Source organism: Variovorax sp. SG517, assembly GCF_013376045.1.
Lineage (GTDB): Bacteria > Pseudomonadota > Gammaproteobacteria > Burkholderiales > Burkholderiaceae_C > Variovorax.
On sequence record NZ_JABMJG010000001.1, the window covers coordinates 1,072,667 to 1,129,019 of the forward strand.

The 56,353-nt window shown below is 67.8% G+C and carries 50 protein-coding genes and 1 riboswitch (2 of these 51 cut by a window edge); of the genes, 21 read left to right on the plus strand and 29 right to left on the minus strand.

The features are described from left to right. On the plus strand, positions 1 to 95 hold the 3' portion of the coding sequence (locus FHT32_RS05005; protein ID WP_256098869.1) for a FecR domain-containing protein. The gene continues 469 nt to the left of window position 1, outside the view; 95 of the gene's 564 nt are visible here — the last part of the coding sequence; its start codon lies beyond the left edge, outside the window; its stop codon occupies positions 93 to 95. A gap of 17 nt (positions 96 to 112) precedes the next feature. Further along, positions 113 to 733 carry an OmpA family protein gene (locus FHT32_RS05010; RefSeq protein ID WP_176663493.1) on the plus strand — a complete coding sequence of 207 codons (621 nt, stop codon included), beginning with the start codon at positions 113 to 115 and terminating at the stop codon, positions 731 to 733. Positions 734 to 770: 37 nt separating this feature from the next. Here the strand turns inward: FHT32_RS05010 and tyrS are convergent, their stop codons facing one another. After that, on the minus strand, positions 771 to 1,979 hold the full coding sequence (tyrS, locus tag FHT32_RS05015) for a tyrosine--tRNA ligase (RefSeq protein WP_176663494.1): 1,209 nt from the start codon (positions 1,977 to 1,979) through the stop codon (positions 771 to 773). A gap of 185 nt (positions 1,980 to 2,164) precedes the next feature. Between tyrS and FHT32_RS05020 the strand changes: the two genes are divergently transcribed. Then, a complete protein-coding gene (locus FHT32_RS05020; protein ID WP_176663495.1) occupies positions 2,165 to 3,511 on the plus strand; it encodes a M23 family metallopeptidase in 1,347 nt (448 codons plus the stop codon). 10 nt (positions 3,512 to 3,521) lie between these two features. Continuing rightward, positions 3,522 to 4,649 (plus strand): anhydro-N-acetylmuramic acid kinase, encoded by a 1,128-nt coding sequence (locus tag FHT32_RS05025; RefSeq protein ID WP_176663496.1) that lies wholly within the window; start codon positions 3,522 to 3,524, stop codon positions 4,647 to 4,649. Between the two features lies 1 nt (position 4,650). Here the strand turns inward: FHT32_RS05025 and mdtD are convergent, their stop codons facing one another. From mdtD to FHT32_RS05055, 6 genes are all read right to left on the minus strand, one after another. Then, positions 4,651 to 6,078, minus strand: coding sequence for a multidrug transporter subunit MdtD (gene mdtD / locus FHT32_RS05030; protein ID WP_176663497.1), 1,428 nt, complete (start codon positions 6,076 to 6,078; stop codon positions 4,651 to 4,653). 92 nt (positions 6,079 to 6,170) lie between these two features. Further along, entirely contained in the window at positions 6,171 to 6,536 is a 366-nt protein-coding gene (erpA, locus tag FHT32_RS05035; RefSeq protein WP_019656358.1) for an iron-sulfur cluster insertion protein ErpA, read from the minus strand. Positions 6,537 to 6,718: 182 nt separating this feature from the next. After that, positions 6,719 to 7,111, minus strand: a complete 393-nt coding sequence (gene rpsI, locus FHT32_RS05040) for a 30S ribosomal protein S9 (protein ID WP_019656359.1) — start codon at positions 7,109 to 7,111, stop codon at positions 6,719 to 6,721. A 12-nt stretch (positions 7,112 to 7,123) separates the two neighbouring features. Continuing rightward, positions 7,124 to 7,555 (minus strand): 50S ribosomal protein L13, encoded by a 432-nt coding sequence (gene rplM, locus FHT32_RS05045; RefSeq protein ID WP_093205810.1) that lies wholly within the window; start codon positions 7,553 to 7,555, stop codon positions 7,124 to 7,126. A gap of 175 nt (positions 7,556 to 7,730) precedes the next feature. After that, entirely contained in the window at positions 7,731 to 9,005 is a 1,275-nt protein-coding gene (locus FHT32_RS05050) for a S1C family serine protease (RefSeq protein WP_176663498.1), read from the minus strand. Next, on the minus strand, positions 9,002 to 9,628 hold the full coding sequence (locus FHT32_RS05055; RefSeq protein WP_176663499.1) for a hypothetical protein: 627 nt from the start codon (positions 9,626 to 9,628) through the stop codon (positions 9,002 to 9,004). Before FHT32_RS05055 ends, FHT32_RS05050 begins: the two co-directional genes overlap by 4 nt. Positions 9,629 to 9,784: 156 nt before the next feature. On the opposite strand from FHT32_RS05055, the gene FHT32_RS05060 reads away from it, so the two are divergent. Further along, positions 9,785 to 10,738, plus strand: a complete 954-nt coding sequence (locus FHT32_RS05060; protein ID WP_176663500.1) for a 23S rRNA (adenine(2030)-N(6))-methyltransferase RlmJ — start codon at positions 9,785 to 9,787, stop codon at positions 10,736 to 10,738. A gap of 24 nt (positions 10,739 to 10,762) precedes the next feature. Here the strand turns inward: FHT32_RS05060 and FHT32_RS05065 are convergent, their stop codons facing one another. From FHT32_RS05065 to ahcY, 4 genes are all read right to left on the minus strand, one after another. Next, a complete protein-coding gene (locus FHT32_RS05065; protein ID WP_176663501.1) occupies positions 10,763 to 11,374 on the minus strand; it encodes a septal ring lytic transglycosylase RlpA family protein in 612 nt (203 codons plus the stop codon). A gap of 62 nt (positions 11,375 to 11,436) precedes the next feature. Beyond that, positions 11,437 to 12,261, minus strand: coding sequence for a methylenetetrahydrofolate reductase [NAD(P)H] (gene metF / locus FHT32_RS05070; protein WP_176663502.1), 825 nt, complete (start codon positions 12,259 to 12,261; stop codon positions 11,437 to 11,439). Between the two features lie 10 nt (positions 12,262 to 12,271). Beyond that, positions 12,272 to 13,048: a TlyA family RNA methyltransferase gene (locus tag FHT32_RS05075; RefSeq protein ID WP_176663503.1), complete on the minus strand. Its 777-nt coding sequence runs from the start codon at positions 13,046 to 13,048 to the stop codon at positions 12,272 to 12,274. Between the two features lie 12 nt (positions 13,049 to 13,060). Next, positions 13,061 to 14,500, minus strand: a complete 1,440-nt coding sequence (gene ahcY / locus FHT32_RS05080; RefSeq protein ID WP_176663504.1) for an adenosylhomocysteinase — start codon at positions 14,498 to 14,500, stop codon at positions 13,061 to 13,063. A gap of 67 nt (positions 14,501 to 14,567) precedes the next feature. Continuing rightward, positions 14,568 to 14,638: riboswitch (S-adenosyl-L-homocysteine riboswitch) on the minus strand. 162 nt (positions 14,639 to 14,800) lie between these two features. On the opposite strand from ahcY, the gene FHT32_RS05085 reads away from it, so the two are divergent. From FHT32_RS05085 to FHT32_RS05135, 11 genes are all read left to right on the plus strand, one after another. After that, the gene (locus FHT32_RS05085) at positions 14,801 to 16,876 is read left to right on the plus strand and encodes a hypothetical protein (protein ID WP_176663505.1); all 2,076 of its coding nucleotides are present in this window, start codon (positions 14,801 to 14,803) and stop codon (positions 16,874 to 16,876) included. 150 nt (positions 16,877 to 17,026) lie between these two features. Next, positions 17,027 to 17,674, plus strand: a complete 648-nt coding sequence (locus tag FHT32_RS05090; protein WP_176663506.1) for a hypothetical protein — start codon at positions 17,027 to 17,029, stop codon at positions 17,672 to 17,674. Positions 17,675 to 17,840: 166 nt separating this feature from the next. Then, positions 17,841 to 18,344, plus strand: a complete 504-nt coding sequence (gene phaP / locus FHT32_RS05095; RefSeq protein WP_176663507.1) for a TIGR01841 family phasin — start codon at positions 17,841 to 17,843, stop codon at positions 18,342 to 18,344. 16 nt (positions 18,345 to 18,360) lie between these two features. Further along, positions 18,361 to 19,281, plus strand: coding sequence for an alpha/beta fold hydrolase (locus FHT32_RS05100; RefSeq protein ID WP_176663508.1), 921 nt, complete (start codon positions 18,361 to 18,363; stop codon positions 19,279 to 19,281). Between the two features lie 52 nt (positions 19,282 to 19,333). Further along, entirely contained in the window at positions 19,334 to 19,753 is a 420-nt protein-coding gene (locus FHT32_RS05105; RefSeq protein ID WP_176663509.1) for a poly(R)-hydroxyalkanoic acid synthase subunit PhaE, read from the plus strand. After that, a complete protein-coding gene (locus tag FHT32_RS05110) occupies positions 19,750 to 20,823 on the plus strand; it encodes an alpha/beta fold hydrolase (protein WP_176663510.1) in 1,074 nt (357 codons plus the stop codon). Before FHT32_RS05105 ends, FHT32_RS05110 begins: the two co-directional genes overlap by 4 nt. After that, entirely contained in the window at positions 20,820 to 21,428 is a 609-nt protein-coding gene (locus FHT32_RS05115; RefSeq protein WP_176663511.1) for a GNAT family N-acetyltransferase, read from the plus strand. The genes FHT32_RS05110 and FHT32_RS05115 overlap by 4 nt, the downstream gene beginning before the upstream one ends. A gap of 162 nt (positions 21,429 to 21,590) precedes the next feature. Next, positions 21,591 to 23,855: a hypothetical protein gene (locus FHT32_RS05120; protein ID WP_176663512.1), complete on the plus strand. Its 2,265-nt coding sequence runs from the start codon at positions 21,591 to 21,593 to the stop codon at positions 23,853 to 23,855. Next, a complete protein-coding gene (locus tag FHT32_RS05125; protein WP_176663513.1) occupies positions 23,852 to 26,056 on the plus strand; it encodes a hypothetical protein in 2,205 nt (734 codons plus the stop codon). The genes FHT32_RS05120 and FHT32_RS05125 overlap by 4 nt, the downstream gene beginning before the upstream one ends. Before the next feature lie 142 nt (positions 26,057 to 26,198). Next, positions 26,199 to 28,412 (plus strand): hypothetical protein, encoded by a 2,214-nt coding sequence (locus tag FHT32_RS05130; RefSeq protein WP_176663514.1) that lies wholly within the window; start codon positions 26,199 to 26,201, stop codon positions 28,410 to 28,412. 55 nt (positions 28,413 to 28,467) lie between these two features. Continuing rightward, on the plus strand, positions 28,468 to 30,102 hold the full coding sequence (locus tag FHT32_RS05135) for a peptide chain release factor 3 (RefSeq protein WP_176663515.1): 1,635 nt from the start codon (positions 28,468 to 28,470) through the stop codon (positions 30,100 to 30,102). Between the two features lie 14 nt (positions 30,103 to 30,116). Here the strand turns inward: FHT32_RS05135 and FHT32_RS05140 are convergent, their stop codons facing one another. From FHT32_RS05140 to FHT32_RS05150, 3 genes are read right to left on the minus strand one after another with little or no spacing between them, the layout of a single operon-like run. Next, positions 30,117 to 30,920: an ABC transporter permease gene (locus tag FHT32_RS05140; RefSeq protein ID WP_176663516.1), complete on the minus strand. Its 804-nt coding sequence runs from the start codon at positions 30,918 to 30,920 to the stop codon at positions 30,117 to 30,119. Positions 30,921 to 30,934: 14 nt separating this feature from the next. Next, complete coding sequence (locus FHT32_RS05145) at positions 30,935 to 31,786, minus strand: ABC transporter permease (protein WP_371132129.1); 852 nt, start codon at positions 31,784 to 31,786, stop codon at positions 30,935 to 30,937. Continuing rightward, positions 31,783 to 32,778 (minus strand): ATP-binding cassette domain-containing protein, encoded by a 996-nt coding sequence (locus tag FHT32_RS05150; protein ID WP_176663517.1) that lies wholly within the window; start codon positions 32,776 to 32,778, stop codon positions 31,783 to 31,785. Before FHT32_RS05150 ends, FHT32_RS05145 begins: the two co-directional genes overlap by 4 nt. A gap of 95 nt (positions 32,779 to 32,873) precedes the next feature. Here FHT32_RS05150 and FHT32_RS05155 point away from each other — a divergent pair, with 95 nt between their 5' ends. Next, complete coding sequence (locus FHT32_RS05155; RefSeq protein WP_176663518.1) at positions 32,874 to 33,704, plus strand: HAD-IIB family hydrolase; 831 nt, start codon at positions 32,874 to 32,876, stop codon at positions 33,702 to 33,704. A gap of 121 nt (positions 33,705 to 33,825) precedes the next feature. Here the strand turns inward: FHT32_RS05155 and FHT32_RS05160 are convergent, their stop codons facing one another. Then, positions 33,826 to 35,091 carry an MFS transporter gene (locus FHT32_RS05160; protein ID WP_176663519.1) on the minus strand — a complete coding sequence of 422 codons (1,266 nt, stop codon included), beginning with the start codon at positions 35,089 to 35,091 and terminating at the stop codon, positions 33,826 to 33,828. A gap of 90 nt (positions 35,092 to 35,181) precedes the next feature. Here FHT32_RS05160 and FHT32_RS05165 point away from each other — a divergent pair, with 90 nt between their 5' ends. Beyond that, positions 35,182 to 35,751 carry a TetR/AcrR family transcriptional regulator gene (locus FHT32_RS05165; protein WP_176663520.1) on the plus strand — a complete coding sequence of 190 codons (570 nt, stop codon included), beginning with the start codon at positions 35,182 to 35,184 and terminating at the stop codon, positions 35,749 to 35,751. Here the strand turns inward: FHT32_RS05165 and FHT32_RS05170 are convergent. From FHT32_RS05170 to FHT32_RS05190, 5 genes are all read right to left on the minus strand, one after another. After that, positions 35,738 to 36,724 carry a tripartite tricarboxylate transporter substrate binding protein gene (locus FHT32_RS05170; protein WP_176663521.1) on the minus strand — a complete coding sequence of 329 codons (987 nt, stop codon included), beginning with the start codon at positions 36,722 to 36,724 and terminating at the stop codon, positions 35,738 to 35,740. The two genes, FHT32_RS05165 and FHT32_RS05170, sit on opposite strands and share 14 nt — an antisense overlap. Before the next feature lie 132 nt (positions 36,725 to 36,856). Beyond that, positions 36,857 to 37,900, minus strand: a complete 1,044-nt coding sequence (locus FHT32_RS05175; protein ID WP_176663522.1) for a histone deacetylase family protein — start codon at positions 37,898 to 37,900, stop codon at positions 36,857 to 36,859. A 39-nt stretch (positions 37,901 to 37,939) separates the two neighbouring features. Next, the gene (locus tag FHT32_RS05180; protein WP_176663523.1) at positions 37,940 to 38,989 is read right to left on the minus strand and encodes an ornithine cyclodeaminase; all 1,050 of its coding nucleotides are present in this window, start codon (positions 38,987 to 38,989) and stop codon (positions 37,940 to 37,942) included. Positions 38,990 to 39,134: 145 nt separating this feature from the next. Continuing rightward, on the minus strand, positions 39,135 to 40,343 hold the full coding sequence (locus tag FHT32_RS05185; RefSeq protein ID WP_176663524.1) for an amidohydrolase: 1,209 nt from the start codon (positions 40,341 to 40,343) through the stop codon (positions 39,135 to 39,137). Positions 40,344 to 40,354: 11 nt separating this feature from the next. Further along, on the minus strand, positions 40,355 to 41,338 hold the full coding sequence (locus FHT32_RS05190; RefSeq protein ID WP_176663525.1) for a tripartite tricarboxylate transporter substrate binding protein: 984 nt from the start codon (positions 41,336 to 41,338) through the stop codon (positions 40,355 to 40,357). Between the two features lie 116 nt (positions 41,339 to 41,454). Between FHT32_RS05190 and FHT32_RS05195 the strand changes: the two genes are divergently transcribed. Beyond that, positions 41,455 to 42,414: a LysR family transcriptional regulator gene (locus FHT32_RS05195; RefSeq protein ID WP_176663526.1), complete on the plus strand. Its 960-nt coding sequence runs from the start codon at positions 41,455 to 41,457 to the stop codon at positions 42,412 to 42,414. A gap of 10 nt (positions 42,415 to 42,424) precedes the next feature. On the opposite strand, the gene uvrA is transcribed toward FHT32_RS05195, so the two are convergent. Then, on the minus strand, positions 42,425 to 48,175 hold the full coding sequence (uvrA, locus tag FHT32_RS05200) for an excinuclease ABC subunit UvrA (RefSeq protein WP_176663623.1): 5,751 nt from the start codon (positions 48,173 to 48,175) through the stop codon (positions 42,425 to 42,427). A 187-nt stretch (positions 48,176 to 48,362) separates the two neighbouring features. Here uvrA and FHT32_RS05205 point away from each other — a divergent pair, with 187 nt between their 5' ends. Together FHT32_RS05205 and FHT32_RS05210 are read left to right on the plus strand one after the other, a co-directional pair. Beyond that, positions 48,363 to 49,475, plus strand: coding sequence for an ABC transporter substrate-binding protein (locus FHT32_RS05205; RefSeq protein WP_176663527.1), 1,113 nt, complete (start codon positions 48,363 to 48,365; stop codon positions 49,473 to 49,475). Positions 49,476 to 49,651: 176 nt separating this feature from the next. Then, positions 49,652 to 50,764 carry an ABC transporter substrate-binding protein gene (locus FHT32_RS05210; protein WP_176663528.1) on the plus strand — a complete coding sequence of 371 codons (1,113 nt, stop codon included), beginning with the start codon at positions 49,652 to 49,654 and terminating at the stop codon, positions 50,762 to 50,764. A 112-nt stretch (positions 50,765 to 50,876) separates the two neighbouring features. Here FHT32_RS05210 and FHT32_RS05215 read toward each other — a convergent pair whose 3' ends face one another. The 8 genes from FHT32_RS05215 to FHT32_RS05250 all read right to left on the minus strand — a co-directional run. Continuing rightward, on the minus strand, positions 50,877 to 51,026 hold the full coding sequence (locus FHT32_RS05215; protein WP_019656389.1) for a hypothetical protein: 150 nt from the start codon (positions 51,024 to 51,026) through the stop codon (positions 50,877 to 50,879). A 100-nt stretch (positions 51,027 to 51,126) separates the two neighbouring features. Beyond that, a complete protein-coding gene (locus FHT32_RS05220) occupies positions 51,127 to 52,821 on the minus strand; it encodes an MFS transporter (protein WP_176663529.1) in 1,695 nt (564 codons plus the stop codon). A 189-nt stretch (positions 52,822 to 53,010) separates the two neighbouring features. After that, positions 53,011 to 53,658, minus strand: a complete 648-nt coding sequence (locus FHT32_RS05225) for a 2-hydroxychromene-2-carboxylate isomerase (protein WP_176663530.1) — start codon at positions 53,656 to 53,658, stop codon at positions 53,011 to 53,013. Then, entirely contained in the window at positions 53,655 to 53,921 is a 267-nt protein-coding gene (locus FHT32_RS05230) for a DUF1289 domain-containing protein (RefSeq protein ID WP_176663531.1), read from the minus strand. The genes FHT32_RS05225 and FHT32_RS05230 overlap by 4 nt, the downstream gene beginning before the upstream one ends. Further along, the gene (locus tag FHT32_RS05235; protein ID WP_176663532.1) at positions 53,918 to 54,406 is read right to left on the minus strand and encodes a YbaK/EbsC family protein; all 489 of its coding nucleotides are present in this window, start codon (positions 54,404 to 54,406) and stop codon (positions 53,918 to 53,920) included. Before FHT32_RS05235 ends, FHT32_RS05230 begins: the two co-directional genes overlap by 4 nt. 25 nt (positions 54,407 to 54,431) lie before the next feature. Then, on the minus strand, positions 54,432 to 55,067 hold the full coding sequence (locus FHT32_RS05240; RefSeq protein WP_176663533.1) for a LysE family transporter: 636 nt from the start codon (positions 55,065 to 55,067) through the stop codon (positions 54,432 to 54,434). 29 nt (positions 55,068 to 55,096) lie between these two features. Beyond that, entirely contained in the window at positions 55,097 to 56,017 is a 921-nt protein-coding gene (locus tag FHT32_RS05245) for a hydroxymethylglutaryl-CoA lyase (RefSeq protein WP_176663534.1), read from the minus strand. Between the two features lie 157 nt (positions 56,018 to 56,174). Next, on the minus strand, positions 56,175 to 56,353 hold the 3' portion of the coding sequence (locus FHT32_RS05250; RefSeq protein ID WP_176663535.1) for an acylphosphatase. The gene runs 118 nt beyond the window's last position; 179 of the gene's 297 nt are visible here — the last part of the coding sequence; the start codon falls outside the window, past its right edge; it ends in the stop codon at positions 56,175 to 56,177.

Below are 56,353 nucleotides of genomic sequence, written 5' to 3' on the forward strand. Positions count from 1 at the left end.
AGACCAACCCCGATGCGGTGCGGGTCGAGACGCAGACCGCCACCATCGGCATCCGCGGCACCGACTTCATCGTGCAAGCCGACGGCCAGCCATGATGAAGATGAAGATGCAGATGCCGAAACTCCAATCCTCCCGTTTCCCCTCGCTTCTCGCGGCCATGTTGGCCGCCGCGCTGCTGGCGGCGTGCTCGACGCCTGGCACGCGGGTGGTGCTGCTGCCGCAGGCCGACGGCAAGCCCTCTGCGGTGGTGGTCCGCGCCAAGGACGGCGAGGAAGTGCTTTCCACGCCCTACCAGCGCGCCACGGCCGCGGTGGGCGCCAAGGGCGCGCCGGTGGTCGACAACGTCGATCCGGCCAAGGTGCAGGCGGAGAACAAGCCGCTGTTCGACATGCGCCCGCCCCCGCCGCAGCGCTACACGGTCTACTTCGAACTCGGCGGCACCACGCTGACGCCGGCGTCGCAGCAGATCATGACCGAGGCGCTGGCCGCGGCCCTGGCGCGCAGCGGCGGCGACATCGTGGTCACCGGCCACACCGACACCAAGGGCAGCGGCGAGCAGAACGACGAGCTCTCGCGCCGCCGGGCGCAGGAAGTGGTCCAGCTTTTCGTGGAGCGCCAGTTCCCGGCGAACCGCATCGAGGCCGTGGGCCGTGGCGAGCGCGACCTGGCGATTCCGACCGCCGACGAGGTGGACGAGCCGCGCAACCGGCGCGTCACCATCGAGGTTCGCTAGTTAAATAGACGATCGAGCAGGTCGCCCCGGAGCGCGATCAGCTCAGGGTCACGCGCGCGAACTTGCGCTTGCCGACCTGGACCACGTAGCTGCCCGCAGGCAGCTTCAGCGCCTTGTCACTGATTACAGCGGAATCGACCCGCACACCGCCGCCGTCGATCAGGCGGTTGCCTTCCGACGTCGAGGGCGCCAGGTTCGCCTGCTTGAGCACCTGGGCGATGCCCAGCGGAGCGCCCGAAAGCGACACCTCCGGGATCTCGTCCGGCACGCCGCCCTTGCTGCGGTTGATGAAGTCCTGCTCGGCCGCATCGGCCGCCGCCGCGCTGTGGAAGCGCGCGGTGATCTCCTTGGCCAGCGCGACCTTGGCGTCCTTCGGATTGCGCCCGCCCTCGACCTCGGCCTTCAGCGCCGCGATCTGCTCGAGCGACTGGAAGCTCAGCAGCGTGTACCAGCGCCACATCAGGTCGTCGGAGATCGACAGCACCTTGGCGAACATGGTGTTGGCGTCCTCGCTGATGCCGATGTAGTTGTTCTTGCTCTTGGACATCTTCTCGACGCCATCGAGCCCTTCCAGCAGCGGCATGGTGAGGATGCACTGCGGCTCCTGGCCGTATTCCTGCTGGAGATGGCGACCGACGAGCAGATTGAACTTCTGGTCGGTGCCGCCCAGTTCCAGGTCGCTCTTGAGCGCGACCGAGTCGTAGCCCTGCATCAGCGGGTAAAGGAACTCGTGCACCGAGATCGACTGGCCGGCCTTGAAGCGCTTGTTGAAGTCGTCGCGCTCCATCATCCGGGCCACCGTGTACTTGGCGGCCAGCTGGATCATGCCGCGGGCGCCCAGGGGGTCGCTCCATTCGGAGTTGTAGCGAACCTCGGCGATATCGACGTTCAGCACCAGGCGCAACTGGTCGAAGTAGGTCTTCGCGTTGTCCTCGATCTGCTCGCGGGTCAGCGGCGGCCGGGTGCTGTTGCGTCCGGAAGGGTCGCCGATGGTGGTGGTGAAGTCCCCGATCAGCGGGATCACCGTATGGCCCAAGTCTTGCAACTGGCGCATCTTGTTGAAAACCACCGTGTGACCCAGATGAATATCCGGCGCTGTCGGGTCGAGGCCGAATTTGATGCGCAGCGGGGTTCCGGTCGCTTCGGAGCGCTGGAGCTTGCGCACCCATTCGTCCTGCGGCAGCAGTTCGTCGGCGCCCCGGAGGGAGATTTCGAGCGCGCGTCCTACACTATTCGAGAGGCTCATGGATGTAACAGAATCGGCCTTTACGGGCTTTTTTAGCTGATTTTGGGGGTGCCGAAGCTATACTCAGCCCGACTTTTCAAGCGCCGAATTCTAAGCGGCGCTTCTTTCCGCACCGTCTCCTGCCGCCCTGAACGTGACTGGGCCTTGCAGCACGGACTTGCAGAACCTGAGCTGGAATTCATAGTTTGATCAACGGCATTCTTGCCGCCGAGGAGCTTCTCGCTTCTCGCGTGGCCTATACATTCCGGACGTACCCCAGGCAGATCACCGCGATCATCGCGGGCGCTCTGCTGAGCGCCGGCACCCTCGCGGTGGCATCGCTCGGTCCGGACGCATCCGACCTCCCGGTCCAGCAGATCCTCGAAGCCACGACGCCCGTCTCGTTCGCCGACCAGAGCGAATCGCTCGAGAACTTCAGCTTCACCCTTTTCCGCACCGACGTCACCCGCTCGAGCGACACGGCCGATGCGCTCATGAAGCGCCTGGGCATTTCCGACCCCGCCGCCACCGCCTTCGTGCGCGGCAGCGTCGAGGCCCGCAATGCGCTCTTCTCGCGCGCCGGCCGCACCGTGACGGCCGAGGCCACGCAGGAAAACCAGCTCAAGAAGCTCAGCGCCCGCTGGATTCCCGACGGCGACGGCGGCTTCAAGCGCTTCGTCATCGAGCGCACGCCTACCGGCTTCGCCGGCGTGACCGAGCGCGATTCGCTCACCCCGGGCACGCGCCTGGCGAGCGGCACCATCCGCACCTCGCTGTTCGCCGCCACCGACGACTCGCGCATTCCCGACGCGGTGGCCAGCCAGCTGGCCGACATCTTCGCGGGCGACGTCGACGTGCGCAACCTGCGCAAGGGCGACCGCTTCGCCGTGGTGTACGAGACCTTCGAAGCCGACGGGCAGGCGCTGCGCAGCGGCCGCGTGCTGTCGGCCGAGTTCGAGAACAACGGCAAGATCCACCAGGCCGTCTGGTTCCAGCCCCCGGGCGCGGGCCAGAAGGGCAGCTACTACCGCCCGAACGGCGACAGCCTGCGCAAGGCCTACCTGGCGACGCCGGTCGAGTTCTCGCGCGTGTCCAGCGGCTTCGCGATGCGCATGCATCCGATCCTGAACAGCTGGCGCCAGCACAACGGCATCGACTACGCGGCGCCCACGGGCACCTCGGTGCGCTCGGTCGGCGACGGCACGGTCGACTTCGCCGGCACGCAGAACGGCTACGGCAACATCGTCATCATCAACCACCGCAACAACCAGCAGACGGCATATGCGCACCTGAGCCGCATCGACGTCAAGGCCGGCCAGGCGGTGAGCCAGGGCCAGACGGTCGGCGCGGTGGGCTCCACCGGCTGGGCTACCGGCCCGCACCTGCACTTCGAGTTCCGCGTGGGCGGCGTCTACCAGGACCCGGCCTCCATCGCACAGGAAGGCGGCGCACCGATCACCGCCGCCATGCGCCCGGCCTTCGAGCGTGTCGCCGTGGGCGCGCGCACCGAGCTGGCCGCCGCCTTCTCCGTCATCCAGGCCAGCGCCGACTGACCTTCCGGCTATGGCGGCCGAGGAGCTTTTCATCGGCCTCATGTCGGGCACCTCGCTCGACGGCGTCGATGGCGTGCTCGCCGACTTTTCGGGCGGCCGCATCGCGGTGCGGTCCTACGCGACCGCCCCGTTTCCGGTAGCGCTGCGCGCCGAACTGCTGGCGCTGAACACGCCCGGCGACAACGAACTCCATCGCGCCGCACTGGCCGGCAACGGGCTGGCCCGCGCCTACGCGGGCGTCGTGGCCCAGCTGCTGGCGGACAGCGGCACGGCCGCCAACGCGGTCACCGCCATCGGCGCGCACGGCCAGACCGTGCGGCACCGGCCGCTGGAGTTCGACGAGGTCGGCTACACGCTCCAGATCAACAACCCCTCGCTGCTGGCCGAGCTAATCGGCATCGACGTGGTCGCCGACTTCCGCAGCCGCGACCTCGCAGCCGGCGGCCAGGGCGCGCCGCTGGTGCCGGCCTTCCATCGCGCCCTGTTCGCCCGCCCCAGCGAAACGGTAGCGGTGCTGAACATCGGCGGCATTTCCAACCTGAGCCTGCTGCCGGCCACCAACGTCGCCAGCGGCGCCTCCGTGCTCGGTTTCGATTGCGGCCCCGGCAATGCGCTGATGGATCACTGGTGCCAAGCCCACCAGGGCCAGCCCTTCGACCGCGGCGGCCAGTGGGCGGCCAGCGGAAAGGTGTTGCCCGGCCTGCTCGCGCAGCTTCTGGCGGATCCGTATTTCGCCCGGACACCGCCCAAGAGCACCGGGCGCGACCTGTTCAACCCGGCCTGGCTGGCCGCCCAGCTCGGCACCTCGGCCATGGCGCCCGAAGACGTCCAGGCGACCCTGGCCGAGCTGACCGCGCACGCCTGCGCGGCGGACCTGAAGAGCTACGGAAAAGATAGCAAGCTGCTGGTCGTCTGCGGCGGCGGCGCGCTGAACGACCACCTGCTCGACCGGCTGCGCGCCCTGCTGCCGGGCGTTGCGGTCGCGGCTTCGACAGATCACGGCCTGCCGCCCCTGCAGGTCGAGGCGGCTGCATTCGCCTGGCTGGCCCGCGCCACCGTCCGCCGCGAGGCAGGCAATCTCGCCAGCGTGACCGGCGCGCGCGGAGAGCGCGTGCTCGGCGCGATCTACCCCGCCTGAATCAGCCCTGGCCGGAAACCTCCGGCTGCGCAGGGTGCGGCGCGCGCACTTCCGACGGCAGATGCCAGAAGATCAGCGCGGAAGCGATCGTGATGAGCCCCATGGTCGCAAAAGTCGCCTGAAAGGCGTCCAGCGTGTGGGCCGGCGTGTCGGTGCCGAAGACGCCGTTGTAGCCCGCCAGCACCGCGCCCGCAGCGGCTACGCCCATGCTCATCGCCAGCATCTGCACCATCGACAGCAGGCTGTTGCCGCTGCTGGCCATGCTGCCGTCCATGTCCTTCAGGGTGATCGTGTTCATCGCCGTGAACTGCAGCGAATTGACCGCCCCGAAGGCCAGCAGCTGCAGCACGTGCAGCGCCATCGGCTGGCCCGGCGCCGTGAGCCCGAAGCTGGCCATGGTGCAGCCCACGAGGATGGTGTTGACCACCAGCACCTTGCGGTAGCCGTTGCGCCTGATCAGCGGCGTGGCGAAGCGCTTCATGGCCATGCCGGCCAGCGCGATCGGCAGCATCATCAGCCCGGCGTGCACGGGCGAGTAGCCCATCGACACCTGCAGCAGCAGCGGCACCAGGAAGGGCATGCAGCTGCTGCCCAGCCGCGAGAAGAGGTTGCCGATCAGCCCGATGCTGAGCGTGGGCACATGGAAGAGCGAGGGCGCGAAAAGCGGCTCGGGCGTGCGCGAGGCACGCAGCCAGTAGCCGGCGATGCTCGCGAAGCCGAAGATCAGCACGACCAGCACGCCGCCCTGGCGCAGGCCCACGCCGTCCAGCGCGAGCGAGATCGCCACCATGCCGAAGGCCAGCATCGCGTAGCCCACGCTGTCGAAGCGCTTGATCGTCACCCCGCGCAGGTCGGGCATGTACTTGAGAGTGGCGATGCACCCGGCCAGGCCCACGGGCACGTTGATCAGGAAGATCCAGTGCCAGGAGGCGTACTGCACCAGCCACCCGCCCAGCGTGGGGCCCAGCAGGGGCCCTATGAGCCCCGGAATGGCCACGAAGCTCATCGCCTGGAGGAACTCCCCGCGCGGCACCGTGCGCAGCAGCGACAGCCGCCCCACGGGCAGCAGCAGCGCCCCGCCGAGCCCCTGCACCACGCGCGCGGCCACCAGCTGGCCCAGGCTGTGCGACAACGCACACAGCACCGAGCCCAGCGCGAACAGCACGATCGCCGAGAAAAACACACGCCGCGTGCCGAAGCGGTCGGCGATCCAGCCCGAGGCGGGAATCAGCATCGCCATGGTCAGCGCGTAAGCCACCACCACCGACTGCATGCGCAGCGGACTCTCGCCGAGGCTCGCGGCCATCGCCGGCAGCGCCGTGTTGATGATCGTGGCGTCGAGCGTCTGCATGAAGAAGCCGACGGCGACGAGCCAAAGCAGGCTCTTGCGGACGGGATCGGCGGTGGCGGCTTCGGCCTCGGATGTCATGGGTGGCAGGGGGAAAAAACGGCGGGGAACGAAAAAGCCGCCCGGAGGCGGCTTTTTTCAGAGGGGCTGGGTGAGCAGCATTCGGCCGGAGATCAGGCCGAGAAGCTCGATCCGCAACCGCAGGTGCTGGTAGCGTTCGGGTTCTTGATCACGAACTGGGCGCCCTGCAGGTCTTCCTTGTAGTCGATCTCGGCGCCGACAAGGTACTGGTAGCTCATGGCGTCGATCAGCAGCGACACACCGTTCTTGGTCATGGTGGTGTCGTCCTCGTTGGTGATCTCGTCGAAGGTGAACCCGTACTGGAAGCCGGAGCAGCCGCCGCCCTGCACGAACACGCGCAGCTTGAGGTCGGGGTTGCCTTCTTCGGCGATCAGGTCGGCCACCTTGGCTGCCGCGCTGTCGGTGAAGATGATCGGCTCGGGCATCTGGGTCTGGATGTTTTCGGCTACGGCGCTCATGGACTGATAACTCCTTGGGGGGCCGATTGTGCGGCCAATGAAACGAATCCTACTGCAATGACGCATTCCCGGCAGGCCGGGCTGGCGCGCACCCCATTGCAAGTGGGGTCGGCGGCACCCCGCGCCAAGGGCGCTCCAATGAAAAAGCCGCCCGAAGGCGGCTTTTGCTCGCAGGAAGCGGATCAGCGCTTGCTGAACTGCTTGCGGCGACGGGCGGAGTGCAGACCGACCTTCTTACGCTCGACTTCACGTGCGTCGCGGGTCACGTAGCCAGCCTGGCTCAGCACCGACTTCAGACCTGCGTCGTAGTCGATCAGCGCACGGGTGATGCCGTGACGGGTAGCGCCGGCCTGGCCGGATTCGCCGCCGCCGTGCACGTTGACCATCACGTCGAAGGTTTCGAGGTTGTTGGTCAGCGCGAGGGGTTGCTTCGCGATCATGATCGAGGTTTCGCGGCCAAAGAAATCCTGGATGTCCTTGCCGTTGACCGTGATCTTGCCCGAGCCCTTTTTCAGAAACACGCGGGCGACGCTCGATTTGCGACGGCCGGTGCCGTTGTTCCATTCACCAATCATTCTCAAGGCTCCTTACAGTTCCAGCACTTTGGGCTGTTGGGCGGTATGCGGGTGCTCAGCGCCACCGTACACCTTGAGTTTCTTGATCATTGCGTAACCGAGCGGGCCCTTGGGCAGCATGCCCTTGACAGCCTTTTCCAGGGCGCGGCCCGGATGCTTGTTCTGCATGTCGCGGAAGTTGGTCGCCGTGATGCCGCCCGGGTAGCCCGAATGACGGTAGTACACCTTGTCGATGGACTTGGCGCCGGTGACGCGCAGTTGCGATGCGTTGATGATGACGATGAAGTCACCGGTATCGACGTGAGGCGTGTAAATGGCCTTGTGTTTGCCGCGCAGACGGAGAGCAACTTCGCTGGCTACTCGTCCGAGGACCTTGTCGGTCGCGTCAATCACAAACCACTCGTGCGTCACGTCAGCGGGCTTGGCGCTGAACGTTTTGGTCATGAGTTTTTCTCTTGAAAGAGGGTTTGGCGGGCCCTTTTCCACGGTCGGCGTTCCTCTGGTGGGAATCTCTTAGGTGGGTTTCGATGTCTTCGCCGCGGGGCCACAAAAACGCTGCGAAGCCCGCGATTATATGAAGAAACGGCCAAATGGCCAATTTCCGCAACTCGGGCCGGTTTCAGCGCTGGATGCGGACCAGTTCCAGCGCCTCACTCGTCGCACTGGCATTGCCGCGCCGATGCTCGCCCTCGAACCTCACGATCCGGCCAAGTTCCGGGCTGTAGAGGGCCGAGCCAACGAAGCGTGTGCCGACCAGAGATGCGCCGGTGCCATACGAGGCATAGATCCACCCCTCGTAGCCGACATGCAGCACGTTGAGCTCCAAGCCGCCCACCCGGAACGGGCGCGCTCCCCCGACCGTCACGTTCAGTTCATGCCGCAGCCTGTCGCCGCTCGCAGCGATGTAGTCGAGATGCCACCGCATGCCGGGCTGGATGTCCTTCCGAACCCAGCCCCCTGGAGGCGACGACGTGTCGAACATGCCGCCAGCCGGTGACGTGACCGATACGACTTCGCCGCCGATCTTCTCGATACGCCCTCCCATGTTGAAAGAGAGCTCATCGCCGTTGACCTTGTCCAACCGATAGATCACCGGCGACCGGTTACCCGTGAGTTTGTCGATCCGCACATATTCGAGGGCGTCCCCAGGCTGCAGAGGTTCGCTCAGCGGCACCTCGACCCCGGGCATCCGCCGCTGCGACGATCCGGCGGGCTCACGTGCACGGGCCTCCAGCATCGCCTTGGCTCGCGTCGGTAATTCCGCCAGGAACTCGACTGGCATCGCGAAGTTGAGGCTCCCCCCATCGCGTGCGGCGAAGCTGGTGATGCCGAGCAGGCGCCCTTCGCTGTCGAACAGTCCGCCACCACTCGAACCAGGGGAAATGGCTGCGGTGGTCTGCAACAGCCTTGCTTCCGACTCGCCTCCGACACCACCCCGCAACCCCGACAACAGCCCCTCGCTGAGCGTATTTTCCAGCCCACGCGGGTTGCCGATGGCATACACCCGCTGTCCCACGCGTGCGCTGCCCGCAGGCGCCAGCACGACCGCAGGCGCAGCGAAGTTGGCGACCTTGATCTGGCACAGGTCGCGCGCTGGGTCGGGAAGCTCCAGCGTCGCTCCGTAGGTGACGTTGTCCTTCTTGACGACGAAGCTGCTCGCCTTGGCCAGCACATGGCAGTTGGTCACAAGCCGCCCGGGCGCGATCACCACCGCACTGCCGGCGCGCAGGGGACGCTCCTGGGCGTCGAAGGTGCGAACCGACCAGACGCTGCCAGAAACCTTGTCGAACAGCGCATCCGGCTCGAGCGCGGCAACCGTGCTGGCCGTCAGGGCCAAGCCCAGGAAAACGAGCCCCCCGGGCAGCTGCAAGCCCTTCATCCAGCGACTGCTCATGGCTTGCCCGGCAGCAAGCCGTTCAGGTCGTCCATCGAAACGCGCGTTTCGGGCCTGGATTGCCGCGGCGGCGGCGAGGAAGGCGCGATGGCCTGGCTCGGCGCAGGAGCCGCTGGCGGGGCGGGCTCGACCGCCTTGGCCGGTGCCGCAGAAGGACGAGGCTCCTCGGGCGGCTTCGCCTCCGCGACCTTCGGGGGCGTCACCGGCGGCGCCGAAGCCATCTCGGTCGTCCCGATCCGGATACCGGCCGTCGGACCTTCACCCGACTGCGCGCTGCGGTCGACACTTCGGACCTCCCCGAAGACCAACTGGATCCAACTCGGATAGTTGTAGCCCGCTGCGGTGCTGGCATCGACCACGGCGCCGATCATCCCGCCGATCAGGATGTTCCCTGCCATGCCCACGTTGGCACGCGAAACGGCCTGCCCGTGGGCCGGCGCAAAGCCGGGCTGGGTGCATTCGATCGTGAGATTGGCGCCCGAACGCCGGACCGGCACGGTGTCGCCGGAGCGCATGACCACGTCGTTCCGATCGTTGGAGACCAGGCATTTCGCACCGTCCACCACCTTGCCCGTGGTCGTCATCGTCTCGATCTTCACGTTCTGCGTGGTGCCGTGCGTCACCGATGCACAGCCCGTCAGAATAGACAGAACGCCCGCGCCCACGCACAGGCCCCAAAATCGCCATCTGGCTCCTCGCATCTGCACCCTCTTTTTGTAAATCGATGTTGCGGCGCGAGAGTCTAGCGTTCCAACTCTCATTCTTCAGGCACTATTCCCATGTTCAGCTACCGCCACGCCTTCCATGCCGGCAACCACGCCGACGTGCTCAAGCACACGGTGCTGATTGCCACGCTCGACCACCTGCTCGAAAAAGAAGCAGCCCTGACGGTCGTCGACACCCACGCCGGCGCCGGCCTCTACCGCCTGGACGGCGACTACGCCGGCACCAGCGGCGAGGCGGCAGACGGGGTTCTGCGCCTTCTTTCGGACAAGAAAGAGCCTGCCGCACCTGCTCCCGCGGCGAAGTCCGCTACCAAAAAAGTAGCGGCCGAGACCGAAGCCCCCCTGGCCGACGCGATCGCCCGCTACCTGGCCGTGATCGGCGACTTCAACCCCAAGGGCGGCGCCCGCGTCTACCCCGGCTCGCCCTTCATCGTGCAGCACCTGCTGCGCGACCACGACAAGCTCAAGTTGTTCGAGCTGCACCCCACCGACGCGCGCACGCTGGACGCCAACATCGCCCAACTCGAGGCCGGCCGCCAGATCGCCGTGCTTCGCGAGGACGGCTTCGGCAGCGCCACCAAGTTCCTGCCGCCGCCGTCGCGCCGCGCGCTGGTGCTGATGGACCCCAGCTACGAGATGAAGACCGACTACGGCCGCGTGCTCGACTTCATGGCCGAGGCGCTCAAGCGCTTCGCCACGGGCACCTACGCGGTCTGGTATCCGATCATTCCGCGCCCCGAGGCGCACGACCTGCCGCGCCGGCTCAAGACGATGGCGACCAAGGCCGGCAAGTCGTGGCTGCACGCCACGCTGACGGTCAAGTCCAGCAAGATCACCAAGGACGCCGCCTCGGGCGAGACGCACCGGCCGGGGCTGCCCGCCAGCGGCATGTTCCTGATCAATCCGCCCTACACGCTGAAGCCGCTGCTGGCGGCCGCGCTGCCGCAACTGGTGCAGCGGCTGGGCCAGGACCGCAACGCGGCCTTCTCGCTCGATTCTGGCGGCTGAGCCGGCCGTCCTTTTCGCGTCAGCCTATTTGCGGCGACGGGTCGGGACGACCGCCTTGCGCCGTGCCGGAGCCGGCGCACGCACACGCTGCTGCGGCTCGCTCGATGCCGTGGGCGCCGCTGCATCGCCAGCTTCCACCGGCAGCCCGCCGCAGCGCATGCCGTCGCGGTCCACGACCGTCAGCGCCACCTGCTTGATGCCCAGCCCGGTCAGGCCGATCCGGTCGGCCGCCGCGCGGCTCAGGTCGATCACGCGGCCCGCCGCATAGGGGCCCCGGTCGTTGATGCGCACCAGCACCTCGCTGCCGTTGACGAGGCTGCGCACGCACACGCGCGTGTTGAAGGGAAGGGTCTTGTGGGCCGCCGTCATGGCGGTCATGTCGAAGCGCTCGCCGCTGGCGGTCTTGCGCTGGTGGAACTGGATGCCGTACCAGGAGGCGCCGCCGCGCTCGAAGATCTCGCGCGGCCCGTCGTCGGGCACGCCGTCGTCCGGGGCCTGCTCGCCGGTGCCGGAGACGCTGAGGTCATAGCGCACCGCCGGCACGCTGGAGCGCGCGGCCGCGCCGGGAGGCACCGCGATCGCGCGCGGCAGGGGCAGCAATTTCGCGTTGCCGTCGGCGTCGGTCGCGGGCGGCATGGCGCATCCCGCAAGAACGCAGGTCGCCGCGACAAGCGCCGCCCGAAGCCCCGCGCGCCCTCTCAATCGAGGCGCTCCAGCACAGCCAGCGTGGCCGCCGACTGGTTCATCGTGTAGAAGTGCAGCGCCGGGGCGCCGCCTTCCTGCAGGCGCGCGCAAAGGTCGGTGACCACGTCGAGGCCGAAGGACTTGATCGACGCCGTGTCGTCGCCGAAGCCCTGCAGCCGCAGGCGGATCCAGCGCGGAATCTCGGCGCCGCAGGCGTCCGAGAAGCGCATGAGCTGCGTCGAGCTGGTGATCGGCATGATGCCCGGCACGATGGGCGTGTCGAGCCCGAGCTTGCGCACGTCGTCGACGAAGCGGAAGTACGCCTCGGGGCTGAAGAAGTACTGCGTGATCGCCGAGTCGGCGCCCGCCTTCACCTTGGCGGCGAAGGCCTGCAGGTCGGCCTCGGGCGAGCGGGCCTGCGGGTGGATCTCGGGGTAGCAGGCCACCTCGATGTGGAAGTCGCGGCCGGTCTCCTCGCGGATGAAGCCGACGAGGTCGCTCGCGTACTGGAACTCGCCGCCGATGCCGTAGCCGCTGGGCAGGTCGCCGCGCAGCGCCACCAGGCGCTTGACGCCCATGGCCTTCAGTTCGGCGAGCTGCTCGCGCACGGTGGCGCGCGTGGCGCCGATGCACGAGAAGTGGCTCGCGGCATCCACGCCCTCGGACAGGATCTCCTGCACAGCACCGAAGGTGCCCTGGTGCGTGGAACCGCCCGCGCCGTACGTGACCGAGCAGAACTGCGGCTTGCGCGCGTACAGCTGCTGGCGCACCGCGCGCAGCTTGACCGCGCCTTCGGGCGTCTTGGTCGGGAAGAATTCGAAACTCAACGGAAGGCGCACCTGCGTCTCCTTAGGAGCCGTTCGCGCGCACGGCACGCTCGGCGTGAATGAAAAACTCGCGATTGCCGTCGCCGCCGGCGATCGGGCTGTCGAACCACTGCAGCACCTTGAGGCAGAGCGCCTCGCAGGCGTCGCGCAGGCGCTTCTCGACCACCGCGTACAGCGCGTCGTCGCGCACGATGCCGCCCTTGCCGACCTGGCCGGGCTGCAGCTCGAACTGCGGCTTGACCAGCATCAGCAGCCGCCCGTCGTCGGCCAGGAACCCGACGATCGCCGGCAGCACCAGCGTGAGCGAGATGAACGACAGGTCGCCCACGATCAGGTCGAAGCGCGCATCGCCCTCTTCGCCGAGATCGTCGGCCGACAGCGCACGCGCATTCACGCCTTCGATGGCCACCACGCGCTCGTCCTCGCGCAGCCGCGCATGCAGCTGCCCGTGGCCGACGTCGACGCCCACCACCTTGGCCGCGCCGCGCTGCAGCAGGCAATCGGTGAAACCGCCGGTCGACTGGCCCACGTCGAGGCACAGCCTGCCGGCCGGGTCGATCCCGCTCGCCGCCAGTGCGCCTTCGAGCTTGAGCCCGCCGCGCGACACGTAGCGCGCCTCCGCCGCATCAACGAGTTCGAGCTCGGCCGATTCGGGCACGTCGTCCTTGTTCTTGACGACATTGCGCCACGCATCGCTCGTGCCCGCGTCACGCCAGCGCAAGCCGCCGGCGATGAGCCGCACGGCCTGCGAACGCGACGCGGCCAGGCCGCGCTCCACCAGCAACTGATCGGCGCGCATGCGCTCTGCCGATCAGTAGCGGTACGTGTCCGGCTTGTAGGGGCCGTTCTTGTCCACGCCGATGTAGGCTGCCTGCGTGTCGGTCAGCTCGGTGAGCATGGCGCCGACCTTCTTCAGGTGCAGGCGCGCGACCTTCTCGTCGAGGTGCTTCGGCAGCACGTAGACCTTGCCGGCCTGGTAGGCGTCGGGCTTGGTGAACAGCTCGATCTGCGCGATGGTCTGGTTCGCGAACGACGACGACATCACGAAGCTCGGATGGCCCGTGCCGCAGCCCAGGTTCACGAGGCGGCCCTTGGCCAGCAGGATGATCTTCTTGCCGTCGGGGAACTTGATGTGGTCGACCTGCGGCTTGATCTCTTCCCACTCGTACTTCTCGATCGACGCGACGTCGATCTCGTTGTCGAAGTGGCCGATGTTGCAGACGATGGCCTGGTCCTTCATGGCGGCCATGTGCTCGTGGCGGATCACGTCGCGGTTGCCGGTGGTGGTCACGAAGATGTCGGCCTTGTCGGCGGCGTATTCCATCGTCACGACCTTGTAGCCTTCCATGGCGGCCTGCAGGGCGTTGATCGGGTCGATCTCGGTCACCCACACCTGCGCCGACAGCGCGCGCAGCGCCTGGGCCGAGCCCTTGCCCACGTCGCCGTAGCCGGCCACCAGCGCCACCTTGCCGGCGATCATCACGTCGGTGGCGCGCTTGATGCCGTCCACCAGCGACTCGCGGCAGCCGTACAGGTTGTCGAACTTGCTCTTGGTGACCGAGTCGTTCACGTTGATCGCGCGGAACAGCAGCGTGCCCTTGGCGGACATCTCGTTCAGGCGGTGCACGCCGGTGGTGGTTTCTTCGGTCACGCCGATGATCTCGGCCGACTTGCGGGTGTACCAGGTGCCGTCGACGGCCAGCTTGGCCTTGATGGCGGCGTAGAGGATGCGTTCCTCCTCGCTGGTCGGGTTGGCGAGCACGCTCTGGTCCTTCTCGGCGCGCTGGCCCAGGTGCATCAGCAGCGTGGCGTCGCCGCCGTCGTCCAGGATCATGTTCGGGCCTTCGCCCTTGGAGCCCTTGGGGCCGAAGTCGAAGATGGCGTGGGTGTAGTCCCAGTAGTCCTTCAGCGACTCGCCCTTGATCGCGAACACCGGCGTGCCGGCAGCGGCGATGGCGGCGGCGGCGTGGTCCTGCGTCGAGAAGATGTTGCACGAGGCCCAGCGCACCTGCGCGCCCAGCGCCTGCAGCGTCTCGATCAGCACGGCCGTTTGAATGGTCATGTGCAGCGAGCCGGTGATGCGCGCGCCCTTCAGCGGCTGCGACTTCGAGAACTCCTCGCGGATGGCCATCAGGCCGGGCATCTCGGTTTCCGCGATCTTGATCTCCTTGCGGCCCCAGGCGGCGAGGGACAGGTCGGCGATCGCCTGGTCGGCGGTCGAAACGGGGGTGGGCTTGAGAACAGCGCTCATGGGAACTCCAACAAAACTGGTTTGAAAGATGCCGCCGGATACGGGGAAAAAGGCTCACCGCAAGAACAGCGGGTGAGCGTCGTTGCGATATGTGGTCCGAGCCTCACGCCTGACGGCGCTGCAACGCTCCTCGGAGGGGCGGATTGTAGACGGGGCCAAAGCCCACGCCAATGCTCGGTCGCCTGGCTGACATTTGTCACCCGCCGCAACAAAGCGACCTCTTGTTACGATTTCTTCGGGTTTGGTTCAGCAGCCAACCGGCCTGCTGTCGAGCCTATTTGAATACAAAAGGGCACAAAAATGAGGATAACGAGGAATCTCGCTGGCTGGTGCATCGCCGCCTTGCTGGCGGCTTGCGGGGGAGGAGGTGGTGGCGGTTCCGGCGGCTTGTCGCTGTCGGCGGGCGGCAGTTCCAAGCCGGAAGCCCGGGCCGCCAAGACCCTGGGCGCGCCCGACGCGCGCAACGGCAGCTACCGCGTCTACGCGGCCAACGGCACGCAGCAGCAGCTCTCGGTCGACTTCGACGCCGGCAGCTACACCATGACGGACAACCTCGGCGTGGCCGAGTCGGGCACCTTCGCAGAGGACTTCACCGAGCCGGGCACCTACGTGTTCGCGAGCAGCCGCATCACCACCGCGGCCAACACCTCGCGCTTCCGCGTGACGAGCGACGCCATCGTGGGCGCGTTCCCGTTCCAGACCGCGTACTCGAGCCCCACCGCGTATGCCGCGCAGCCCTTCGTGGCGGCGCGCGACTTCGTCACCACCGCGGCGCTGATCGACGGCACCTACAACCGCTTCAGCATCACGCGCAGCCCCGGCGGCGTGCAGGACTCGACGATCCTCTCGATGCGCCTGTCGGGCAGCGGCACGGTGCTGGAGATCTGCAACGACGCGATCATCTACAGGATCGACCTCTGCCCCGCGTCCTCGAAGCGCACCTACGCGGTCACGGCCGGCACCGACGATGCCTGGGTCACGACCAACGTGGCCAACAGCAGCGACATCGGCGGCTTCCGCGTCGCGCGCATCGGCGGCCAGAACGTCTACCTGAATGGCGGCATCAGCGTCTCGCCGGCCCAGCAGTTCATGCGCATCGCCCTGCCCGAATCGTCGAGCTGGCCCACCACGCGCGGCATCGGCTCGTCGACCACGGGCAGCTGGGGCACGAACCTGATCAGCACGACCAGCACGGTGCGCACCTCCACCGGCACCGACGACACCTACGGCACCCTGACGATGCCGTTGGACAGCACCGCCTACGCGAACCAGCCCCTGGGCATCCGCGGCGTCAACTTCACCGGAGCGAACAAGTACTTCGCGATGCAGGCCGGCGAGCTTTCGGTGCTGGTGGGCGCGCGCAGCAACACCGCCACGCAGGGCTACATCCAGCTCAACCTGATCGACAACGGCGCCACGCCCGACGCACGCAACGGCCGCTACAAGGTCTACGCCACCAACGGCTCGCGGCAGACGCTCGCGCTGAACCTCGACAGCAAGCGCTACGAGATGACCGATGCCGCCGGCACCGTCGCCTCGGGCAGCTTCGCCGAGGACACGACGGAGGCGGGCAGCTTCATCTTCGACAGCAGCCGCATCACGAGCCCCGCGAACACGGCGCGCTTCCGCTTCACGACGGACACGGTGGTCGGCGCGTTCCCGTTCGCGGTCGCGCAGGTCACGCCCGAGAGCTATGCCGTGCGGCCCTTCGTGGCATCGCGCGCACTGGTGAAGACGCAGGCCGCGCTCGACGGCACCTACAACCGGCTGGGCATCAACATGACGGCCACCGGCGGCGATTCGTCGATCACCCAGATCCAGATCGCCAACGGCGGCACCATGCTCTACCTGTGCAACGACAACGTGATCTACCGGATCGACAACTGTCCGACCGCATCCGTGCGGACCTACACGGTGTCGGCCGGCCCGACCGTGGACACCTGGCACATCGTGAGCACCACCAACCCGGCCGACAACGGCAACTTCGGCATCGCGCGCATCGGTGGCGAGAACGTCTACCTCGGGGCGGGCATCAACTCCTCGACGCCCACGATCTCGCAGTTCCGCATCGGCCTGCCCGAACGCGCCACATGGCCCACCGTCATCGCACGCGGCGGCGCCACCAGCGGCGGCTGGGGCAGCGCCGGCCTCGATGCGTCGTACTACGCGCGCACGCAGACGCTCCCTGACGGCACCAGCGCCACGCTCGCCGCGACGCTGGGCTCCATGGGCACGAACGGTCCGCTCAACATGCGCGCGGCGACTTTCACCGGGCCGAACTACCACTTCGCCAGCCAAAGCAGCAAGCTCTTCGCGATGGTCGGCTCGCGCAACCCGGCCACGGCCGGCGCGATGGAGATCGGCCTGATCGACTGACGCCGCGAGCGCTTCGCTCCGAATGAAGGCCGCATGCCGCGTTGCGAGGCATGCGGCCTTTTTTCTTGCTCATTCAGGGCTAAGTCGGCCGCCAGCACGATTCGCCGGCGGGACGTACATTGACCAGCCCCATCGTCCCCGAAAGCCCACATGCCGATTCATTCGTCCAGCGCGTCCAAGGCTCCCCTGCTCGCCGCCGTTGCCGCCCTTTGCCTGACAGCCCTCCTGCCGGCCGTCGCCTCGGCCCAGAACGCCGACACCGTCCGCATCCGCGGCACCCTCGTGCGCGTCGACGCCAGCACCCTCGTGGTGCAGGCCCGCGGCGGCGAGGTCGTCTCGCTCGCGCGTCCGGCCGACCTGGCCGTCTCCGAGGTCTATCCGATCAAGCTCTCGGACATCAAGCGCGGCAGCTTCATCGGCACCGCCGCCATGCCGCAGGCCGACGGCACGCAGAAGGCGCTCGAAGTGGTCGTGTTCCCCGAGGCCGCGCGCGGCACCGGCGAGGGCCATCGCCCCTGGGACCTGCTGCCCGAAAGCACCATGACCAACGCCACCGTCGCCGACCTGGCCGCGGCGCCGAAGTCGGTGCGCGGCGGCCAGCAGCTGCATCTGACCTACAAGGGTGGCGAGAAGACCGTCGTGGTGCCGCCCGACGTGCCGGTGGTCACCTTCCGCCCCGGCACCGACGCGCTGCTGGTGCCCGGCGCCCGCGTGCTGGTCAACGCGCAGGAGAAGAACGGCACGCCCACCGCGTTGCGCGTGACCGCCGGGCGCAACGGCTTCGCGCCGCCGATGTAGGCCAGGCCGCGAGCGGGAAGACCGGCACCCAAGGGAAATCCCGCAGGCATTTTTGTCGCGGCGGCAACCTGCGGCGCTCCGGCGCGGCGTATCGTGGCGAGGGATTTTTGCCGTCAGGCTTGGTCCCCGCCATCCACACGTCCAACGTCACAGGAGATTCCGCACCATGGCCACTGCCAAGAAAGCCGCCGCGAAGAAGACCACCGCCAGCAGTAGCAGCAGCAGTACCTCCGGCACGAAGAAGGCGGCGCCGAACGCCGCGGACATGCTCAACCCGCTGAAAGGCATGGCCGACCGGCTGCAGAGCCTCAACCTGACCGGCGGCGCCGGCAAGCTGCTGGAGAGCGGCCGCAAGGACCTGGCCGCCCTGATGCAGGCCAACGAGAAGTCCTACCAGGGCCTGCAGACCGTGGTGCAGCGGCAGACCGAGATGATCAAGAGCGCCATTTCCGAGTGGCAGGCCGCCGCCAAGGAAATGCCGGGCAAGGACCCGAAGGAAAACCTCGCCAAGCTCGACGAGCTCGGCCGCCAGTCGTTCCAGCGCGCCATCGACGACATCAAGGAGCTGGCCAACCTCGCGGCCAAGTCGCAGGCCGACGCCTTCGACGTGGTGCGCCAGCGCATCCAGGCCAACGTGGACGAAGTGACGAAGCTGCTCCAGCGCAAGTAGGCACGAGGGCCCACGCATGTCCGCAGTTCCGCCCCGCGTGGAGCGGCGCACGCGCGCCAACGGCATCGAGCTGGCGTGGGACAGCTTCGGCGACCCCGCCGGCTCGCCGCTGCTGCTGGTCATGGGCCTCGGCGCGCAGATGGTGGCGTGGGACGACGCCTTCTGCACCAGGCTCGCCGAAGCCGGCGGGCACCGCGTGATCCGCTTCGACAACCGCGACATCGGCCATTCGACGCACCTCACGCTGCTCGGCGTGCCCGACATCCAGGCGCTGATGGCGCAGGCGATGGCCGGCCTGCCGCTGCGAGCGCCCTACGACCTGCGCGACATGGCGGCCGACTGCGTCGGGCTGCTCGACGCGCTGGGCATAGAGCGGGCCCATGTCGTCGGCGCCTCGATGGGCGGCGCCATCGGCCAGGAGATGTGCATCCACCATGCGCGGCGGATGCTGTCGTTCACCAGCATCATGTCGAGCACCGGCGCACCGGGCCTGCCGCCGCCCACGCCCGAGGCGATGGCGGTGCTGTTCTCGCCCGCGCCGACAACCTTCGCGGCCTACCAGGCGCACCACGCCAAGGTGTGGCGCGTGCTGCGCGGACCGGGGAGCTTTCCGCTGGACGAAGCGCGCGATGCCGAGAAGGCGCAGCTCGTCTTCCTGCGCGGCCTCAACCCCGCCGGCGTGGCGCGGCAGCTCGCCGCCATCCTGGCCTCCGGCAACCGCAAGCCCGCGCTTCGCGAAGTGCGCGTGCCCACGCTGGTGATCCACGGCGACGACGATCCGCTGGTGCCGGTGGCATGCGGCGTGGACGTGGCCGATGCGATCACGGGGTCGCAGCTGCTGCGCATCCCGGGCATGGGGCACGCATTGCCGATCCCGATGTGGCCGCAGATCGTCGATGCCATCGCCGCGCACACGGCGCGGCACGCCGGCACCTGAGGCAGCGGCGACAGGAACAAGGCGACAGACAGGAAAGAAGGGAGCTTCCGCCATGACGAACAAGTTCTCTCCCCTCGACCCCATGGCCATGTGGCGCGAACTCACGGCCCAGTGGGAAAAGAGCACCAACGAATTCGCCAACGAGACCATGGCCTCGGACCCGTTCCGGCAGGGCATGCACGGCGGCATGAACGCCTCGCTCACCGCGCAGAAGGCGCTGGGCGACCTGATGGCCCGCTACCTCACGATGCTGAACCTGCCGACGCGCGCCGACCTGCAGGCGCTTGGCGAACAGCTGCAGCGTATCGACGACCATCTGGCGCGCATCGCCCGCGCGGTGGAAGGAAGCGGCGCCGCCGCGGCATCCGCCGCGCCCGGACCGCGCCGCACACGCCAGCCGCCGAGCCCGCCGCCAGCCACGGCGACCCGGCCCGCACGCACGCGCAAGCCCGCGGGAAAGCGCCCGTCATGAACGCCGAAGCCGACGCCTTCGCCCTGCCCGACATCGCCTCGGAGATCGAGCGCGCGATCCAGCGCAACATCAAGGGCCTGGACTTCCTCACCACCACCGCCCCTTCCGTCGGCCAGACGCCCAAGGACGAGATCCATCGCCGCGGCACGCTGAGCCTGTATCACTACCGGCCGATGGCCGACGAGATCTACCGCGTGCCGCTGCTGATCGTGATGGCGACCACCAACCGCGGCTACATCCTCGACCTGGCGCCGGGCCAGAGCATGGTCGAGCACCTGCTGCTGCAGGGCTACGACGTCTACATGATGGACTGGAACGCGCCGCGCCCGCAGGAAAAATACCTGCGCATCGAGGACTACGTGCTCGACTTCATCCCCGATTCCATCCGCCGCGTGCAGGAGCGCTCGGGCGAGGAAGACGTCACGCTCGTGGGCTACTGCATGGGCGGCGTGCTCTCCACGCTGTACGCCGCGCTGCACTCCGGCGGGCCGATGAAGAACCTCGCGCTCTTCACCACGCCCATCGACTTCAGCCGCATGAAGCTCTTCCATGCGTGGTCGGACCGCCGCTACTTCGACGTCGACCGGCTCATCGACACCGTGGGCAACGTGCCGCCCGAGATGCTCTTCGCCTCCTTCGACATGCTGCGCCCCGCCGGCCGCAGCGCGGGCATGGTGCAGCTGTGGGACAACCTGGACAACGACGAATTCGTCAAGTCGTACCGCATGTTCGACCGCTGGGGCAACGAGATGCTGCCGCTGGCCGGCGAGTACTTCCGCCAGACCGTCAAGGAGCTCATGTGGGGCAACAAGCTGCACAAGGGCGAGCTGGTGATCGGCGGGCAGAAGGTGCAGCTGAAGAACATCAAGGTGCCGGTGCTGCACGCCCTCGCGCAGCACGACCACATCGTTCCCTACGAGGCCGGGCAGCCGCTCGTGGACGGCATCGGCTCCGCCGACAAGGAGGAAGTGGTGCTCAAGGGCGGCCACGTCAGCCTCGCCGCCGGGCCCAACGCGGTGCGCAGGCTGTGGCCCAAACTGGACGAATGGCTTGGAGTGCGATCGACATGAGCATCACCACCGTGACCGACTCCTTCTCGCGGACCTACCCGCGCACCGTGACCAGCAGCGAGGGCAGCATCGTCCTGCGCCTGATGGCCGCCGAAGACGCCGACGCCGTGCTCGCCTTCGCGCAGGCATTGCCGGCGCACGACCTGCTCTTTCTGCCGCGCGACATCACCCAGCCCAAGGTGATGAACGCCTGGGTGCGCGCCATCGAGCGCGGCGACATCGACAGCGTGCTCGCGGTGCGCGAGAACGCCGTGCTCGGCTGCGCGGCGGTGATCCGCGACCCGCACTCCTGGTCCAGCCACGTCGCCGAACTGCGCGTGCTCGCCGCCCCCGAGCTGCGCGGCAGCGGCCTGGGCCACAAGCTCGCGCGCGAGGCCTGCGCCCTGGCCATCGAGCGCGGGGCGGAAAAGCTAGTCGCCCGCATGACCGTCGACCAGCGCGGCGCCATCGCCGTCTTCCAGGCCCTGGGCTTCAAGCCGGAGGCGCTGCTGGGCAAGCACGTGAAGGACCGCCAGGGCATCGCGCACGACATCGTGGTGCTGAGCCAGGACGTGGCGCGGTTCGAGGCGCAGATGCGGGCGTATGGGATGACGGAGGCGTTCTAGAAAAACTCTGCCCGACCGGAATTCAGGCAACTTTTTCGCGATTACTGTTATAAAAAGTATCCAAAACCAGCAATCGTAGATACGATTCCGGCACAAGTGCTCGGAGGGAGCACCCAGGCCGATGCCCACCCGCATCAAAGAGCCGATCCGGAGAAGCAAGCAATGAAAAGAACACTCGCCGCGCTCGGAGGCGCGGTCGTGCTGTGCATGAGCCTCGCCTCGTGTGGAGGGGGAAACGAAGGAGCAACAGGAGCGCCGTCGCCGGTGACCGGTGCCTCTGCCCAAGGCGCACGCAAGAGTGACGAAGCAGCTACCTATAGCTTTCAGGCTGCCGGCAAGCAGGACGACAGCGAAGCAATCCTGGCGCAAGTCGTGGATGCAGACCGGGACCAGACCCGGCCTGCCGGCCTGAGCCGCAATCCTGCCGGCGACGACAGCCGCAACGGGGTCTACACGGTCTACGCAGCCAACGGGACCGAGCAGGTGCTGTCGATCAACTTCGACACCGGCACGTACGCGATGACCGACGCCTCCATGCAGGTGACGGCTGGAACCTTGAGCCGCGATGCCGTGGAAGCCGATGTCGGCATCTTCAACAGTCCGCGAATCACCGCACAGGTCAACACGGCACGCTTCCAGACAACGGACGGAGTCATTCTGGGCGGCTTCCCGTTCAGGCAAGGCGATTCGGCTTCGCCCACGTACGCGGTGCAGCCTTTCCTGGCGCTCCGTTCCTTCGTGGACGATCCGAAGCAATTCGACGGCATCTACAACGTCGTCGGTGTCGCGGTCGGGCCACCCAAAGGCTATTCAAGCTCGCAAATCCAGCAGATCAGCATCGAAGGCAACGGTGCACGATTGAAGTTCTGTATGAACGATCTCGTCTTCTCCAGCGGCGGATGCGCCGGTGCCGGGGTGGAGAACTACACGATCAGCAAGGACCCCTCCGGCGCATGGCTCGCCGCGAATGTTGGCTTCCCGGGCAACAAGTTCAGATTCCGGATGGCGCGCATCGGGGGCCAGAACGTATTCCTGGCTGCCAATCCGTTCTCGACTCCCGGCTACCCACCCGAGAACTACCAGCGGCTGAGCATAGGCTTTTCTGACATTCCGAGCGCACAGGAAACACTCAAGGCGCGGGTATACGCATCGGACGGCAGCTACGGCATCGCCGTGACCGATGCCCCAATGTACAGCACCAACACCCGCCGGCCAGACACGACGACCAGCGGTTTCGCCTACGACGCGAAAGTCGTGGCGGGCACGCAGGGCGTGCAGCAGATCAACGGCGCGGGAAACGCCAGGCTCTTCGCCATCCGGAACACGAAACTGGTCGCGCTGGTGGGCACCCCCGCCAACCTGGACACGCGGGGCTACCTGCAGATCGGACTGATCGACGGCCCCGTCAGCCGGGGACCGAACAGCGGCACCTATTCGGTCTTTGCAGCATTCGGCTCGCGGCACACCCTGAGCATCGACCTCGCGGCGAAGAGCTACGGCACAGCGGACGAGGCCGGCGTGTCGACGAGCGGCACACTCGCCGAGGATCCCGCCGAGCCGGGCACCTACATCGTCAGCAACGTCCGCATCGACGCCGCCGTCAATACGGCGCGGGTCCGCCTCGCGAAAAATACGGTGGTAGGTGCATTTCCCTTCCCGACCAGGCCACTCGGGGACCTGTTCCAGGTCCAACCCTTCATCGGCTCAAGCGCGCTTGCAACCGCGCAATCCGCAATCGATGGCACCTACAACCAGTTCACGCTGACCTCGGACAACTACTCGGCAAACAAGCGAGTGGCGCGGCAGGTCAGGATCGCCAACAACGGCACGAGCCTGCAGATATGCGACGACGACGCGAGCTGGCAGGCGCGCTACACCATCGACAACTGCCCGGCCGAACTGAAAACGGTCTTTGCGATATCGCCCGGTGCCGCAAGCGGCAACTGGACGGCCGAGATTCCGGGCGTGCCGCCGAGTTCGCCCAACTTCGCACGGAAGTACGGCTTCAGCATCATGGAAATGGCTGGTCAGAAGGTCTACGTGGGTGCGCAGTACGACTCGTGGGCCAACAAGACCTTCAGCATCGGCCTGGAAGACAGCGACGCATGGCCATCCGTCGTGGCCCGAGGTGCGTCCACGCGGCGCGTGGCCGGCTATCCCTCCAACAGTTCCTGGAACAGCGTGGGGCTGGACTCCTCGTGGCTCGACCGCACGGTGGCACACGCCGACGGCACCCAGGGCACCGAGCGCCTTGCGCTCACGCCTGCCGACCTGACCACGCCCCAGGGCCTGCGCGGCATCGGCCTTGAACCAGGCATCGGCCCACGCTACATCGTCATGCAGAGCAAGGGGCTCGTAGTCATGTCGAACGGTTCGGGCTTCGGTATCGATTTCGGAATTTTCTTGGTTGAGGGAGCGGATCAATGAGCATGAAGCCCGAACACATCAACGCGTGGACGCGTGGTGCATTTCTCGCGTTGGTATTGGGCCTCGCAGGATGCGGTGGCGGTGGCGGAAGCGCAGGTGGAAGCGCTGGCGCGGGAGGCGTATCCACGGCGATGAAGGGCGACGCCGGCGCAGAGGTGGCCTCCGGCGCCCTCCAGGCGCCAGGCATCGAGGACGACCCCGGATTGACTGCGCAGCAGGCGACCAGCCCCGCACTCGACCCTTCCTCCGTCGTGCCGCGCCTGAACGCAGGCGATCCGCGCAACGGCGCGTACTACGTCTATTCCGCCGACGGCAGCAACGGCACTAGGCAGAAGCTCGGGATCAACTTCGATACGAAGAGCTATTCGCTGGTCGACAGCAAGGGGAGCGCCACGTCCGGCACTTTCAGCGAGGACCCGGCGGAACCCGGCACCTATGTCTTTGCAAGCAGTCGAATCACCAGCGCAGTGAACACGGCGCGCTTCCGCATCACGACCGATGCGATCGTCGGGGCGTTTCCGTTCGAGAAGCCATGGTCGGATCCGGTCACCTACCAGGTCGCACCCTTCATCGCAGCGCGGGCCTTCGTCACCGACCCCTCCCAGCTGGACGGCGAATACAACCGCCTGGGCATCAGCCTGAACAAGAACGGTACGGCGGACTCCCAGATCCTGGCGATGAGTATCTCGAAAAGGGGCACGCAGCTTGAGTTGTGCCTGGATAATGTCATCTACTACGTGGAAGCGTGCCAGTCGCTACGTACTTTCGCGCTCACGCCCGCTGCCGATTACGCGTGGACCGGCATCAACATCGCCGCGCCAAGTGACGTACTGCAGTTCCGGATGGCTCGGATCGACGGACAGAATGTGGTTCTCTTCGGAGGCAGCAGCGCCACGGCGCCTGACATACGCCCGTTCCGCATCGCGCTGCGCGACACAACCACCTGGCCCACTGCGCGGTATGTCGGCAGCTCTTCCGATGGCCGATGGGGAACAAACCTCATCGGTCCGGCCAGCACCACACGCACCAGTTTCGACTCGACGGGCGCCTCCGCCAGCCTCACGCTACCAGTGAGCGACGCGGCTTCCAACGGCGCGCAGGGCATCCACCCGATCAACAGCACCGGCACGGACAGATATTTCGCGACGCAGAATGGCGTACTTTCTGTGATCGTCGGCGCCCGCAATCCCGGCACACAGGGCTACATCCAGATCGGCTTGTTCAAGGACAACGGAGGGGTCGACCCTCGCAGCGGTAGCTACAGAGCCTTCTCGGTCCAACGCAAAGACGTAAAGCTGACTCTCGACTTCGATGCAGGCACTTATCAGATGGATGAGTCCTTTTCGAATGCCAGCGCCGGCACGTTCAGCCCCGATCCTGCAGATCCTGGCTCCTATGTCTTTTCCAGTCCGCGCATTGGAACAGTGTTGAACACGGCACGGTTCCGTATCACTGAAGACGCCATCGTTGGCGCCTTTCCTTTCTACGCAGGAGCCCTCGCCACACCCAGGTATCAGGTACAGCCCTTCATCGCGGTACGCAGCTTGGTCACAAGCCCCTCCGACTTGCCTGGCAGCTATGACTTGATGGTGGCGGGGATGCCGACTGCCGTCGCGCCGCCGTACTTCTCGTCCAGCATGGCGCGCCTCGTCATCGCAGCAGACGGCCATCGGGCGCAAGTCTGCAAGCTCGCCCCGGTCACGACCTGCGTCGACGAGGCCACTCCGGGCGCTTACGTCGTGGCGGCGTCGTCAACCTCCTGGTATCTGTTTTCTGGAGGCGGCGTCATGCTTACCCCCTTCCACATAGCAAACGTGGGAACTCGCAAGGTCTTGGTGGCGTCTGACTTTGAGTTCTACGGAAGCGACGACAAGCTCGGCTCCTACCTCATGCTCGGCATACGTCAGCCTGCCACGAGTTCGAGCACATGGCTCGGCAACAGCGTCCACAGCTATTCGGGCGCTGGCGAACTGGGGTCGTTGCTGACCAGTCCCACAAGCTATGGCGGGACTTACAGGAAAGCAGATGGAACGACAGGGCCGTTCGCGCTGACGCTTGGACCGGTCACGAACAATGAACGGGTCAAGATCGGTACCGACACGGCCGGAACACCGTACCTGGCGATCAACGATGGCCGTTTCGTTTTCGCGATGCCGTCGAACGGCGATGGGAGCAAGCTGCATATTGGCCTCGTAGATTGATGGCGGGCTGCCAACAGTCAATGCAGCCGGACCATCCTGCAGGGGCGCCGAGGCGCTGCAGAAAGCGGCTTTCGCTGCATCGCAAGCGAGCGCAACCTTGACTCGGGGGCCGCGGGCCCGCAATCGCGCGAGGGAGAAAAAAATGAAATACAAGATCCGGTCCTGCCGAGCGCTTCTGTGCGCGGCATTCGCATGCCTTGGCTTGCAGGGATGTGGAGGTGGCGAAAACGGCAGCGGCGGCGCAAGCGCGCCGATGGCAACGAGCGTCGGCACGGTCAAGAGCGCCAACGCAGTCGAGTCGGCGAAAGAGGCCATGCGGTCCGACGAAGCGGCATATCTCGTCGAGACCCAGCAATCGAGCGCTGCGACTTTTGATCGCCGAGCCGCCACCGCACTCTCGAACAGCCACGACCCACGCAGCGGCGTCTACTACCTCTACGCTGCCGACGGCACCAACGGCACACGCCAAAAGCTCGGCATCAATTTCGACACCCGAAGCTACACGCTGACGGACGACCGCGGCCAGGCCACCTCCGGCACTTTCAGCGAAGACCCCGCGGAGCCGGGCACCTACGTCTTCGCAAGCAGCCGCATCACGAGCCCCGCCAACACGGCACGCTTCCGTCTCGCTCCAGATGCGGTCGTCGGCGCCTTTCCTTTCGAGAAACCTTGGTCGAACCCCACGGCCTATCAGGTGATGCCGTTCGTCGCGGCACGCGCCTTCGTCACGGACCCGGTGCAACTCGATGGCAACTACAACAGCTTCGGCATCATCCGCAAGAGCGATGGAACGTCGGACTCGCAGGCTCTCACGATGCGCATCACGGGGCACGGCACAACGCTTGAAACGTGCTTCGGCTACCAGGACCTCCACAGCCTCGATTCCTGCCCCACCATCTTGAAGCGGACGTACGCCATCACGGCCTCGCCGGATTTCACGTGGGCGGGAACCAGCAGTTCGCCCGCCGACGTCCTCCAGTTCCGCATGGCCCGAATCGGCGGACAGAACATCCTGCTCTCGGGCGGGTACACCGACACAGCCCCCGACACCCGCGTCTTCCAGGTCGGCCTGCCGGACGCCCCTGTCTCCGGTTGGACCCAGACCAGGTACATCGGCGCGGCAACCAATGGCAGTTGGGGAGCCAATGTCTTCGACAACTGGGACTCGATCCGCACAGCGGTCACGCCGGAAGGAACTGTCGATGAACTCAGCCTCCCGCTGGCATCGATCGGAAGACCGCAAGGCGTCCGGCTACTGAACTCCGCGGGCACCAAGAGGTACTACGCGATGTTCAACGGCACCCTTTCGGTCGTCATCGGGCGTCCCATCGAGAACGCCCGTGGCTACATGGAAGTCAGCCTTTACAAGGACAGCTGGAACGCCCGGAACGGACACTACACGGTGTTCACGACCAACGGCACCGAGCAGACGCTGGACATCGACTTCGACAAGAAGCTCTACACGATGACGGCCCCCGGTGGCGACGCAACCACAGGCACCTTCAGCGAAGACCCGAACGACCCCGGGACCTACATCTTCGCGAACAGGCGCATCACGGCCGCATCCAACACCGCGCGCTTCAGGACCAAGATCGACGCCATCGTCGGAGGATTTCCATTCGCTCTCTTCAAGTCGAATCCCGTCGCCTACGCGGTCCAGCCCTTCATTGCCGTACGCTCTTTCGTGACTCAAAGGAGCGGACTGGCCGGCACCTACGATGTGATCGTTACGGCGGGAGGCAGCAACAACCTCACGCATCCGGGTGCCTACTGGCAGCTCTACATCGATGCGGCGGGAACGGTCGCAAGGCAATGTCTCCCCGCGACCATAGCCTGTCTCCCTGAGGCGAGCCTGGGCGACTACGCCATCTCCCCAGGCGCGTCGCCTGGCATCTGGGTGTTTACCCGGGACGAAAAGACGTCTTTCACCGGACGAGTTGCCCGCATCGATGGCCGGAACGTCATGCTGCAGGCCTCGGAGTCCTACTCACCGTACATTGCGCCAAGCTCCCCGCTTTTCCCATACCCGATCTGGACACTCAACACCGGCTTTCCGCGGCCGACGGGTGTGACAAACCCCGTGTACTGGCCTGCGATGCGCATGCATATCGCCTCGACGGGGGGCACATTCGGAACCGCATCCCTCGACGCGACCCGCTACGCGACCAGCTACTCGCGGCCAGACGGCACTTCCGGCTCGCTGGCGCTCGAAATGCAGGGCATCTCAGGCAACGCGCAGGTGCGAGAAGGCACCGATAGCACCGGGACGAGATACCAGTTGGCCCAGAACGGTGTCATCGCGCTCATGCAGGCGCCATGGCCCTTCGACAACCTGCACATAGGCCTGGCCGACTGACCCGTCCGACCGCTTCGGCCCAGTCTGCGAAAATCACGGGTTCTTGGAGTTCCCCGTGTCATCGCCCTTCGTAGCCGAAACCCGCCGCCGCCGCACCTTCGCGATCATTTCCCACCCTGACGCCGGCAAGACCACGCTGACCGAAAAGCTGCTGCTTTTCTCCGGCGCGATCCAGATCGCCGGCTCGGTGAAGGCCCGCAAGGCCTCGCGCCATGCCACCTCCGACTGGATGGAGATCGAGAAGCAGCGCGGCATCTCGGTGGCCTCGTCGGTGATGCAGATGGTCTACCGCGACCACGTCATCAACCTGCTCGACACGCCCGGCCACAAGGACTTCTCCGAAGACACCTACCGCGTGCTCACCGCCGTCGACTCGGCGCTGATGGTGATCGACGCGGCCAACGGCGTGGAAGCGCAGACGCGGCGGCTGATCGAGGTCTGCCGCCAGCGCGACACGCCCATCATCACCTTCGTCAACAAGATGGACCGCGAAGTGCGCGAGCCGCTGGACATACTCGACGAGGTGGAGCGCGAGCTCGGCATGCCCTGCGTGCCCATGACCTGGCCGGTGGGCCAGGGCAAGAGCTTCCGCGGGATCATGAACCTGCGCACGCAGGCGATGACGGTGTTCGAGTCGGGCAGCGAGCGCCTGCCGCAGGACTTCGAGACCATTGCGCTTTCCGAGCGCGACACGCTGGTCAAGCGCTTCGGCGCCGACTTCGAGACCGCCATGGAAAGCATGGAGCTCGCCACCGGCGCGTCGCCCGCCTGGGACCGCGAGGCCTTCCTGGCCGGCAAGCAGACGCCCGTGTTTTTCGGCTCCGGTGTGAACAACTTCGGCGTGATGGAGGTGCTCGACGCGCTGGTCGACCTGGCGCCCTCGCCACGCTCGCGCGTCAGCACCACGCTGGTCAACCGCCAGCCGGTGACCAAGGAGATCCAGCCCGAGGACAAGGACTTCGCGGGCGTGGTCTTCAAGGTGCAGGCCAACATGGACGCCAACCACCGCGACCGCATCGCCTTCGTGCGCATGGCCTCGGGCAAGTACACGCCGGGCATGAAGCTGAAGGTGCAGCGCACCGCCAAGGAACTGCGCCCCACCAGCGTCGTGACCTTCATGAGCCAGCGCCGCGAGGCGGTGGAAGAGGCCTACGCGGGCGACATCGTGGGCTTCACCACCCACGGCGGCGTGCAGCTGGGCGACACCATCACCGACGGCGCCAGCCTGCAGTTCACCGGCCTGCCCTTCTTCGCGCCCGAGCTCTTCATGACCGTGATCCTGAAGAACCCGCTGCGCACCAAGCAGCTGCAGCAGGGCCTGGCCCAGCTCGGCGAGGAAGGCGCGATCCAGGTCTTCCGCCCCGAGATCGGCGGCCCGATGCTTCTGGGCGCGGTCGGCCAACTGCAGTTCGAAGTGGTGCAGCACCGCCTGAAGGCCGAGTACGACGCCGACGTGCGGCTCGAAGGCTGCCAGTACACGGGCGCGCGCTGGATCACGGCCGACACGCCGGCCGAGCTGCGCGAGTTCGTGAACGCTTACCCGCAGCGCATGGCGAAGGACGCGGCGGATACGCTGGCCTTTTTGTGCACGTCGCCTTACGACGTTCGGCTGGCGCAGGAGCGGTTTCCGAAGATCCACTTCCATCCGCTGCGCGAGCATGCGGGGTTGGCGCTGCAGAGCGCGGGCTGAGCACCTGGACCGGGTCAGCTCCCGGTCGACGCATAGCGGCGCAACCCGACGCGCCACACCCCGAACGCCGCCGCCAGGAACACGAACCCCGCGAGCGGCGACACCAGCCCCACCCACGCCGGCGCCCCCAGCGGATCGGCCTTCCCCAGGATCGCCAGCACCGGGTAGTACGCCACGCAGGCCAGCGGCACGATGAAGGTCAGCACGCGCCGGAACCAGCGCGCATAGAGCGCCAGCGGATACTGCGCCGCCTGCACGCCGCCGTAGGTCAGCACGTTCGCGATCTCGAGGCTCTCGACGGTCCAGAAGGCCAGGGTGCCCTGCAGCACCAGAATGCCGAGGAACAGCGCCACGCCGCCCGCGATGGCGAGCAGCGCGATGGCGACGGCGCCCGGCGTCCACGCGATGCCCATCTCCTGTGTCGCGAACGCCACCATCGCCAGCCCCTGCATCAGCCGGCCCAGGCGGCTGATGCGGAAGTCGTTGCCCATCAGCTGCAGCGCGAGCGGACGAGGCCGTAGCAGCAGGCGGTCGAAGGCGCCGGTGCGCAAAAACTCGGTGCCGAGCACGTCGAAGCCGCGGCCCAGCGCATCGGCCAGCGCGAACATGCAGTTCACCAGGCCGTAGAACAACGCCACTTCGCCGATGCGCCAGCCCTGCACGTCGCCGAAGCGGTGGAACAGCGCCCACACGGCGACAACCTCGATGCCGGTGCCGAGGAACTGGCCGACGGTCAGCATCAGCGCCGAGGCGGGGTAGCGCGCCTGGCCGCCGAGGGAGGCGCCCACCAGCCGGAAGAAGAGCGGAAGCGATCCCATTGCCCTCACCACCTTCATCCGCCCTGCACCTGCAGCCCGCGCATGGTGCGGCCCATCGCCAGGTGCCCCAGCGCCACGAGCACCGCGATCCAGAAGGCCTGCAGACCGAGTCCTCCCACCGCCTGCCAGCCCTGCAGCTGCCCGAAGTAGAGCCGCGCCGGAATGTCCATCAGCCCGGCCAGCGGCTGCAGCAGCAGCGCGGTCTGCCAAGCGTCGGGCAGCATCGCGAGCGGCAGCAGGTTGCCCGAGAACACGATGACCACCGGCGTGGCGACCGCGCTGATGCCGCGTTCGTTGAGTGCGGCGGTGGCGGCCACGTTCAGCAGCATCACCATCGACGTCGACAGCAGCAGCGCGAGCACGGCCGAGAGCACGAAGGCGAGCCCCGCCGCCACGCCCGCAGGCAGCTGCCAGGCCCACTCGCCCAGCCCGAGCACCGGCAGCGCGACCATCGCGAAGGCCGCCATCAGCGCCACGCGCGGCAGCACGCGCGCGGCGATCCAGCCGGCGCTGCGCGCGAACCACAGCGCGTAGGCGTCGACGGGCCGCAGGCGGTCGTAGGCGACGGCGCCGGTGCGCACCGCCTGTGCCACTTCCGGGTCGCCCAGCCAGGGCAGCAGCACGAGCAGCCCCTGCGCGAGCCAGGTGTAGGTGATGGCCTGGGCGAGCGACATCGGCGTGCTCGCCCCCGTCGTGGCCGCGTGGCCGTAGAAGGCCGCGAACACCATCACCTTGATGCCGCCCCACCAGCACTGCGTGGCGAAGCCGGCGAGCGCGGCGGTGCGGTACTGCAGCATCTGCTGGAAGCGTGATGCGAAGGCGGCGATGTAGGGCCGCGCAAGATCGTGCGTGCACATCGCCGTCATGCCTCAGCCGCTCCGTGCATGGCGTAGAAGCGCGCGATGACGGCCTCGATCGCCAGGCCTTCGAGGCGGATGTCCTCCACCGCATGCGCGGCGGCGATGCGCGCGATCAGCGCGGGCGCCGCAGTGCGGGCCGGGTCGAAATCGAGCACCAGCGTCTGGCCGTCGCGCGAATGCACCCGCGCGCCTTCCACCTGCGCGGGCAGTTCGGCACCCTGCGCGAAGTCGACCACCAGGCGGCGCTCGGCCATCACCTGCGCGCGCAGCGCCTCGACCGGGCTGTCGGCCAGCACGCGGCCGTGGCCGACGATGATCACGCGGCGGGCCAGCGCCTCGATGTCGTGCATGTCGTGCGTGGTCAGCAGCACGGTGGTGCCGCGCTCGCTGTTGGCGCGGCGCACGAAGTCGCGCACGGCCAGCTTGGAAGGTGCGTCGAGGCCGATGGTGGGCTCGTCGAGAAAGAGAATGTCCGGCTCGTGCAGCAGCGCCGCCGCGATCTCCGCGCGCATGCGCTGGCCCAGCGAGAGCTGCCGCACCGGCTGCGCGAGCACGCGCTCCAGGTTCAGCAGCGCCACCAGCTCGTCGCGCGTGCGGCGATAGCGTGCCGGGTCCACGCGGTAGATGTCGCGCAGCAGGTCGAAGCCGTCGCCCACGGGCAGGTCCCACCACAGCTGCGTGCGCTGGCCGAAGACCACGCCGATGCGCGCCACGTGGCGCTCGCGGTCGGCGAAGGGGTCGCGCCCGTCGATCTCCACGCGCCCGCCGTCGGGCCGCAGGATGCCCGAGAGGATCTTGATGGTGGTCGACTTGCCAGCGCCGTTCGGTCCGATGAAGCCCAGCAGCTCGCCGCGCTCCAGCGCGAACGACACGCCCGACAGCGCCTCCACCGTGCGGTGGCGGCGCCGCACGAGGCCGCGCAGCGCACCGATCACGCCCGGGTCGCGTTCGGAAATGCGGTAGGTCTTGCGAAGGTCGTCGACGAGGATGTGGGGCATGGAAGGCGCCGCGCCGGCCTCGATGGCACGGCGGGGGCGGGATGCTACACGAAAGCGCCGGTACGATCGCCGCTCCTTTTCGCATTCTTTCCGCCATGCCTTCGCAGCCGCCTTCCCTGCCCTCCTCGCCTCATCATCTGCTGCCGCTGGCCGACTGGCCCGAGACTGCGCGTGCCGGGCTTATCGGCGTGTTCACCGACATCGACGACACGCTAACGCACGAGGGCGCGATCACGCCAGATGCATTGCAGGCGCTGGGCGACCTCAAGGCCGCAGGCCTCTCGGTGGTGGCGATCACGGGCCGGCCAGTCGGCTGGAGCCTGCCCTTCGTCAACGCCTGGCCGGTCGATGCCATCGTGGCCGAGAACGGCGCGGTCGCGCTGCTGCCCTCGGCCGATGGCAAGGTCGAGAAGCGCTACCAGCAGGACGAGCCCACGCGCGCGGCCAACTTCGCGCGCATGCAGGCGGTGCTGGAGCGCATCGAGCGCGAGCTGCCGGGCGTGGGCCGCGCCACCGACTCGCCGGGGCGCGAGACCGACATCGCCATCGACCACAGCGAGTTCGTGCAATTGAGCGACGCCACCATCGCGCAGGTGGTGGCGCTGATGCGCGGCGAGGGCATGCACGCCACCGTGAGCAGCATCCACGTCAACGGTTGGTACGGCGACAACGACAAGCTCGAAGGCGCGCGCTGGATCGTGCGCGAGCTGTGGGGCCGCGCGCTCGACGCCGAGACGGACCGCTGGGCCTACGTGGGCGACTCCACCAACGACCAGCTGATGTTCCGCAGCTTCGCGCACAGCATCGGCGTGGCGAACGTCGCGCGCTTCGTGCCGCAGCTCGAGCACCTGCCGCACTACGTGACGCAGGCCGAGCGCGGGACGGGCTTCGCCGAGGCGGCGCGCGCGATTCTCTCGGCGCGCTGAGGCCTGCTCACGGACGAGCGGCGGCGGCAGATGGAATGCCGGTAGCGTCGTCGTTGGTGATTGGGGCTTCGAGCCAGAAGCCCAGACCCGACCATTGCTCGACCCGAACCGATCCCGCCGCTCAGTCACTCACAGGCAGCTCGCGCCGCATCCGACGCAGCAAGGCCCACTGGCTCCAGGTGCCGAAGGCCGCAATCAGCAGCAGCGCCCCTGCATAGCCTTCGGCCGTGTTCAGCAATCCCAGCGGCGCCACCAGGAAGCCCGCGAGCATCGCAGGCAGGCTGAACGCGAGGTAGCTCACCACGAAGATCGCCGCGAACAGTTCGCCGCGCTCGTGCGATTGCGCCATCGGCGCCAGCGTCTGCACCAGCGCCGAGAACGCGCCGCCGAAGCCGATGCCCGCCACCGCCGTGCCGATGAAGAAGAGCGCGAGCGAGCGCGTCGCGAGCGCAGCCAGCAGCAGCACCAGCCCGAGCGCGATGCTGGCCATGCCGGCGATGGCCGGCCGCGGTGCCGCGAAGCGGCCGAGCAGCGTCGGCGCGATGGCTCCCATGCCCGAGAGCACCGCCACGGTCAGGCCGTTGACCACGCCGTTGTCGATGCCGAACACGTGCAGCATCAGCGAAGGCGCCAGCGACAGGTACAGCCCGCCGAGTGCCCACACCACGACGAACACCGGCAGCCCGCGCGCGAACTCGGCGCGGGCCTTGGCGGGAATGGACACGCGCGGCACCAGCGAGGCAAGCGCGCCGGCGCGCGGCGTGACCGTCTCGGGCATCCACAGCACCACGGCTGCGCCCAGCGCGAACACGGCGGCCAGCACGCCGAACACCAGCATCACCGGCTGCACCGAGAACTTCACCGCCACGCCCGTCAGCAGCGCGCCCAGCGCAAGGCCCGCGAGCGGCGACACGCTAGTGATCAGCGCGCCCAGCCGCTTGCGCGAAGCCGGCGCCGCCTCGACCACCGCCGCACTCAGCGCGCCGCTCGCGATGCCGGTGGCGATGCCCTGCACCACGCGCGCGACGATCAGCCCGCCGATGCCGTTCGCGAGCAGGAAGAGCCCCATCGCCACCGCCTGAAGCACCAGCGCCGCCAGCACCACCGGGCGCCGCCCGATGTGGTCCGACAGCGAACCCGCCACCAGCAGCGACACCAGCAGCGCGATCGCGTAGACCGCGAAGGCCACCGTGAGCAGCGAGGACGAGAAGTGCCAGGCGTGCTGGAACACCACGAAGAGCGGCGAAGGCGCGGCCGCCGCGAAGAAGAAGGCGAACAGCACCGCCGCCAGCAGCGGAAAGGCTGCGCGCTGAGGCAGACGCCACGGCCTGGAGCGGGCGGCGATCTCGGCGGTGGCGGAAGCGAGTTCGGGGCAGGAGGACGGCATGGCGAATCCTTAACGCAACTTTTTTTGCTTTTGTGATTCTAGAACTGTAAATCCACTAAAGCAAATATCTTTGCGTTAAAGTTCATCGCCATGACCGACACCGCCCTCCCCAACAAGCGCCCCGGCGGCCGCAGCGCCCAGGTGCAGGCGCTCGTGCGCACAGCCCTCGAGGAACTCGTGGCCGAACAGGGACGGGAGCGCGTCACCGTGCCCGCTGTGGCCGAGCGAGCGGGCGTCAGCGCATCGAGCATCTATCGCCGCTGGGGCGACCTGCAGGGCCTGCTGGCCGAAACCGCCACCCACCGGCTCGACCCGAACCGCCCGCTGCCGAACACCGGCACCCTGCGCGCCGACCTCGAAGCCTGGGCGCGCGAACTCATCGAGCACCTCTCTAGGCCCTGCAACACCTCGCTGCTGAAAGCCGCGGCCGCGCTGGCCAACGGCAACTCCGACACAGACTGCCTGCGCAACCGCCGCAGGGAAGCGCTGACGCTGGTCGAGCAGGCGCGCGCCCGGGGCGAGCGCGCGCCCGAGCCGCAGCAGGTGATCGATCACCTGATCGCGCCGATCGTGTTCCGGCTGGTGTTTGGCGGAGACGGGGTGAAGCCGGAGCTGGCGGGCCGGCTGGTGGACGAGTTGTTCGTCCTCAGTTCGTCTTGACTTCCTTCGCCAACCCCAGCTTCTCGATGATCGCCTTCTCCTTCACCACCGTCTCCTGCGCGAACTTGGTGTAAGTGGCCGAGCTCATGTAGTTCGGCAGCATGTCGTAGCGGCCCAGCGCGGCCACGTAGCTGGGCTCTTCCATCGCCTGCTTGAAGGCGTCGTGCAGCTTCTTCACCACCTCGGGCGGCGTGCCCTTGGGGGCGCCGATGCCGAAGGGCGAGTTCTGCACCACGTCGTAGCCCAGTTCCTTCAGCGTGGGCGCGTCGGGGAACTTGGCCAGGCGCTTCTCGCCCCAGGTGTTGAGCACGCGCAGCTTGCCGGCCTCGACCTGCGGCGCGAAGCCGGTGCTGTCGGCCGCGGCCATCAGCTGGCCGCTGACCACTGCGAGCATGAGGTCGGCGCTGCCCTTGTAGGGCACGTGCTGCAGCTGGATGCCGGCCTTCTGCGCGACGATCTCGGTGGTCAGGTGCGGGCTGGTCAGCGTGCCGGTGGAGCCGTAGGTGAGCTTGCCGGGGTTGGCCTTGGCGTAGGCGACGAAGTCGGCCCAGGTCTTGAAGGGGCTGTCGGCCGGCACGACGATGCCGAAGGCGTAGCCGGTGACGTTGATGACGTAGGTGATGTCCTTGAGCGGATCCCAGTTGATCTTGGTGGTGTAGCCCAGGCGGAACACGCCCAGCGGGATCTGCGCGACGGTGTAGCCGTCGGGCTGCGCGGTCTGCAGCGCCTGCGCGGGCAGCGTGCCGCCGGCGCCGGGCTTGTTGTCGATGATGACCGGCTGGCCGAGGATCTTGCTCGCGTTCTCGGCGAGCTGGCGCATGGTGATGTCGGTCGGGCCACCCGCCGGAAAGGCGATCACCAGCTTGACGGGCTTGGCGGGAAAGGCCTGCGCGAACGCTGCCATCGGAAGGGCGAGGCCACCGGCTGCGGCGATGGCGGCGGCGGTACGGAGAAAGGTGGAGCGGCGGAGCATGGCTGACTGGATCCTGACGAGAGAAAAGCGCCGATTGGGCCCCGCCGCATCGGCGAAGGCAATCGGGGCTGCCCTGATTTCCGTGGGAAACCGGGGCGAATTCCGGCGTTCGAGTCGCCTGCGCGTCAGTTGCTAGGCCTGCGCGAAGCCTTCGATCACGTTCACCGCGTTGACGCCCACCTCCGCCACCGCGTAGCCGCCCTCGAAGACGAACACCGTCGGCAGCCCGGCGCGCGCCAGGTCCTCGCCCATGCGCAGGTAGTCGTCGCTCCTGAGCCTGAAGCCGGAGATCGGGTCGCCCTCGAAGGTGTCGACGCCGAGCGAGACCACCAGCGCGCCGGCCTTCACTTCGGCGATGCGGGCCAGCGCGGTCTTCAGCGCGGCGCGCCACGCGGTGAAGTCGGTGCCGCGCGGCAGCGGGAGGTTGTGGTTGAAGCCCTCACCGCGTCCGGCGCCGCGCTCGTCGGCATGGCCCAGGTAGTAGGGATAGTCGGTCAGCGGATCGCCATGCAGGCTCGCGAAATGCACGTCGTCGCGCTCGTAGAAGATGGCCTGCGTGCCGTTGCCGTGGTGGTAGTCGACGTCGAGCACGGCGACGCGCTCTATGCCCGCGTCGCGCAGGGCCTGTGCCGCCACGGCGGCGTTGTTCAGGAAGCAGTAGCCGCCGAAGAAATCGGCGCCCGCGTGGTGGCCCGGCGGGCGCGTCAGCGCGAAAGCGGCGCGCTCGCCACCGATGACGCGCTGCGCCGCGGTCCACGCGCAGGCCGCACCGTGGCGTGCGGCCGCCCAGCTGCCGGCCATCAGCGGCGTGCCCGCGTCGAAGGAGAAGAGGCCCAGGCGCGCCGGAAAGCTCTTCGGCAGCACGTCGCTGCGCATGCCGCGCGTGGGCCAGTACGAGGGCAGCGCATCGCGCGTCGCGTTGGACGGGTCCAGCGCCACCCACTCGTCCCACGCGTGCGCGATGAAGTCCAGGTAGCGCGGCGCATGCACCTTTGCCAGCAGCGCCTCGTCGAAGGTTTCATCGGGCGCCTGCAGCGACCCGATGCGCCTGCGCTCCAGCTCATGCCTCACATGGTCGACGCGGGCGGGCACCTCAAAGCACGGCACGAGCTCGCCGCGGAACATCTCGACTTTGCCCTGATGGAGAACGTGCTGGTCGTTGTAGATGGTGAGCATGAAGATGGAAGGCCGGAGCGGCTGTGGCGAAGCCGCCCATCATGCCGCACGCCGCAGCACCGCCCGGCGCCGTCCCGAGGCCGTGAGCCCGAACAGGTCTTTCGGATCGTCGAGCTCCGGCACCAGCGCGATCTGCCGGCCGATGCCGCGCTCGGTGGCGATGCGCTGGATGTAGCGCAGCGCCGTGTAGTCCTCCAGCGCGAAGCCCACCGAGTCGAAAAGCGTGACCTGCGCAGCGCTCTCGCGCCCGGGCACTTCGCCGAGCAGCACGCGCCAGAGCTCGTGCACCGGGAAGTCGGCGGCCACCTGCTGAATCTCGCCCTCCACGCGCGTCTGCGGCTCGTACTCGACGAACACGCGCGCCTTGCCGAGCACGCCCGGATGCAGCTCGGTCTTGCCGGGCGAATCGCCGCCCACCGCGTTGATGTGCATGCCCGGCTCGATCATCTCGGGCGTGAGCACCGTCGCGCGCCCCTGGTAGGCGGTGACGGTGGTGACGATGTCCGCGCCGCGCACCGCCTCGGCCACCGAGCGGGCACGCACGATCTCCAGCGGCGTGCAGGCCGCGAGGTGGCGCACCAGCTTGTCGGTGGCATGCGGGTCGATGTCGTACACCCGCACCTCCTCGATGCCCAGCAGCGCATGGAAGGCCAGCGCCTGGAACTCGCTCTGCGAGCCGTTGCCGATCAGCGCGAGGCTGCGCGAATCGGGCCGCGCCAGCGCCTTCGCGGCCATGGCGGAGGTGGCGGCCGTGCGCAGCGCGGTGGTGAGCGTGAGTTCGGAAAGCAGCACGGGGTAGCCCGTGTCGACCTCGGCCAGAACGCCGAAGGCCATCACGGTCGGCAGCCCGACCTGCGTGTTGTGCGGATGCCCGTTGACGTATTTGAATGCGTAGGCGCCGTCGTCGGCCACCGGCATCAGCTCGATCACGCCGAGGTGCGAATGGCTGGCCACGCGCGCCTTCTTGTCGAACTCGCGCCACCGCATGAAGTCGTCGCGCAGCGCGTCGGCCAGCGCGGTGAGGAACTGCGGGACACCGGTCTCGTCCACCAGGCGGACCAGGCTGTGAACATCGATGAAGCGGGTCATGACATGGCTCCTTGCGTAGCCCCGCCGCGGCGCTTCATCCCATCACATGTTTACTCCACCATGGCTGATTCAGGATGCGCCTGCGCCAAGGGTTGAGAGCCATTGTGCGCCGCTTTGCATGACCTTGGCGATACCCTCGAAAGGCCTATGCGTTCAGGTGGAAAGGCGCGTTCGCGAACAGTTGCACGCCGTGCAGCAGCGCGTCTTCGTCGAAGTCGAAATGCGGATGGTGGTGCGGATGCACGATGCCCTTGGCGGCACTGCGCGCCCCGATGAACACGTAGACGCCCGGCGCATGCTTCAGGAAGGCGCTGAAGTCCTCGCTGTTCGGCAGGGGGCGGATAGGCTGCAACGCTGCCGTCGCAATGCCCTGCTCCACCACCGCGCGCATCCGCTCGGCCACGGCCGGATCGTTGACCACCGGGCTGTAGCCGCGGATGTAGTCCAGGTCGCAGGAAGCCCCATGCGCCCCGGCGACGCCGTTGGCGATGCGCTCCACCAGAGCCGGCACCAGCTCGCGCACCCGCTCGTTGAAGCAGCGCACCGAGCCCCACAGTTCCACCGTATCGGGAATCACGTTGAAGGCGGTGCCGCCGTCGAAGCGCGTAACCGAGAGAATCACCGCCTCGTGCGGATCGGCGTTGCGCGAGACCACGGCCTGCAGGTTGCAGACGATCTGCGCGCCGATCATGATCGGGTCGATGGAGCGGTCGGGGTTGGCCGCATGGCCGCCGCGGCCGCGCACGCGCAGCACGAAGCGGTCGGAACTGGCCAGCGCCGGGCCGTCGAGCACGGCGATGCTGCCCGTGTCCAGCGTGGACAAGACATGCGCCGAGATCACCTGGTCGACGCCCTTCATCACGCCCGCGTCCACCATCTGCTGGGCGCCGCCCGGATGCTGCTCCTCGGCATGCTGGAAGAAGAAGCGCACCTCGCCCGGCACCTGGCTGCGCAGGCCGGCGAGGATGCGCGCCGAGCCAAGCAGCATCGCCGCGTGGCCGTCATGGCCGCAGGCGTGCATGACGTTGGGATTGCCCGATGCGTAGTCGCAACTCTTCTGGTCCTGCAGGGGCAGCGCATCGATGTCCGCGCGCATCGCCAGCGTGCGCCCTTTCCTGCCGCCCGCCAGCCGCGCCAGCAGGCTGGTCGGCGTGGGCCGGCTCACTTCCAGCCCATCGATGGCGGCAAGTTCGCGCTCGAGAAAGTTGGCGGTGTCCACTTCCTTGAACGACAGCTCGGGGTGGCGGTGCATGTGGCGGCGCCACGCGACCACTTCGGCATGCTCGCGCCGCGATTGCGCATCGATGCTTTCGGCAATGCCGGCGAGCGAGAAACGCGTGCTGAATATGTTCATGGTGTTGTCGCTCATTCGGGGTTGATGCCCGCGGCCTGGACGATGCGCCGGTTGCGCGCCAGCCCGCTCTCGATCTTCGCGCGGAAGGCCTCGGCAGAACCTGCGGCCGCGTCCGCACCCAGTTCCTTCAGGCGTGCGGCCAACGCCGGGTCGCGCAGCGCGGCCACGGCCGCGTCGTGCAGCTTTTTCTGGATGGCGGGCGGCGTCTTCGCCGGTGCGACCAGGCCGAACCACGTCATGGAGAGCTCGTTGAGATCCGGCTGGCCGAGCTCCTTGAGCGTAGGCACGGAAGGCAGCGCCTCCAGCCGCTTCGGCGCACCCACGGCGAAAGGCAACAGCTTGCCGCTCTTGATGTGCGCGGCCGACGAAGGGTATTGGTCGATCGACACCTCGGTCTCGCCCGACAGCGCCGCCGTCAGGGCCGGCCCCATGCCGCGATACGGTACGTGGCGCAGCTTGAACCTGAGATCGGTATTCATCGCCTCGATCAGCAGGTGGCTGATGGAGCCGGTGCCCGCCGAGCCGATGTTGTAGAAGTCCGGCTTGGCGCGCACCTCGGCCACCACCTGCTCGAAACTGCGTCCTGTGAACGACGGATGCACCATGAACACCGTCGGCACGGTCGCCAGCATGGTGATCGGCGCCAGGTCCTTCAGCGGATCGACGCGGTTCGCCTTCAGCAGGATCGGGTTCACCGTCAGCGTGCTCGCGGTGCCGATGCCCACGGTGTAGCCGTCCGCTTCGGCGCGGGCCACGGCTTCGGAGCCGATCATGCCGCCGCCCGTGCGGTTGTCCACAACCACCGGCTGGCCCAGCGTGGCCTGCATCCTGTCGGCCACCAGGCGAGCCACGATGTCGGTCGAGCCGCCGGGCGCGAACGGCACGATCAACTTGACCGGACGCTGCGGGTAGCTGTCCTGCGCGAGAGCCGGAAGCGCCAAAAGGCCCAGCAAGGCTGCCGAGATGGCGGCAAGCCGGCGACGTGTGAACTGCATGGGGTCGGTGATCCGTGTAAGCCGAAAGTGGCCGGATTATGTTGACGCCATCGATCGGCTTCCAATAGATTGATGGCCATTCCGATAAGCAAATCCAATACCCCACGAAGCCCGCGATGTCCATGGTGACGCCCTCCTCTTCCGTCCTCTACGCCCGACTGGTCGCGAAAGGACGCCTGCGCCACCTGCAGCTGCTGGTGTCCGTCGCCGATTCGGGCAGCGTGCGGCGCGCGGCCGAACAGATCGGCATGAGCCAGCCCGCCGCAACACAGGCCCTGGCCGACATCGAAGGCCTGCTCGGCACGCCGTTGTTCGAGCGACACGTGCGCGGCATGCGGCTCACGGCGGCAGGAAGCGCAGTGGCCCCGATGGCGCGCAACACGCTGAGCGCGCTGCGGGCCTCGGCCGACACGGTGCACGCGCTGCAGGCGGGCGCGGGCGGCGTGCTGCGCTTGGGTGCGATCACGGCCGGGGTCGCCGGCCTGCTGTGCCGGATGCTGCCGTCGTTCGCGGCGCGCCACCCGACATTGCGCATCGAAGTGCTGGAGGCGCCCGGCGACCAGCTGCTGGCCGACGTGATGTCCGGCCGCGTGGACATGGCGCTGTGCCGCCGGCCGCACGAGCTGCCCGCACCCTGCACCTTCGAGCAGTTCGCGCCCGACGTCCCCTGGATCGTCGCGGGCCGCAGCCATCCGCTCGTGCGCAAGACCCAGCCGACGCTGGCCGACTTGCGTGCCGCGCGGTGGATGCTGCCGGTCCAGGGCATCGGCATACGCAGCGTGTTCGATGCACTGTTCGACGCACCCGACGCGCCGAAACCCGAGCTTCATCCGGTCTCCAGCACCTCGCTGCCGCTGGTGCTCGAGCTGCTGCGCAGCGACAGCGTGCTGACGCTGGTGCCCCGCAGCGTCATCGGGCCCTTCGTGCAGTGGGGACTGGTCGCGCGCGTGGCCTACGAGTTCGGCGGCGAGCTCGAAGGCATCGGCGCACTGTTGGGCGCGGACAGCGACAGGCCGGCCGTGGCCGCCTGCCTGGAGGCATTGCGCGAGGCCGTCCGCTCGGAAGCCGCCGCCTGAGCGGCAACGCTCAGCGCGCCAGCACCGGCTTCAGCGCCACGCCCGTGTGCGTGCCCAGCCGCACCACTTCTTCCGGCGGCGCCGCCGCGACCACGCGCCCGCCGGCACCGCCGCCCTCGGGGCCGAGGTCGAGGATCCAGTCGGCCTCGGCGATCAGGTCGAGGTCGTGCTCGATCACCACCACGCTGTGGCCGCCGTTCACCAGCCGGTGCAGCACGTGGATCAGCTTCTCGACGTCGGCCATGTGCAGGCCCACGGTCGGCTCGTCGAGCACGTACAGCGTGTGCGGCGCCTTCTGGCCGCGGCGGGTGATGTCGTCGCGCACCTTGCTCAGTTCGGTCACCAGCTTGATGCGCTGCGCCTCGCCGCCCGAGAGCGTGGGCGAGGGCTGCCCCAGCGTGAGGTAGCCCAGGCCCACGTCCTTCAGCAGCTGCAGCGGGTGGCTGATGTTGGGCATGCTCGCGAAGAACTCGACGGCCTCGTCGACTTCCATCTTCAGCACGTCGCCGATGCTCTTGCCGCGCCAGCTCACGGCCAGCGTCTCGGGGTTGAAGCGTGCGCCGTGGCAGACCTCGCAGGGCACCTTCACGTCGGGCAGGAAGCTCATCTCGATGGTGCGTACGCCCGCGCCCTCGCAGCCCGGGCAGCGGCCTTCGCCGGTGTTGAAGCTGAAGCGCGCCGGACCGTAGCCGCGCGCCTTCGCCTCCAGCGTGTCGGCGAAGAGCTTGCGGATCGTGTCCCAGAAGCCGATGTAGGTGGCCGGGCAGCTGCGCGGCGTCTTGCCGATGGGCGTCTGGTCGACCTCGAGCACGCGGTCGATGGTCTCGTAGCCCTCGACCTTGCGGCAGCCCGCCCACGCCGGGCGCTTGCCTGCGGCGTCGGCGTCGCGGCCCGCCTTGGTCGAGCGCTGCACCACGATGGCCTGCACGTTGGCCAGCAGCACGTCGCGCGCGAGCGTGGACTTGCCCGAGCCGCTGACGCCGGTGACCACCACGAGGCGCTGCAGCGGCAGCGTGGCGGTCACGTCCTGCAGGTTGTGCAGGTTGGCGCCGTGCACGGTGAGCCATTCGCCGCTCTTCTCGGCCTTCGGGTCGGGCGACGGCACCAGACGGCGCGCGTGCAGCGGGTGCCGGATGGCGTCGCGCAGGTAGCGGCCGGTCTGCGAATCGTCGGCCTTCTGGATGTCGGCCACCGTGCCCTCGGCCACCAGGCGGCCGCCGCGCTTGCCGGCGCTCGGGCCGATGTCGATGATGTGGTCGGCGCGGCGGATGGTGTCCTCGTCGTGCTCAACCACGACCAGCGTGTTGCCCTTGTCGCCGAGCTTGTGCAGCGCGTCGAGCAGGATCTGGTTGTCGCGCGCGTGCAGGCCGATGGTCGGCTCGTCGAGCACGTAGCACACGCCCTGCAGGTTGCTGCCGAGCTGCGCCGCCAGGCGGATGCGCTGCGCCTCGCCGCCAGAGAGCGTGGGCGCGCCGCGGTCCAGCGTGAGGTAGCCCAGGCCCACTTCTTCCAGGAATTCGAGCCGGCTGCGGATCTCGGGCACCAGGTCGCGCGCGATCTCGGCTTCGCGGCCGCTGAGCGCGAGGCCCTCGAACCACTGGCGCACCTCGGTCACGCTCATGCGCGCGAGCTCGGTGATGCCGATGCCGCCCGAGCCGTCGGCCGCGGTGCCGAAGCCCACGGCACGCGCCGTGGCGTTCAGGCGCGTGCCCTCGCAGGTGGGGCAGGCCACGTCGGCCAGGTCTTCCACCTCGGGTTCGGCGAAGGTCTGCTCGCGGCCCTTGTTGTCGTCGGCCAGCACGGAGTCGTCGAACACCTTGCGCTGGTCCTTGCTGAGCTTGACACCGGTGCCCACGCAGTCGGGGCACCAGCCGTGCTTGCTGTTGTAGCTGAAGAGGCGCGGATCGAGTTCGGCATAGCTGGTGCTGCACACCGGGCAGGCGCGCAGCGTGGAGAACACGTTCACGCGGCCGATGCCTGCGGTGGACACGCCGGCCATCATCGCGGCGCGCAGTCCGTCGAGATCGCTGAGCACATGCACCACGCCCTTGCCGTGCTCGAGCGCCTTGGCCAGCGCCTCGCGCAGCTCGTTCTCCTTCGAAGGCAGCACGTCGAGGCTGGCCACGGGCAGCTCGATGCTGTGCTCCTTGAAGCGGTCGATGCGCGGGAAGCCGGTGGTCGGCAGGAACTCGCCGTCCACGCGCAGGTGCGTGAAGCCGCGCGGGCGCGCCCAATCGGCCAGCTCGGTGTAGACGCCCTTGCGGTTGCTCACCAGCGGCGCGAGCAGGCCGATGTGCTGGCCCTTGAAGTTGCGCATCAGCTGCGCGGCGATGCTGTCGGGCGTCTGCGGCTGCACGGCCGCGCCGTCGTGGATGCAGTGCTGGATGCCCAGCTTCACGTACAGCAGGCGCAGGAAGTGCCAGACCTCGGTGGTGGTGCCCACCGTGCTCTTGCGGCCGCCGCGCGACAGGCGCTGCTCGATGGCCACCGTCGGCGGAATTCCGTACACCGCGTCCACCTCGGGCCGGCCCGCCGGCTGCACGATGCTGCGCGCATAGGCGTTGAGCGATTCGAGGTACCGGCGCTGCCCCTCGTTGAAAAGAATGTCGAAGGCCAGCGTCGACTTGCCCGATCCGCTCACGCCCGTCACCACGCTGAACTTGCCGCGCGGAATGTCGACGCTCAGGTTCTTCAGGTTGTGCTCGCGCGCGTTGACGATCTGCACCGCATCGGCGCCCGGCGCCTTCTGTGCGTTGGCGATGTAGCGGCGCGCGGCGCGCTCGGCCACCTTGTAGGCCTCGGGGCCGATGGCGAGTTCGTAGTCGGCCAGCGCGGCGCCGGTGAGCGAGGCGCGGTTCTCGCGCAGCTGCTCGGGCGTGCCCTCGGCCACCACCTGGCCGCCGCCCTCGCCGCCTTCGGGGCCGAGGTCGATGAGCCAGTCGCTCGCGCGGATCACGTCGAGGTTGTGCTCGATCACGATCAGCGAATGACCGGCCTCGAGCAGCTTGCGCAGCGCGCGCATGAGCCGCGCGATGTCGTCGAAGTGCAGGCCGGTGGTCGGCTCGTCGAACAAAAATAGCGTGCCCTTGCGCGCCACCGACTGCTTGCTGGCGGTCGCGTTCTTCGCGGCCTCGGCCAGGAAGCCCGCGAGCTTCAGCCGCTGCGCCTCGCCGCCACTGAGCGTGGGCACGGGCTGGCCGAGCTTGACGTAGTCCAGGCCCACGTCGGAAATGGGCTGCAGCACGCGCAGCACGTCGCGGTCGGCCTCGAACACCGCCGCAGCCTCGGCCACGGTGAGTTCGAGCACGTCGGCCACGTTGTAGCTCTTGCCCTTTCGCTCCACGCGCACTTCGAGGATCTCGGGGCGGTAGCGCTTGCCGTCGCAGTCGGGGCAGCGCAGGTACACGTCGGAAAGGAACTGCATCTCGACGTGCTCGAAGCCCGAGCCGCCGCAGGTCGGGCAGCGCCCGTCGCCGGAGTTGAAGCTGAACTTGCTCGCGGTGTAGCCGCGCTGGCGCGACAGCGCCGCCGTGGCAAAGATTTCGCGGATGGCGTCCCAGGCGCCCACGTAGCTCGCGGGGTTGGAGCGCGCGGTCTTGCCGATGGGCGACTGGTCGACGAACACCACGTCGCCCAGGTGGTCGGCGCCGAGCAGGCGGTCGTGCGCGCCGGGCGTTTCGGTGGCCTTGCCGAAGTGGCGCATGAGCGCGGGCGCCAGCACGTCCTGGATCAGCGTCGATTTGCCCGAGCCGCTTACGCCGGTCACGCACACCAGGCGCGCCAGCGGGAATTCCACCGTCACGTTCTTCAGGTTGTGCTCGCGCACGCCTTCGAGGATGAGCCGGTGCGTGTTCTCGCTCACCAGCCGCTTGAAGCCCATGCCGATCTTCTTGCGCCCGCCCAGGTACTGGCCGGTGAGCGTGTCGGCATCGCGCAGCTGGTCCGTGGTGCCGTCAAACACCACCTGCCCGCCGCGTGCGCCGGGGCCCGGGCCCATGTCGATCACGCGGTCGGCGGCCAGCATCACGGCCGGGTCGTGCTCGACCACCACCAGCGTGTTGCCCGCGTCGCGCAGGCGCAGCATGGCCTCGGTGATGCGGTTCATGTCGCGCGGATGCAGGCCGATGCTGGGCTCGTCGAGCACGAAGAGCGTGTTGACCAGCGAGGTGCCGAGTGCGGTGGTGAGGTTGATTCGCTGCACCTCTCCGCCGCTGAGCGTGCGGCTCTGGCGGTCGAGCGTGAGGTAGCCGATGCCGACGTCGTGCAGATAGCGCAGGCGGGTGGTGATTTCCTCGAACAGCAGCTTCAGCGCCTGGAGCTCGCCTTCGCTGGCCGGCTGGCCGTTGCCGTGGTGCTCGATGCGGTCGAACAGTTGCCGCAGCCGCTCGATGGGCAGCAGCATCAGGTCGTGCAGGCACAGGCCGGGCAGCGCCTCGAGCTGGGCGCGCGTCCATTTCACGCCCTGGGGCATGAAGCGCTTCTCGGGCGGCAGCACCGCGTCGGCGTCTTCCTTGCTGCCGATGCGCCACAGCAGGCTCTCGAGCTTCAGGCGCGCGCCGCTGCAGGTGGGGCACGGCGTGTAGCTGCGGTATTTGGACAAGAGCACGCGGATGTGCATCTTGTAGGCCTTGCTCTCCAGGTAGCCGAAGAAGCGGCGCACGCCGTACCACTGCTTGTTCCAGTTGCCTTCCTTGTAGTTGGGCGTGCCTTCGATCACCCAGTGCTTCTGCTCCTCGGTGAGCTTGTTCCAGGGCGTGTCGCGCGGAATGCCCGCCGCCTCGGCGTGGCGCATGAGGTCGTCCTGCGCTTCCTTCCAGGCGGGCGTCTGGATGGTCTTGATGGCGCCGGCGCGCAGCGTGAGCTTGTCGTTCGGAATGACCAGGCCCAGGTCGACGCCGATCACGCGGCCGAAGCCGCGGCAGGTGTCGCAGGCGCCCACGGCCGAGTTGAACGAGAACATCGACGGGATCGGGTCGGCGTAGCGGATGTCGCTCTCGGGGCAGTGCAGGCCGGTGGAGAACTTCCACACGTCCGTTGGCGCGTTTTCCTCAGAGCCGGTGGCGTGCACTGTGACGCGCCCGCTGCCGCGCTTGAGCGCAACCTCGATCGCCTCCACCACGCGCGAGCGCTCGGCGCTCGATGCGCGGAAGCGGTCGGCCACCACGTCGAGCACCTTGCGCGGGCCAGTGGGCGTGGCCACCTCGCGCTCGGCCTGCACGCGCGTGAAGCCGCTGGCCGACAGCCACTGCGTGACCTCCTCGGCCGTGGTGCTCGCCGGCAGCTCGACCGGGAAGGTGACCACCAGCCGCGGATCGCCCGCCGCGGCCGCGCGCTCGACGATCTGCGCGTAGATGCTGTCGGGCGAGTCGTGGCGCACCGGCAGCGCGGTCTCGCGGTCGAACAGGTCGGCCGCGCGCGCGAAGAGCAGCTTCAGGTGGTCGTTCAGCTCGGTCATCGTGCCGACCGTGGAGCGCGAGGAGCGCACCGGGTTGGTCTGGTCGATGGCGATGGCGGGCGGCACGCCTTCGACCTTGTCGACGGCCGGCTTGTCCATGCGGTCCAGGAACTGGCGCGCGTAGGCGGAGAAAGTCTCCACGTAGCGCCGCTGGCCTTCGGCATAGAGGGTGTCGAAAACGAGGCTCGACTTGCCCGAGCCGCTGGGCCCGGTGACCACCGTCATTTCGCCGGTGCGGATGTCGAGATCGAGGTTCTGGAGATTGTGCTGGCGCGCGCCGCGAATCCGGATGGAGCCCTGTGTCATGAGTGCCTTGGGGGGTGGGGCAAACATTCTAGGGAGTGCTCCGTGACGGGTTTGCGCACAAGGTCACAAGGGCGATGGCCGCGCAGGGGTTTGTCCTGATGGAATTCGAGACACTTTCAGAAACAAATACCACATTTGTTTTCATGGCGCCCCGAGCCGGGCGCCCGCATTGCCCCGAAAGGTTTCCATGACGAAAACGCGCATGCTCTGCGCCGCCGCGCTGCTGGCCTTCAGCGCGCTGGGCGCGTCGGCCCAGATCCTGATCGGGCAGACCGCCGGCATGACCGGCTCGGTGGCCGCGAGCGTGAACGAGACCATCGGCGGCGCGCAGCTCGTGATCGACGCGGCCAACGCGCAGGGCGGCATCCACGGCGAGAAGATCGAGGTGCTGCGCATGGACGACGGCTTCGACGTGAAGCGCGCCAGCGAGAACGCGCGCGTGCTGATCGAGGAAAAGAAGGTGCTGGCGCTCTTCATGAGCCGCGGCACGCCGCACTCGCAGGCGATCATTCCCTGGCTCGACAAGTACGACGTTGCGCTCATCGGCCCCTCCACCGGCGCGATGGCGCTGCACAAGCCGCTGCAGAAGCACGTGTTCAACGTGCGCGCCACCTACCAGCGCGAGGCCGAGAAGGCGGTGCAGCACCTGCTGACCATCGGCCTGAGCCGCATCGCGGTGGTGCACGTGACCGACTCCTTCGGCTCGGACGCGCTCGAAGGCGCGATGACCGGCTTCTCCAAGGGCAACGCGAAGCCGACCGTGACCATCCCGGCCGACCGCGACAAGCCCGACTACAAGACCATCGTGCCCGCCATCAAGGACGCCAATGCGCAGGCCGTGGTGTGGATCGGCTCCGGCGTGGCGGTGGTCGACGGCATCAAGGCGCTGCGCGCGGCGGGGTCGGCCGCGCAGGTGGTCACGCTGTCGAACAACGCTTCGACGGGCTTCATCAAGCAGCTGGGCGACGCGAGCAAGGGCGTCATCGTGACGCAGGTGTTCCCCAACGAGCGCTCGCTGGGCCATCCGATGGTGAAGGAAGCCCTGGCGCTCGCGCAGGCCAAGGGCCAGTCGGAGCTGTCGCCGGCCGCGCTCGAAGGCTTCGCCTCGGCCAAGGTGCTGGTGGAGGCCCTGCGCCGCGCCGGCCCCAAGCCCACGCGCGCAAGGATGGTGGCTGCCCTCGACAGCCTGCGCGGCTACGACCTGGGCGGCGGGCTGGAGGTGAGCTATTCGCCCACCGACCACAGCGGTATCGATTTCGCGGACCTGTCCATCATCAGCGACGGGCGCTTCAAGCGTTGAGTCCCCGCCCCCAGAGGGCGTTTCCACGGCCCGCCGGCGCGAAACCGGCGGGCTTTTTTTCGGCCGTGAAAACCTTGGTCTGACAGGGTTTGCGCGAGCTAGCGATCTGTGACGTTCAGCAACACATTACACACCTGTTGACAGAGGCACCCCGCTTCGTGGAAAGGCTTTGCTCGATGAAGAAGACGCTCACGTCCTGCGCCGTTGCGCTGTTCCTGGCCATGGCGGCGCCGGGGGCATCGGCCCAGATCCTGATCGGCCAGTCGGCCGACCTCTCGGGCCCCGTGGCGGCCAGCGTCAAGGAAACCATCCTGGGTTCGCAGCTGGTCATCGACCAGGTCAACGCGCAGGGCGGCGTCAACGGTGAGCAGATCGAGATGATCCGCATGGACGACGGCCTCGACGCCAAGCGCTCGATGGAGAACACGCGCGTGCTCATCGAGGACAAGAAGGTGCTCGCGCTGCTGCTGAACCGCGGCACGCCCAACACGCTCGCGGTGATCCCGCTGCTGGACAAGTACGGCGTGGCGCTGGTCGGCCCTTCCACGGGTGCGATGGCGCTGCACAAGCCGCTGCAGAAGAACATCTTCAACGTGCGCTCGACCTACCAGCGCGAGGCCGAGAAGGCGGTGCAGCACCTGCAGACCACCGGCATCCAGCGCATCGCCGTCGTGCAGGCCGACGACTCCTTCGGCAAGGACGCGATGGAAGGCGCGAGCAAGGGCTTCGAGAAGGCCAACCTGAAGCCGGCCGTGGTGGCGCTGGCCGACCGCAGCAAGCCCGACTACGCGGCCATCGTGCCGCAGCTCACCAAGGCGAACGCGCAGGCGGTGCTGTGGATCGGCTCGGGCACGGCCGTGACCGACGGCATCAAGGCGCTGCGCGCGGCCGGCTCGGCGGCGCAGATCATCACGCTGTCGAACAACGCGGCTTCGGGCTTCATCAAGGAACTGGGCTCGGCGAGCGCGGGCGTGATCGTCACGCAGGTGCTGCCCTACGAGCGCTCATTCGGCCATCCGCTCATCAAGGAAGCGCTGGCGCTCGCCAAGGCCAAGGGCCAGAACGAACTCTCGCCCGCGCTGCTCGAAGGCTTCGTCGCCACCAAGGTGATGGTGGAAGCGCTGCGCCGCACGGGGCCGAAGCCCACGCGCGCGAAGCTGATCGCCACGCTCAACAGCTTCCAGTACGACGTGGGCGGCGGGCTCGACATCAGCTACTCGCCGACCGACCACACCGGCATCGATTACGTCGATCTCTCGATCGTGAGCGACGGCAGATTCAAGCGGTAGGGCTCGCCCCCAGGCTCCGCGCACTTCGTGTCGCTTCTCCAACCCCCTACCGGGGGCAACACCTGCGGCCCGGCGAAGCCGGTTCCGCGGTGTTCCGCATGAATGCCCGGCCTTACTTCGGCGCAGCGGCGGGCGCGGGCTCGTGCGTGGTGGTGTCGCCACCGTGCTTCTCACCCGACATGTCGACCTTGTCACCGGCCTTCGAGATCACGTACAGGGCAATGGCGGCGAAGATGACGAAGCCGACAACGAGTTTCCACATGGGTTTTGTCTCCTGGATGGTTCAAGAAAAAGGCCTCATGCGGTCGGCATGAAGCCTCTTTGTTGAACGGAGGGCAGCGCGCCCTCCTGTTCGGCTGTCGTCAGTCGTTGGCGTAAATGTCGACGTCCTTCGTCTCGCGGATGAACAGCGTGCCCACCACCAGCGTGATGCCGGCGATGATGATCGGATACCACAGGCCGTTGAACATGTTGCCGGTCGAGGCCACGATGGCGAAGGCGGTGGTCGGCAGCAGGCCGCCGAACCAGCCGTTGCCGATGTGGTACGGCAGGCTCATCGAGGTGTAGCGGATGCGCGTGGGGAAGAGCTCCACCAGCATCGCGGCGATCGGGCCGTAGACCATGGTCACCAGCAGCACCAGCCAGAACAGCAGCACCACCGTCAGCACCTTGTTCATCTTCGCGGGGTCGGCCTTGGCGGGGTAGCCGGCGACCTTCAGGTCTTCGGCCACGCCCTTCTTGAAGGCGGCGATCTCCTTGGTGGAGTTCTCGTCGAACTTGGAATTCACGACGTTGCCGATGGGCGCCTCGATCGACTTTTCGCCGATCTTCACGACGGCCTTCGAGCCCGGCGCGCCGGCCACGTTCTCATAGCTCACCGAGTTCTGCACGAGGTAGCGCTTGGCGATGTCGCACGAACTCTTGAAGTCGATCTCGCGGGCCACCGGGTTGCCCTGGAACGAGCAAGTCGCCGGGTCGGCCGTCACCGTCACGCCGGCGGTTGCCTGGGCACGGGCCAGGTCGGGGTTGGCGGCTTCGGTCAGCATCTTGAAGACCGGGAAGTAGGTGACCACGGCCAGCAGGCAGCCGGCCATGATGATCGGCTTGCGGCCGATCTTGTCCGACAGGGTGCCGAAGATCACGAAGAAGGGCGTGCCCAGCAGCAGCGCGGCCGCGATCATCAGGTTGGCCGTGGTCGCGTCGACCTTGAGCTGCGCCGTCAGGAAGAAGAGCGCGTAGAACTGGCCCGAATACCAGACCACCGCCTGGCCGGCCGTCAGGCCCACCAGCGCCAGGATCACGATCTTCAGGTTCTTCCACTGGCCGAACGATTCGGCCAGCGGCGCCTTCGAGGTCTTGCCCTCGGCCTTCATCTTCTGGAAGGCGGGCGACTCCGACAGCGTCAGGCGGATCCACACCGAAATGCCCAGCAGCAGGATCGACACCAGGAACGGAATGCGCCAGCCCCAGTCGTTGAACACCGCCTCGCCCATGAACTCGCGCACGCCCAGGATCACCAGCAGGCTCAGGAACAGGCCGAGCGTGGCGGTGGTCTGGATCCAGGAGGTGTAGGCACCGCGCTTGCCGTGCGGCGCGTGCTCGGCCACGTAGGTGGCGGCGCCGCCGTACTCGCCGCCGAGCGCCAGGCCCTGCAGCATGCGCAGCGCGATCAGGATCACCGGCGCCGCGACGCCGATGGTCGCGTAGCTCGGCAGCAGGCCGACGATGAAGGTCGACAGGCCCATGATCAGGATCGTCACCAGGAAGGTGTACTTGCGACCGATCATGTCGCCCAGCCGGCCGAACACGATGGCGCCGAACGGACGCACCAGGAAGCCGGCGGCGAAGGCCAGCAGCGCGAAGATGAAGGCGGCGCCCGCATCCAGGCCGCTGAAGAACTGCTTCGCGATGATCGCGGCCAGCGAGCCGTAGAGGTAGAAGTCGTACCACTCGAACACGGTGCCCAGCGAGGAGGCGAAGATGACTTTCTTCTCCTCCGAGGACATGGGCCGGGGGGCCTTGTGCGGCACTCCCCTCGAATCTAGTGTGGCTGCCATTGGTCGTCTCCTGTGTGTATGCGTTCATTCGTTCCCGGAATCCGGGACCGTGAAGGCATTCTTGGAGGCGCGACTGACCCGAGCCTTTCGCGAAACTGAACCGGCGCTTACGGTTTAGGGTGAAACCCGCGGGGCGCGTTTCAGCTTGTAAGAAATCGGCCTGTTACCGGGGCTTGCCCGGGTTTGTACTCAGGCCGGCTTGCTGCTCCGCAGCAAGGCCGGGCGCTGGTCCGCCGAAGCCCATTGCGGGCCGTCGAACCAGGCATCGCCCTTCAGGTAGGCGCGCAGCATCTGCAGGCCGTCGAAGCCCCAGAAGAGGCGGCCGTCGACCACATAGGTCGGCGTGCCGAACACGCCCTGCTGCAGCGCTTCGTCGGTATTGCGCTTGAGCAGGGCCTTGCTCTCGTCGCCGTTCGCGTCGCGCTTCGGCTTGAGCTGCGCGGCGAGCGCTGCAAGGCGCGTGGCGTCGCCCGCATCCTCGCCGCCGCGCCACACGTGGCGGAAGATGGTCTCGGCCGCGAGGCGGCTGATGCTGCCGTCGTCGCCGGTGGCGACCGCCAGCCGCAGGTGCGGCAGCGGGTTGTAGGGATGCGAGGCCGGCATCTGGATCTCGATGCCGTGCGCGTGGCCCAGCCAGAGCACGTGGCGATAGGTCCAGCTGCGCTTCGACGGGATCTCCGCCGGGCCCAGCTGCCCGTGCTGCTTGAGCAGCGCGCCCAGCAGCACCGGCTTGTAGGCGACGCTGTAGCTCAGGCCTTCCAGCGCCTCGGGCAGGTGCTCGAAGGCGAGGTGCGCATAGGGCGAGATGAAATCCAGGTAGAAGTCGATGTGCTTCATGCGTGCCTGTCTCCTGTGTCGGCCGGAGCCCGCCAGATGCCGGCCTTGGCCCGCAACTCTATCGCGCGCCACACGTGGCGCCGCGTCTCGTCTTCCATCTTGCTCCAGCCCGCGATCTCGGGGATGGTGCGCAGGCAGCCTTCGCAGAAGCCGCTCAGGCGGTCCATGCGGCAGACCGACGAGCATGGCGAGGGCACGTCCTGCGCCATGGCCTGCACGGCCACAGCGCGTTCGGCAAGCGTCTCGGCTTCCGCGAAATTCACACCACGTCGGCCACCGGCGCGCCGGTGAGCTTCTCGAGGTCGTGCGGGCGCAGCTGGAACACCGCATGCGGGTGGCCGGCTGCCGCCCAGATCTCCTCGAAGCGGAACAGCTCGCGGTCGATCAGCACCACCGGCGGCGTCACGTGGCCCACGGGCGACACGCCGCCGATGGTGAAGCCGGTGCGCGACTTCACGAAGTCGGCGTCGGCGCGGCCGGTCTTGCCGACCAGCGCATCGACCTTCTTCTCGTCCACGCGCTTGTCGCCCGAGGTGATGACGAGCACCGCCGCCTCGTCGCTCTTGCGCCGGAAGATGATGCTCTTGGCGATCTGTCCGACCGAGATGCCGAGGGCATCGGCCGCCTGCTGCGCGGTGCGGCAGGCATCGTCGAGCATGCGTGGGGAATGGGGATGGCCGGCGTCCTGCAGCACGCGGGAAACGCGCCGGACGCCTTCGGGGAGGGATTGGAGTTCAGAACCGCACATGGATTCGAATCTATCAGGCTGTCGATCAGGTGCTGCGCTTGAACATGAACAGGAACGCGCCCATCGCCATCAGCACGCCGCCGAAGACACGGTTCTGTGCGCGCCGGGCGCGCACGCTGCGCAACATGCCCTGCAGCCGCGCTGCCAGCCAGGCGTAGCCGTGCATCACGGTCACGTCGACCGTCACCGTCGTGGCCAGCAGCACCAGCAGCTGCAGCCACAGGGGGCGCGTCGGCTGGATGAACTGCGGCAGCACCGCGGCCATGAAGACGATGCCCTTGGGGTTGGTCACGTTGGTCAGGAAGCCGCGCAGCACGCGCTGCGGCGCCGTCAGGTCGGGCTCGGCGGCCTCCGCCGCGTCGCCCTCGATCTTCGCGACGGGCGCGCGCCACTGGCGCCAGCCCAGCCACAGCAGATAGCACGCACCGACCACCTTGACGACCAGAAACGCGCCGGCCGAGGCGGTGAGCACCGCGCCCACGCCGAGCCCGGCCACCAGCAGGATCACCGCGAGCCCCAGCTGGAGCCCGACGATGGTCGCCGTGGTGCGCCGCACCCCATAGCTGAGCCCGTGGCTCATGCTGAGCACCGCGCCAGAACCGGGCGACACGGCGATGACGCAGCTCGCCACCAGGAATGCGAGCCAGACTTGCAGATCCAAAAGAAACTCCTGTGTGCGCGCGAGGTGGCTCAGCCGGCCCGCTTGGTGCGGATGGCCTTGGAAGCGCGCGAGTTCGGCTCGCGGCCCAGCGCCTCGCTGATGTAGACGCCCGCGTCGATCAGCAGGTCGAGATCGATGCCGGTCTCGATGCCCATGCCGTGCAGCATGTAGACGACGTCTTCCGTCGCCACGTTGCCGGTCGCGCCCTTCGCATAGGGGCAGCCGCCCAGGCCGGCGGAGGACGACTGGAAGTTCCACACGCCCAGTTCGAGCGCCGCCAGCGTGTTGGCGAGCGCCTGCCCGTAGGTGTCGTGGAAGTGGCCGGAGATGGCGTCGACGCCGAAATGCGCCAGCGTGGCTTCCATTGCCGCCTGCACCTTGCGCGGCGTGCCCACGCCGATGGTGTCGGCCACGTCCACGCGCTGCACGCCGATGCCCTTCATCAGCTGCGCGAGATAGCCGACCTTGGCCGGCGCGATCTCGCCTTCGTAAGGGCAGCCGACCGTGCACGACATCGCGCCGCGCACCTGGATGCCCTTCTCGAGCGCCGCTGCCACCACCGGCGCGAAGCGCTCGATGCTCTCGGCGATGGAGCAGTTGATGTTCTTCTGGCTGAAGGCCTCGCTCGCGGCGCCGAACACCACGATCTCGTCGGGCCACTCCTCGCGCGGCGCGGCGATGGCCGCCTCGAAGCCCTTCATGTTGGGCGTGAGCACCGAGTAGCGCACGCCGGGCTTGCGGCTGATGCCGTGCATCACCTCGGCGTTGTCGGCCATCTGCGGCACCCACTTCGGGCTCACGAAGCTGGTGACCTCGATCTCCTTCAGGCCCGCGTCCTGCAGGCGGTGCACGAGGCCGATCTTCACTTCGGCCGACACGGGCTGCTTCTCGTTCTGCAGGCCGTCGCGCGGGCCGACGTCGACGAGCTGGACTTTGGTGGGGAGTTTCATGGGATGTCTCTTGTATCGCTGGAGGATGGAAGACCGCCTCCGATTGTCGGCCACATGGAAATACCCTGCCTGGTACAGAAGCCAGGGAAGGTAGCAATGCGCGCCTGCGAGGTTGCAAATGGCGCCAGCCGCGCGGCGCTGCGACGGGAGGAGCCGGCTAGACGGTCTCGCGCTGCTCGAAGCCCGCGGGCAGGTCGTCCGCCACCGTGGCGCCGACCACGTCGCCCAGGTCCACGGCATCGACGCGCGCACCGTCGGGTCCGCGCCGAGCCCAGCGCACCAGGTCCTCCACCGCGCCGGGCTCGCCCGCCGCGAGCGCCTCCACGCTGCCGTCGC

What these genes read in the sequence shown, in the direction of transcription:
- FHT32_RS05010 (WP_176663493.1), top strand. Translation starts at nt 113, where the DNA reads ATGCCGAAACTCCAATCCTCCCGTTTCCCCTCGCTTCTCGCGGCCATG.
- tyrS (WP_176663494.1), bottom strand. Translation starts at nt 1,979, where the DNA reads ATGAGCCTCTCGAATAGTGTAGGACGCGCGCTCGAAATCTCCCTCCGG.
- FHT32_RS05025 (WP_176663496.1), top strand. Translation starts at nt 3,522, where the DNA reads ATGGCGGCCGAGGAGCTTTTCATCGGCCTCATGTCGGGCACCTCGCTC.
- mdtD (WP_176663497.1), bottom strand. Translation starts at nt 6,078, where the DNA reads ATGACATCCGAGGCCGAAGCCGCCACCGCCGATCCCGTCCGCAAGAGC.
- erpA (WP_019656358.1), bottom strand. Translation starts at nt 6,536, where the DNA reads ATGAGCGCCGTAGCCGAAAACATCCAGACCCAGATGCCCGAGCCGATC.
- rpsI (WP_019656359.1), bottom strand. Translation starts at nt 7,111, where the DNA reads ATGATTGGTGAATGGAACAACGGCACCGGCCGTCGCAAATCGAGCGTC.
- rplM (WP_093205810.1), bottom strand. Translation starts at nt 7,555, where the DNA reads ATGACCAAAACGTTCAGCGCCAAGCCCGCTGACGTGACGCACGAGTGG.
- FHT32_RS05050 (WP_176663498.1), bottom strand. Translation starts at nt 9,005, where the DNA reads ATGAGCAGTCGCTGGATGAAGGGCTTGCAGCTGCCCGGGGGGCTCGTT.
- FHT32_RS05060 (WP_176663500.1), top strand. Translation starts at nt 9,785, where the DNA reads ATGTTCAGCTACCGCCACGCCTTCCATGCCGGCAACCACGCCGACGTG.
- FHT32_RS05065 (WP_176663501.1), bottom strand. Translation starts at nt 11,374, where the DNA reads ATGCCGCCCGCGACCGACGCCGACGGCAACGCGAAATTGCTGCCCCTG.
- FHT32_RS05075 (WP_176663503.1), bottom strand. Translation starts at nt 13,048, where the DNA reads ATGCGCGCCGATCAGTTGCTGGTGGAGCGCGGCCTGGCCGCGTCGCGT.
- ahcY (WP_176663504.1), bottom strand. Translation starts at nt 14,500, where the DNA reads ATGAGCGCTGTTCTCAAGCCCACCCCCGTTTCGACCGCCGACCAGGCG.
- FHT32_RS05085 (WP_176663505.1), top strand. Translation starts at nt 14,801, where the DNA reads ATGAGGATAACGAGGAATCTCGCTGGCTGGTGCATCGCCGCCTTGCTG.
- FHT32_RS05090 (WP_176663506.1), top strand. Translation starts at nt 17,027, where the DNA reads ATGCCGATTCATTCGTCCAGCGCGTCCAAGGCTCCCCTGCTCGCCGCC.
- phaP (WP_176663507.1), top strand. Translation starts at nt 17,841, where the DNA reads ATGGCCACTGCCAAGAAAGCCGCCGCGAAGAAGACCACCGCCAGCAGT.
- FHT32_RS05100 (WP_176663508.1), top strand. Translation starts at nt 18,361, where the DNA reads ATGTCCGCAGTTCCGCCCCGCGTGGAGCGGCGCACGCGCGCCAACGGC.
- FHT32_RS05105 (WP_176663509.1), top strand. Translation starts at nt 19,334, where the DNA reads ATGACGAACAAGTTCTCTCCCCTCGACCCCATGGCCATGTGGCGCGAA.
- FHT32_RS05110 (WP_176663510.1), top strand. Translation starts at nt 19,750, where the DNA reads ATGAACGCCGAAGCCGACGCCTTCGCCCTGCCCGACATCGCCTCGGAG.
- FHT32_RS05115 (WP_176663511.1), top strand. Translation starts at nt 20,820, where the DNA reads ATGAGCATCACCACCGTGACCGACTCCTTCTCGCGGACCTACCCGCGC.
- FHT32_RS05120 (WP_176663512.1), top strand. Translation starts at nt 21,591, where the DNA reads ATGAAAAGAACACTCGCCGCGCTCGGAGGCGCGGTCGTGCTGTGCATG.
- FHT32_RS05125 (WP_176663513.1), top strand. Translation starts at nt 23,852, where the DNA reads ATGAGCATGAAGCCCGAACACATCAACGCGTGGACGCGTGGTGCATTT.
- FHT32_RS05130 (WP_176663514.1), top strand. Translation starts at nt 26,199, where the DNA reads ATGAAATACAAGATCCGGTCCTGCCGAGCGCTTCTGTGCGCGGCATTC.
- FHT32_RS05140 (WP_176663516.1), bottom strand. Translation starts at nt 30,920, where the DNA reads ATGGGATCGCTTCCGCTCTTCTTCCGGCTGGTGGGCGCCTCCCTCGGC.
- FHT32_RS05145 (WP_371132129.1), bottom strand. Translation starts at nt 31,786, where the DNA reads ATGACGGCGATGTGCACGCACGATCTTGCGCGGCCCTACATCGCCGCC.
- FHT32_RS05150 (WP_176663517.1), bottom strand. Translation starts at nt 32,778, where the DNA reads ATGCCCCACATCCTCGTCGACGACCTTCGCAAGACCTACCGCATTTCC.
- FHT32_RS05155 (WP_176663518.1), top strand. Translation starts at nt 32,874, where the DNA reads ATGCCTTCGCAGCCGCCTTCCCTGCCCTCCTCGCCTCATCATCTGCTG.
- FHT32_RS05160 (WP_176663519.1), bottom strand. Translation starts at nt 35,091, where the DNA reads ATGCCGTCCTCCTGCCCCGAACTCGCTTCCGCCACCGCCGAGATCGCC.
- FHT32_RS05165 (WP_176663520.1), top strand. Translation starts at nt 35,182, where the DNA reads ATGACCGACACCGCCCTCCCCAACAAGCGCCCCGGCGGCCGCAGCGCC.
- FHT32_RS05170 (WP_176663521.1), bottom strand. Translation starts at nt 36,724, where the DNA reads ATGCTCCGCCGCTCCACCTTTCTCCGTACCGCCGCCGCCATCGCCGCA.
- FHT32_RS05175 (WP_176663522.1), bottom strand. Translation starts at nt 37,900, where the DNA reads ATGCTCACCATCTACAACGACCAGCACGTTCTCCATCAGGGCAAAGTC.
- FHT32_RS05180 (WP_176663523.1), bottom strand. Translation starts at nt 38,989, where the DNA reads ATGACCCGCTTCATCGATGTTCACAGCCTGGTCCGCCTGGTGGACGAG.
- FHT32_RS05185 (WP_176663524.1), bottom strand. Translation starts at nt 40,343, where the DNA reads ATGAACATATTCAGCACGCGTTTCTCGCTCGCCGGCATTGCCGAAAGC.
- FHT32_RS05190 (WP_176663525.1), bottom strand. Translation starts at nt 41,338, where the DNA reads ATGCAGTTCACACGTCGCCGGCTTGCCGCCATCTCGGCAGCCTTGCTG.
- FHT32_RS05195 (WP_176663526.1), top strand. Translation starts at nt 41,455, where the DNA reads ATGTCCATGGTGACGCCCTCCTCTTCCGTCCTCTACGCCCGACTGGTC.
- uvrA (WP_176663623.1), bottom strand. Translation starts at nt 48,175, where the DNA reads ATGACACAGGGCTCCATCCGGATTCGCGGCGCGCGCCAGCACAATCTC.
- FHT32_RS05205 (WP_176663527.1), top strand. Translation starts at nt 48,363, where the DNA reads ATGACGAAAACGCGCATGCTCTGCGCCGCCGCGCTGCTGGCCTTCAGC.
- FHT32_RS05210 (WP_176663528.1), top strand. Translation starts at nt 49,652, where the DNA reads ATGAAGAAGACGCTCACGTCCTGCGCCGTTGCGCTGTTCCTGGCCATG.
- FHT32_RS05215 (WP_019656389.1), bottom strand. Translation starts at nt 51,026, where the DNA reads ATGTGGAAACTCGTTGTCGGCTTCGTCATCTTCGCCGCCATTGCCCTG.
- FHT32_RS05220 (WP_176663529.1), bottom strand. Translation starts at nt 52,821, where the DNA reads ATGGCAGCCACACTAGATTCGAGGGGAGTGCCGCACAAGGCCCCCCGG.
- FHT32_RS05225 (WP_176663530.1), bottom strand. Translation starts at nt 53,658, where the DNA reads ATGAAGCACATCGACTTCTACCTGGATTTCATCTCGCCCTATGCGCAC.
- FHT32_RS05235 (WP_176663532.1), bottom strand. Translation starts at nt 54,406, where the DNA reads ATGTGCGGTTCTGAACTCCAATCCCTCCCCGAAGGCGTCCGGCGCGTT.
- FHT32_RS05245 (WP_176663534.1), bottom strand. Translation starts at nt 56,017, where the DNA reads ATGAAACTCCCCACCAAAGTCCAGCTCGTCGACGTCGGCCCGCGCGAC.